The organism is Novosphingobium sp. (assembly GCF_027489515.1).
Taxonomy (GTDB): Bacteria; Pseudomonadota; Alphaproteobacteria; order Sphingomonadales; family Sphingomonadaceae; genus Novosphingobium.
The window spans coordinates 1-55,840 of the sequence record NZ_JAIXZS010000028.1 but is presented as its reverse complement, the minus strand read 5'-3'; the positions used below and the strand labels follow the sequence as shown (position 1 = coordinate 55,840).

The following is a 55,840-nucleotide window of genomic DNA, read 5'->3' as shown; positions in this document are numbered from 1 at the left end:
GGGGCAAGATCGGCCGCTCGGGCGCGTGCAGGATCGCGGCACCTCGGCGCTGGCGGTCTCCATCTTTGCCGATCGCAGTTATCTGCGCGCCGAGATGGAAGAGGATGCAGTGGCCGCAGGTCTGCGCATCGCGCAGACCGCCGATCTCGGCAATCTGCTTGGCGCCGATGGCGGGCCCGCGCTGGGTGATCTGGTACTGGTCGATTGCCCGGTGATCGACGGGGCGGAGCTGGCAGCGCTGGCGCGGCTCGATCTGCGCGCTGCCAAGAGCGGCTCGCATCTCGTCGTGTCCACCAGCATCGGCTCGCTCGACGATGTATTCGGCTGCCTCGATCAGAGCGAGGCGCAGATCCTCGTCACCCCAAGCCGGGCGGACCGCGTGATTGCGCTGGGCCGTACGCTTGCCCGGGCAGGCAATCGGGTTCGCGAACTGTCCGAAGAGGACCGGCTGGCCCTGCTCCGGCTTACCGAGCAGGTCGGCCAGATTGCCCAGAAGCTGGAAGCGCTATCCTCCGGTTCAGCGAGCGCAGCGGCACAGCCCTCGGCATTCCGCTTCGACGGCACTAGCGAGGAGGCGCGGCTTGATGACGGGACCGACCGCCTCGTCCGTGCTGCCCGCCCGCCGCTCCCCGATCCGCGCCTTGTGCGCAAGATCATCCGCCAGCGCCAGCTGCGCGCACGGTTCTTCGAAGGCGATCTCTTTGCCGATCCCGCCTGGGACATGCTGCTCGATCTCACCGCCGCGCGGGCGGAGCACGTGCGGGTCTCGGTCACCTCGCTGTGCATCGCCTCGGGCGTTCCGCCGACGACAGCGCTGCGCTGGATCGGTCAGATGACCGATGCCGGCCTGCTCCAGCGCGTGGACGACGAGACCGACCGCCGCCGCGCCTTCATCACGCTGACCGACAAGGCGGCCGATGCCATGGCGCGCTACTTTGGAGAGCTTGGCAGCGCGGCTGCATCTCTGGTCTGAGGGGGAAGCGCAGCGGAGCTTCCCGCCCTGCTGTTCTGGTGGCTTGTTGTCGTTTGGCGATGGTGGGCACGTTCGCCATTGCTGCGATGGAGGCAGCGGCGCGAACCAGTGGCGGCGATGCAGGTGTGGCGCCGGGCTGGCAGCCGCGGGGAGCAAGCGCCGCCCGCAATGCGGCACCCCACTCCGGTCGGGCATCAGCAGCCTCTCCGCAAGGCGCAGCGGCTCAGTCGTCCTCCGCCAGATCGCCGCGTTCGGCCTGGCTGCGCAGCGGACGCGCCCGCAGCCTCGCTTCCAGAACGGCGAGTTCTGCACTCGCGCTTCGCGCTTCGAGGGCAGCCTGCAGGGCGCGGTAGGTCGAGAGGATCTCGATGCCTTCCGCGGTCAGGCGCGCGCCGCCGCCGCGGGCGCTGCCCGGCGATGTCTCGACCAGCGGTGCCGCCCAGCAACGGTTCATCAGGTCGACCAGCTGCCACGCGCGCCGGTAGCTCATGCCTAGGTGCCGTCCCGCGCCGGAGATCGAACCCTCTGCCGCAATCGCGTCGAGCAGATCGGCCTTGCCGGGCCCCATGGCAATGGCATCGCCGCACAGGATCTGCAGCTTGAGCTTGAGGGGAGAATGCGCGCCGGCCATGCCGCATGGTCTAGCTATGCCGGGCCTTCGGCTCAATCCCGCACGCGCAGGCTTGCCGCGTCGGGCTAGGCGATCCGCAAGTGCGGTGCGCCCCGGGCCGCGGGCTTGTCGTCGATGCCGCGCTCGACGATGGTGCCGCCGAGTCGGAGGTAGAAGCGGACGCCCGCCGCATTGGCCTCGAAAACCCAGAGGTGGAAGGGCCGATCCGGCGCAAACGTCGCCACTGCAGCTCGGATGAGCCGTTCGCCGATGCCGCGGCCGCGCAGCGCGGGATCCACATGGAGATTGTCGATCAAGGTGCCCCAGCGCGGATCGTTGTCGCGGAAGAAGCAGATGAAACCAGCCGTTTCATGCCCGGGCGTCTCTGCCAGAAGAACCCCTTGCGCAGGGGCCGGAGCACCAAGCCGCTCAGCCCAGAGTGCGCGGCGGTCGGCCTCGATCGGTCCTGCCAGAAACGCCGGGTCGAGCACCTGCGCATAGGCATCGCGCCAGCTTTCGCAGTGAAGGGCCGCAATCCTGCCAGCATCGGCGGCGTCGGCTGGCCGGATTGCGGGCGGCTCTGGAGGTGTGTCGTTGCGCATCGTCTGCATCCTCGTTCGGCAGGCGGCATGGCGCGCCGGTGTGGCGAGATTGCGACGCGCGCGTCAGAACAGTTCGTCCAGTAGCAGGTGGAAGTCGATCCGCGTGCGGTCACCTTCGCCCTCGCCAAGTGCGACAAGCAGGCGCGCTTGCAAGCCGGCCCCGAACTCCCCGAGGCCGTTCCACAGGATCGCGATGTCCTGATAGCGATCGGCCAGCCCTGCGCGCCCCACGTCGATGCACCCTGTCACCGCGCCACCCGCAATGAGGATGTTGTCGAGCGAGAAATCACCGTGCGTCACCACCGCCGGCGCCGAAGGCAGCGGCAGCGCCTGCAGCGCATCCCAGACTTGCGCCGCGCTCCAGCCGGCGCGTTCTTCGTCGAAATCCGCCTCATCGACAAGATTGGCCGCAATGCGTGCGCGTGCCAGAGCGAGCCGCTCTGGCGCGGTGGCGCTGAAGGGGCTGCTTTCGGGCGCGATGGCATGGACCTGCCGCAGGAAGGCAGCCACGGCATCGACCACCGCCTCGGCCTGCTCGGGATGGGCGGCGAGCAGCTGCCATGCTGTTTCCCCCGGCAGGGCTGTCATCAGCAGCCACGCTTCGCTGTCGGCCATCTCATAGGCTGCGACCTGCGGCACGGGCAGGAACGGCGCCAGCCAGCGCAGGCGCACAACCTCATCATGAATCGCGCCTGCCGCTTCACCCGTGCCGCACTTCAGATAATGCGCATTGCTGCCGTTCACGTCGGTAAGGCGCCAGACAGTGCTGCCCGATTGGCCGACCGTGTTCTGCAGCCACGTCCACGTGCTGCTCCGCTCGCGCAGCGCTGCGGCGATTCCATCCGGTAGCGCCGGCGCGAGGCACGGTACTTCGCGCGTTTCCTGCATCTTGGCCTCCCGCTGTTCCTCCGCCCAGATGGGAGCCGCGCATGGTCCTGCCAAGCCTGACGCAAGCGGGGGCAGGCCCGCTGTCCGGACCTGCCCCCGCCGTGCATCCCCTCCCGGGACCCGTCAGCCGTGCATCAGAGCACGAAGTCAGCCGCTTCAAGCGTGGTCACATCGTCCAGCCGGATCACGAAATCGGCGAGGCCGTCGCCGTCCTGATCGCCCGCAACGAAGGCCTTTTCGCCCTTCACTACGTAACGCAGCTCGCCGGCGGTCTTGCTGAAATCGGCGGTGCCGATGAAGCTGAAGGCCTGGTCGCCATCGGTAGCGAGGTCGGCGTCGACTGCCGATAGGTCGATGTGATCGCCTTCGGAATGGCTGAAGTCGCGCACAAGGTCGGCGCCCTTGCGCCCGGCGCTGGCAAAGCTGTCTGCGGTGAACACGAAGGTATCGGCACCGTCTCCGCCGGTGAGGACGTCGCGGCCCGCGCCGCCGTCAAGCGTATCGTCGCCGTCGCCGCCATCGAGCTTGTCGTTGCCCGCATCGCCCGAAAGGGTATCGTCGCCGATGCCACCGTGCTCGCGGTCGTTGCCGGCGCCGCCCGAAAGCGTGTCGCTGCCCTCGCGGCCGAGCAGGACGTCGTTGCCGTCCTCGCCCGATACGCTGTCATCGCCCAGACCACCGTCGATCTTGTCGTTGCCGATGCCGCCATGGGCATCGTCGTTGCCAATCCCGCCGGTGATCCTGTCGTTGCCGTCATCGCCGTTCAGCGTGTCGTTTCCGGCGCCGCCGCCGAGCGCGTCGTTGCCGGCGCCGCCCGAGACGTTGTCGTCACCCGCACCGCCATGTTCGCGGTCGTTGCCATCCTCGCCTGAAAGGGTATCGGCGCCGGTGCCACCCGCCATCACATCGTCGCCGATGCCGCCATAGAGATCATCGTCACCGCGACCGCCCGCGATATTGTCATCGCCCGAATCGCCGTAGAGGCTGTCGTCGCCGCGTCCGCCCGAGACATGGTCATTGCCCCTGCCGCCGCGATGCTCGCCGCCCTTGTCATCGGCGCGGATCACATCGTCGGGATCGCCGTCGAGGTCCTTGTCGTCGGACACTTCGCCCGGCGTGTCGTCGTCATGCCCGCCGCCAGTGATTACCGGCGTGCCGTCCAGCGTGGTGAACGAGAGGCCGGCGCCGACATAGTACGAGGGATCGTCGGTCGTATCCGCCGTCTGTTGAAACAGGCCAAGCGCGATGTGGTCGGCCAGCGTGGTCTTGAGGGTCACGTCGCCGGTGGCGGCATCGTAGAGCAGTTCCTGGTTCGGACGAAGGCGGACCGCGTCGGTCTCACCGTCATCGATCTTGAACATCGAGATGGTGTCGCCATCGATCACAAACTGAAACAGATCGCTCATTGCATAAGTCCTCGTCCGAAAAGTGGCCGAGGAATTCGGCATAAAATCCTGCCAACCCGTAAACGTTTACCGACGGCTTTTACCGACGATCAGGCGCAGCGGGTCATGTTTGCACGAAGTTAACCGCCGTCTGCCGCAGCAATGCATGACTGGGCGGGCTTCCGACCGGTCATGACATTTGGGGCAAGAAACTGAAGGCTCAGGCCGCTTCGCGCGCTGCACCCAGCATTCGCTTGGCCAGCAGGCGACCGGATACCCACGCGCATTCGACGCGCGGGCCCAGAAGCCAATCGCCACAAGCACCGATTCGCTGGTTCTCGTTCCACAGGCAACCGAGGCCGGTCCCCGCCGAAAGGGCATAGCGCCAGCGATGGATCGAATGCGCCAGCGGCACGGCTGCATGGGCGCCGGTCGCCTCGTGAAGCGCGGCAAGGAGGTGGGGCGCGATATCCTCGGGCTGGCGTTCGAGATGCGCGGTCGACCACTGCGGTGTCGCCTGGACGACCCAGCTTTCCGGCCCGGCCCGGCCCGGTTTGGCGCTATCGCGCGCCGCCCAGGCGAGGATGCCATGGTTGCGCAGGATATCATCGCTCTGCGGCAGCGGCTCCTCGAACGCGAACATGCCGGTCCAGCAGGGCTGCGACCGGGCAAACAGCGCAGTCCGCGCCAGTTCGAAATCGTGCAGCGTCAGGATTGGTGCAGTCTGCTCGGCAGGCAGGGCTAGGACAGCAGCATCGAACTGCTCGGCCGGCATGCCCTCACCCAGCAGCCGCCACTGCGTGCCCTCACGGGCAAGGCCGCTGACGTGGTGTGAGAAGCGGACCTCATGGCGACCGGCCATTTCGCGCACCACGACGTTCATCGCAGGAACGCCGATCCACGCATCCGGACCTGCTTCGGGCCAGCGCACGGCAAGGCCGGCTTCGGCCCAGCGCGCGACTTCGGCCGCAAAACCGCCATCACGCACCGTGAAATACTGTGCGCCGAAATCGAAGCTGGCCTCGCCATGCGCGGTATCGATCCGGCGCGAAGCCATGCGGCCGCCGGCCTTGCGGCCCTTGTCGAACAAGGTGACCTGCCAGCCTTCCTCGGCCAGAACATTGGCGCAGGAAAGACCGGCAATTCCGGCCCCGACGATGGCAACGCTCGGCATCTGTCTGGCAGCCGTTACTTACGGCCCATCAGCGACAGCACTTCCTTGCGGCTGCTGTCATCCTCGAGGAAGCATCCCAGCATGCGGCTCGTCACCATGCCAACGCCGGGGGTGCGCACGCCGCGCCCGGTCATGCAACCATGCTGCGCTTCGATCACCACGGCAACGCCATGCGGCTGGAGATTGTCCCAGATGCAGTTGGCGACTTCGCTGGTCAGGCGTTCCTGGATCTGAAGGCGGCGCGCAAACCCGTGCAGCACGCGGGCAAGCTTGGAGATGCCGACGACACGGTTGCGGGGCAAATAGGCGATCGAGGCTGTGCCGGTGATCGGGGCAAGGTGGTGTTCGCAATGCGACTGGAAGGGAATGTCGCGCAGCAGAACGACCTCATCGTAGCCGGCAACTTCGCTGAAGGTGCGGCGCAGGTGTATGCCGGGATCTTCCTCGTAACCGGCGCAGTATTCGCGCCAGGCACGGCCGACGCGCGCGGGCGTATCGGTCAGGCCCTCACGCTCGGGATCATCGCCTGCCCAGCGCAGCAAAGTGCGGATGGCTTCCTGAACCGGTTCAGGGACAACGAGTTTGCCGTCTTCGTCGCGCGCCTCGAACTCGTGATTGACGTAATTCATGCGTGCGCTCCATCGGCGAGAGGGTAAATGCGCGCCAAGGTTGGGCAACGCCTCTGCTGCAGGAACCGGGCAATAATCCTTGCGGCACATCTTGCAGCGCCGTTGGAAATCAGTTTACCCATGCAGCAATCTTGGGTCTAAGGATCGGGACGGGGCCGGTTTTTGGGAACATGGACCTAAGGGCAATTGCGCAAGGCGCGCCGGAGCCGAAGGGAAGATATATGGCAATTGGCGCAATGATCGAGAACAGCCTCGTGGCCGCGGTGGTGAGTAACCCCCGTCTGCCCGATAATCCTATTGTGGATTGCAACCAGGCGTTCATGGACCTCACTGGCTATGGTCGCGACGAGATCATTGGTCGGAATTGCCGCTTTCTGCGGGGACCCGGCACCGAACCGGAACTCACCCAGCAACTGCGCGACGGGATCGCGGCCAAAGTCCCGGTGATGGTCGAACTGCTCAACTATAAGCGCGATGGAACTCCGTTCCGCAACGCGGTGATGATCGCGCCGATCTTCGATGCTGCGGGCGAGCTTGAATGGTTCCTCGGCAGCCAGGTTGAGATCGCCGGGGCTGCCGATACGGTGCCATCGGCACGGTCGGTTGAAGCGCGGGAGAAGGTGGCTTCGCTATCGCGCCGTCAGCGCGAGATCCTTGAATGCATCGCGGCGGGTCGGCTCAACAAGCAGATTGCCTACGAGCTCGGGCTGAGCGAGCGGACGGTCAAGCTGCACCGCGCGGCGGTGCTGCGGGCGCTGGGCGTGCGCACAAGCGCAGATGCGATCCGCATGGCGATCGAAGCCGGGCTCTGAACCCGGTTCCGGAGGCGGATGCCTCCATACGGCAGCACCGGTGCTGAACTGCCCAAGAGTGGCGGCTTTTGCCCTCGGGGACAGGTTGAGAGCACAGGGGACGAAGCCCACCTCTTGCGCATCGGGTCGATGGAGCAAAGCTCCTCTTCGCGGTCGCAAATGGGTGCGAGCCTTCCGGTCCCCCCCGCTTCACCGGGAGGTTCGCACCTTTCCCTTCTCATGATGAAACGACAACGGGTTAGGCACCGCGCAGTGGCTACGATCGCTGCCGCGCGTCCGGTTCCAGGTGGGCCTGACGGGGAGAATCAATCTCGATCGGCCGCGCATTGCTGCAGCTTTGAGGCAGACAAAAAAGGTCCCCCTGATCGAACGATCGGGGGGACAGGCTGCGTACCTCGTGAATGCGATCCAAACGCGGCCGTGAGCGAGGCCACGAGCGTCGGGCCGGCGCTGGTCTTGCCTGCCTTCTGTTCGCTGGCCGATCTTGCCGGGCAAGCGGATCGCGTCGCGCGCTGTCCGCTTGCCCGGCGGTGATCAGAACATCACGCCGAATTCAAGCCGCCCGCGAACCTGTTCCTTGTTCAGACCCGCGGCACCAAAGGCTGCGCCCGGGGTGATGTCGCCAGCGCGGACATAGGAGAACTCCGGCCGGATGAAGAACCGGTCCCACGTATAGGTGGGTGTGATGGTGGCGGTGAAGGCGTTGGAGCCCGGGCCATAGAGGAAGCTCGCTGCCGTGGCCTTCGGGCGGTTGCTGTCGATATACTCGAAGCGCACCGGAAGGCTCCAGTTGTCGTTGATCTTGTACTTGGCGAGCAGGCCGACAGCGAAGTTTTCCGCCTTGGTGGTGCCCAACTGCGGCAGGTCCGGCACCCAGGCATACTGGAAATAGGGCTGCACCAGCCACTTGCTGCCGGAATAGCTGTAGATCACGTTGACCATGGTGGTGTTGTTCTGCACCACCGGCGTGTTGAAGGTGGAGCGATAATTCTTGCTGAGCGCGCCGCCCACCACCACCGAAAGGGTGTGCGGCCCATCAACATAGCTGACAATGCCTGACAACCAGTTGAGCTTGCCGGAGAAAAAGCCATCGGTGTAGGCGAGGCTGAAGCTCAGTTTGCCCGCCGTCAAATTGGCCTGCACACCGCGGGTCATCACGTTTTCCTGGCCCCACAGGATGCCGCGCTCGATGTTGGTGTTCTGGAAAGTGAAGGGCGCTTCCAGACCGATCAGCGTGGGCAGGATACCGGCCTGCACGTTGAACGTGGACGAAGGCGCGATCTTGATCCAAGCTTGGGGCACCACGCCGTAGCTGTTGCTGGTGTAGTCGGTGGACTTCACGAAGGCTGCGCCCAGCGTTTCCTGATTGTAGAGGCCGGCCTGCACGAGGAACTGGAACACGCCTTCCGGCTTCTGCACGATGACCTGCGCGTTCGACAGATCGGCAAAGCTGCTGTCCACACCCGGCGTGGTGTTCGACTGCGTGCCCACATAGCCGCTGCCGATGGCGGTTACATAGAGTTTGGAGCCCGCCACTTCGACGCTGACCGGATCGGGATTGTAGCTCAACGGGCCGGAAAGGGCCGGGAGAAGCGCCGGGGGAGGTGCGGCTTCCTCGGCGTGCGCGGCGGTGGCTGCAAGCGAAGAAACGGCAGACACAACTGCCACGGTGGCGAGACGGAACTTCATGTGGAACGACCTCCCTGGGACCGAGCCCGAGATTAAGGATACCGTTCCTACCTGCGGCCACACGTTGCGTAGCATCTCACCAATCGGTGCCACGTCTTGTGCAGTGCGGTAATACTTACCGTCAAAATTTTTCTGAATTATTGCTGTATGGTGTCGAAATGTTTCTATACGTGTTGCAGTGCAAAAAACTCAGGCTGCGTTGTTTTTGCAACAGCGACGGGTTCAGCCGGCCGGGGCCTGTGCCGGCAGGGGCAGACTGATTACCGCCGCCAGCCCGCTGCCTTCGCCATCGTGCTGCCGCTTGTTGACGAGCGCCAACGTGCCCCCCTCGAGCTTGACCGCCGCCTGCACGATCGCGAGGCCCAGGCCCATGCCGGGCGTGTCACGCGTGCGGGCGGTATCGAGCCGGAAGAAGGGCTGGAACACGTCCTCGATGCGATCCTCGGGAATCCCCGGGCCATCATCCTCGACCCGGATGACGACCGCATAGGGCTCGCGCGTCAGTGAAACGTGCACATTGCCGGCATAGTGCAGCGCATTGTCGATCAGGTTCGACAGCGCCCGGCGGATCGATACCGCGCGGGCCATGATCTCAAGGCTTTCGGGCCCGTGATAGTGCGCATCCATGCCCTGGTCGGCCGCGCTGTCGACCAGCGTGGCGGCCATGATCGCGATGTCGATGCGCTGTGGCGGGATCTGGGTGCCGCCGGCTTCGACGAAGGCCTGCAGCGATTCGAGCAGATTGCGCATCTCGCCGATATCGTGTTCCAGCTCGGTGCGGGTCTCGTCCTCCAGCCGCACACCGTCGAGCCGCAGCTGGAGCCGCGCCAGCGGCGTGCGCAGGTCATGGCCGATTGCGAGCATCGACTGTGTCCGCTCGGCCTGCTGGCGCTGGATGCGGCGCTGCATCTGGTTGAAGGCGCGGATCAATCGGCGCACTTCGTCGGGTCCCTGTTCGGGCAGGCCGCCGAGACTGGGTGTCTCGATGTGCCGCAGCGCCCTCACGAGGCGCTGGAGCGAACGCGTCGTGGCGCGGAACATCAGCCAGGCAAGCGCGCCGAGGAGCAGCGTGGGCAGCAGCATCGGCAGGATCTGCCAGAACGAGAGCTGGACACTGACTTCACCGGCATATGTGTGAAAGCGCAGGGCACTGCCATCGGCGAGCACCAGCGTGCCGGCCACTTCACGGCTGCTGTGGGTGTGCAGCACGACCAGTCGCTGGCCGTCCGCTCCGATTTCCGGTCCGGCGGCGAGGATGCGCGCAGCAAGCGAAGGATCAGACGAACGCAGATCCTCGGGCGATGCTTTTGCCCGCCACGCCAACTGAAAGCGGTGCGTCGCCAGGGCCCGCGCCGCCTCGGCCCGGTGCGCGGGTTCCTCGCGCTGGATCGCGCGCGCGGCAAGCGCAAGGTGCTCGCCGATGCGCGCGGCATCGTCGCGCTGAACCGCTGTGGTCGTCGCCGAATCGAACAGGAAGGTGTTGGCGAGGAAATCGACCGCAGCGACCAGCAGCAGGATCGCCAGCAGCCGCTCGGTCAGACCAAGGCGCCGGAGTCCGAGGCGGCTCGGGCGTTTCAACCGCGCCGGACTTCCGCCTTGAACATGTAGCCCACGCCGCGCACCGTCACGATCGGCGGTTCGCCGCCGCTCGCGGAAAGTTTGCGGCGCAGGCGGCTGACCAGCACATCGATGCTGCGATCCGAGCTGTCGCCCAGACGCGTGCGCGAAAGCTCGATCAGCCGTTCGCGGCCGAGCACGCGCTGGCGGTGGCTGACGAAGGTGGCGAGGAGATCGAACTCGGCACCGGTGAGATCGACCATCGCGCCGCTGGGCGAGCGCAGTTCGCGGCGCGAGAGCGACAGTGTCCAGCCATCGAAGTGGACTTCGCTGGTGCGCTCGTCTCCCTTGGTGAAGCCTTCGCCCCCGCCGCGCCGCAGCACGGCGCCGATGCGGGCGATCAGTTCGCGCGCGCTGTAGGGCTTGGCGATGTAGTCATCCGCGCCGAGCTCGAGTCCGAGCACACGGTCTTCTTCGCTACCGCGCGCGGATGCAAAAATGATCGGCACATCGCTCTGCCGGCGCAGCTTGCGGAACAGCTCGATCCCGCTGGCGCCGGGCAGCATGATGTCGAGCACGACAAGCTCGGCAGGTTCGGCTTCGAGCATGACCCACATTTCGGCGCCGGTTGCGGCGGTGCGCACGGCATAGCCGTTCTCCCGCAGCGCCCGTGCGGTCAGCATACGAAGCGAAACGTCGTCTTCAACCAGCAGAATGGAAGGTGCAGTCATGGGCCAGTTCCAAACCTAGAGGGGGGCAGGGGAGGCGGCAAGCCCCCGTGAGGAAGCGGGATCAGTCCGCCGCAGCAAGTTCCGCGTTGCGCGCAGATTGGCGGTGGGCTTCGGCATGAATTTGCGCAACGTGGACATGGCAGGCCGCGCCGTTGAGCGGATCTGGATTGCAAGGCGCGGCGTAAACTGTCGTGGCGAGCAGCATGGTCGACTCCGGTGCATCAGGGTGCGGATGCTGCGATGATGTCATTCGATTGCCTGCACTCGTCTGTTTCGTGATGAATTGTGTCTGACCTGTCAGCCGTTGCGAGGCCGCCCGGGGGCGGCGCTGTCCAGCAGAATGAAAGCGGGCGTCGCCTTTCACAAGCCGATACCGCCGGACGAATTCGCAGCGATCCTGGGCGCTGATGTGCCCTTGCTGCTGCCTCGTGGCGACCGTCTACTCCAGCGCCGATTGACGAAGCGGCCAAAACCCAGCATGAGCGCGGCTTCCGGCATGCCGGGCGGTTAGCTCAGTTGGTAGAGCATCTCGTTTACACTGAGACGCCCTACCCCTGTGAAAAGCGCAGAAATGCTAGGCATTTGCGCTCTGCGGGAAACTCACTCCGACACTATTCCGTGACTCCGCTCGCTCCAGGGCATTTCTCACATCGTCGTCCAGCACGTGTGAATACCGCATCGTCGTGTTGATGCTCCTGTGCTTCAGCGCTTCCTTCGCCGCTGCGATCGAACCTGTCGCCCTGACGATGCGCGTGGCGCAGGTGTGGCGCAGATCATGCGTGCGGAAATTGGTCACACCGGCTTTCGCAAGTGCGGCCTTGAACGCTCCCCGTAGGGCAGTCGGAGTGAGCTTGTAACGCCTTCCCTTGCGCAGCTCACCGTTGGTGCGCTGGCACTGGTAGGTGAAAACGTAGGGCCCCACATTCGGTTGCCTCGCGATGATGCCGCACAGCGTTGCTGTCAGGGCGCGGGAAACCACATCACCGCCCTTGATGCGTGTGATGGCGCGGCGATCTTCGAGGTCACAGTCAGACCACTTGAGGTCAAGCACCTCATTTCGCCTCCAACCAGATTTGAGCATGAACTCCACTGCATCGCGAACATCGCTCCGCAGGTGCTGGAACAGCTTCACTTCCTCGTCGGCAGACAGTTCTCGCGCCGGTCGGCGCTGTTCTTTGCACCTGAAGCTGTGCCACGTGGGCATGTCGCCGACATCAAAGCGGGATTCGTCAGCAAGTCGCCAAACAGCGCGGGCAACATCGATCTCGCGGTTCACTGTGCTGGCGGAGCGCTTGATCGCGCGGGTGCGATAGAACCGCCGGAGATCCATTGGGCCAATGTCGGCAAGTGCCTTGTTCGCTCCGACACCCTTCACCAGCTCGCGCAGGATGTAGCGCGTTGTCGGCCAGGACGGTTGCTTTGCGACGGTGTCCTCATACTGCTTGCACGCATCGCCAAGCGAGATCGACGGGCGCCTCGCGCCACCGAGCATGACGTTTTCGCGGATCTTCTGCTCGACCATCAGCGCCTTGGCCTTGGTCTTGCACTTGGTCGACCCGTGGTAGCGACGTCCGGCAATCACGAAGGAGTAATGGTAATACGGTGATCGCTTGTCCTTCAGGATCGACATCAGTTTCGCTTTCCTGCGCGCATCTGGGCAACCTCCGCGCGTGCCGAGGTGGACACCGACAGGGACTTACAGGTCGTGGGAGCATGTTGCTCATTGGCGATCGTGGCACGGTCCAGGAACGCCGTGACGTCTTCGATGCGGTAGCGGATCAGGCGTCCGATTTTCACATACGGGAGGCCGCCGCCAAGGCGCGCATTGCGGAGCGAGCGCTGACTGGTGTGGAGCATCTTGGCAAGTTCGGGTTCTGTCAGAACGGTAAACGGGGGCATCGGAGGGTCCTTTTTTATGGAGGGAGCACGCCTTGCATCGCGTGATGTGTTTTGAATAGCACACAACGCTGGCTTTGTCAAGTTTTTGCCGTTAAATGCCGTCTGTGACCTCTGCTTCGCTCCCCTATGCCGGCACTCGCGCGGCCGAAATGCTGAGAGATGCGTTGGCGCGATACACGAGCCAGCATCGCGGAGGACTGCGTGCTCTCGCCGCGACTTTCGACATGAAGCAGGCCACTGTCCTGAGCCACATGGCGACAGGGCGGATCGGGATCCCTCTCGACCGAGTTGAACAGTTTGCTGAGGTCCTGGAGATGAATCCCGAGGAGTTTTCCTTTGCGGTAATTGAGCAGCGCGAACCAGCAATGCTTGGCTTGCTGAGCCGGTTTTATGGGCACGTGTGTGACCGCGCTCAGTCCGGTGAGTTAGCGTCACTCATAGACGAGATGCGATCTACCGCTGATCTCTCATCGCGGCAGATGAGCGACATTCGAGAGATCCTACGTCAACGTGACACCCCCTCTCGGCTTGTGACTGGTCGCGCGAGTGAGTTGATCTCGGTGATACGGTCAGCGCGACCTATCGGTCTTGATGACCGGGAGTGGGAGCGATTGATTGCGATGGTTAAACTGTTTCTCGATCAAGCGGTTTTGTAATGCCTGCTCGCTGTTTCGTGGAGGGCGCAGTCTCCGTTAGAAACCTGGAGATGGGCAGTGGCACCTAGCGGCGCCACTGCGAACTGCGCCTTCGCTTCGCTTCGCTTCGCTTCGGCTTGTTTCCCCGCTTTCGGCGGGCTTCTGTTTTAATGGGGAAGGCGTTTCAGACACGCTCCAGGAATGACCACCATTTCCGGCGGCCTTCCCAACTGGGCCTGAGAGGTTTGCGACCGGCGGTCGGCCTCTGTTTCCGCAAGACAAGGCGGATATGTTGTGGGTGGTTATCCCTGATCGCGGTCCGCCAGCTATTTGGGGTGGAAGTCGCAAGACAGAAAATACACCGGGTCCGACATGTCGGCGTCTTTCATCGCGTATTCGCCGAAGCCGTCTGAATACAGAAGCTGGACATCGACTGATCCCGCCCCACGGTTTGATTGAAGCCAGTAATCCCTGATGGTCCGCTCCATGCGTGTCTTGGTCCCGCAAACATTTCGCAGGCTTGAAAGATCTGCGAGGCAGTGCAGGTGGGCATTTGTCGACAGGTGCTCTGGGAATGCAATCGCCTGGAAACGGTCTGCTGACGGAACGCTCCGCACCCGCTGGTGTCCCCAGATCTTGCGGTCGATCCTGGCGCAGAACGTCCCGAAAATGCTGCGGAGATTCTTTGCCGTCAGTTCACGATCGGCATTCAGGGTTACGCTGTGTGTGTAGGGCTGCTGAGAGATTAATTCGAGCATGCCCTTGCGTAGGGCGGGGTGGGAGAACGTGGTGAGCATGAGTATAGTATGCTATACAACACACATTCAGTCAAGCCTGAGTATCGCCCCACCGCTCCAGGGCCATGAACGCACCTGCGTAACGAAATCTGGGCCAGCGTTCCCATCCCGCCTCGCTGGTGCCGCCAGAGTGTCGTCAGGTGTCGAGTAACCATTGCTCGTCTGGGTTAAGGTCGGCATATATCTCGGGATTTTCTGCCATCGTGCCTTGTCGTTTGGTGGATCGTCTCAAGTCGATGAGGTTAGCCGTGCCCGGACCCGAGGAACTAGCGCGCAAGACCATCGACGCATTATTGATGGCGGCTGGTTGGATCTTGCAGGACCGAGACGCCTTTGATCGCCACGCAGCTCTCGGGGTGGCTGTGCGAGAGTTCCCGCTAACCTCGGGTTATTGTGACTATCTTCTCTTCGTCGACGGCAAGGCGGCTGGTGTCATCGAGGCCAAGCCGACCGGCATCACGCTCAGCGGCGTGGCCGAGCAGTCCGACAAATACATCGTCGCCGTGCCTCCGCACCTTGCCCGCTGGGACGACATCCTTGTCTATGGCTTCGAGAGCACCGGCGATGAGACGTTCTTCCGCAACCTGCGTGACCCCAAGCCGCGTTCGCGCCGGCTGTTCGCCTTCCACCGCCCTGAAACGCTGCGTGCATGGCTCCAGCAGCCCAAGACCCTTCGCAGCCGCCTTCGCGAGATGCCGCCGCTGGACGAAACGGGCCTGCGTGACTGCCAGGTCGAAGCTATCAAGGGCCTTGAGCAGTCGCTGGCTGAGGATCGCCCCCGCGCGCTGATCCAGCTTGCCACCGGCGCGGGCAAGACCTTCACCGCGTGCTCATTCTCTTACCGCCTGATCAAGGAGGCGGGAGCCAAGCGCATTCTGTTCCTGGTCGACCGTAACAACCTCGGCGACCAGACGCTGAAGGAGTTCCAAAACTTCCACCCGCCTGGCGCGGCCAACCGCTTCACCGACACCTATATCGTCCAGCACCTGCACACGCATCGGATCGATCCCGACGCCAAGGTCGTCATAACTACGATCCAGCGCCTCTATGCGATGCTGCGCGGTCGGGAGCTTGAGCCAGAGGACGAGGAGGAATCGGGGTTCGAACGGTGGCAAGCTGATGCGGCTGACCAGCCGCCGATCGAATACAACGCCGACATCCCAATCGAGACTTTCGACTTCATCGTCACCGACGAATGCCACCGCTCCATCTACGGCCTGTGGCGTCAGGTGTTGGAGTATTTCGACGCCTCGATTATCGGGCTTACCGCCACCCCTTCGAAGCACACTCTTGGCTTCTTCAACCAAAACCTTGTCGCCGAATATCCTTACGAACGCTCCGTCGCGGACGGCGTGAACGTGGGTTACGAGGTCTATCGCATTCGCACTCGTGTCACCGAGCAGGGCGGCACGGTGGAAGGCGATGCCGGGTTTCAGGTTCCCGTGCGCGACAAGCGCACCCGCAAGGTGCGTTACGAGAGCCTCGATGCCGACATGGACTACACTGGCCAGGATCTTGATCGCTCGGTCGTCAATCCGAACCAGATCCGCACGGTGTTGCAGACCTACCGCGATCGCGTGTTCACCGAGCTGTTCACCGACCGCACGGGGGACTGGCTGCCCAAGACGCTGATCTTCGCCAAGGACGACAGCCACGCCGAGGAGATCGTGACCATCGCGCGCGAGGTGTTCGGCGAGGGCAACGACTTCGCCAAGAAGATCACCTACCGCAACACCGGCGAAGACCCCAAGTCGCTCATCAAGGCGTTCCGCGTCGATCCCTTCCCGCGCATCGCTGTCACGGTCGACATGATCGCCACCGGCACCGACATCAAGCCGGTCGAAGTCCTGATCTTCATGCGCGATGTGAAGTCGGAGGGGTATTACGAGCAGATGAAGGGCCGCGGGGTGCGCACCATCCCCGATGCAGACCTTCGCGCCGTGACGCCTGACGCCAAGACCAAGACGCGCTTCGTGCTGATCGACGCCGTGGGCGTATCGGAGACGAAGAAGAACGTCAGCCAGCCGCTGGAGCGCAAACGCACGGTCAGCTTCGATGCGCTGCTCGAACAGATCGCCATGGGCCGGCGCGACGAAGATGCCCTGTCCTCGCTTGCTGCACGTCTGGCCGCGCTGGACCGCAAGCTGGGCGACGAGGACCGCGCGCGCGTGGCCGAGCTGACTGGCGGCAAGACCCCGCGTGATCTGGCGAATGCACTGCTCGACGCGATCGACGCGGACAAGCAGCAGGCCGCAATCGAAGCCGCACATGGCGCTGCTGCGACACCCGAGCAGGAGGCAGTGGTCATCGCCAGTATGACCGACACGGCGTGCGCTGCGTTTGACAAGCCAGCGGTGCGGGGCTTGCTGAAAGACATCAAGGCCAAGACCGATGTCGTGATCGACGAGGTGACCACCGACGAGGTGCTGAGCGCCGGTTTCGACCTGAAGCGTGCGCATGAGACGGTGACCAGCTTCAGGACGTTCATCGAGGACAACCGCGACGAGCTGACCGCCTTGCAGATCCTCTACAACCAGCCGGTCGGCAAGCAGCGGCTGACCTATGCGATGATCCGCGAGCTGGTGCAGCGTCTGACCGACCCACCGCTCTATCTGACCACCGCGAACGTCTGGCAGGCTTACAAGCGGCTCGACGCAGCCAAGGTGCGCGGCGCGCCTGTGGACGAACAACTGACCGAGGTTGTCAGCCTCGTGCGTTTCGCGTTGGGGCAGGTCAGCAACCTGCGCCCCTTCGCGAGCGTGGTGGACTATCGTTTCAACCTCTGGCTGGGGCGCGAGAAGAAGGCGGGGCGCGACTATACGGCCGAGCAGGAAGGCTGGCTGCGCGCCATCGCTGCCTTCATCGCCGCCAACGCCGAGATTGCGCCCGCAGACTTTCAGGAGGTGCCGAGCTTGGCCGATCAGGGTGGATTGTTGAAGGCGCGACCGCTGTTCGCGCCGCGCTTTGATGAGATGCTGGACGACTTGCAGACAGCGTTGGTGGCCTGATGGATGAGTTGCCGCAAGGTTGGGTGAATTGCACGATCGGTGACATCACCGCCCCCATCTCGACGATTGACCAGAGGTCCGCGCCGGAACGGGTAATCAGTTACATCGACATTTCGGGCATCGACAATGCCACGAACCGCATCGCAGAAACCAAGCCCTACCTTCTGAAAGAGGCGCCATCACGAGCACGCCAGATCGTCCACTCTGGTGACACAGTGTTCTCGACTGTCCGGCCCTACCTGCGCAACATCGCTCAAGTGCCCGATGCCCTCGATGGGGAAATTGCCTCGACTGGCTTTTCCGTCCTGCGTCCTGCCCCTGGTCTCGATGCTCGACTACTCTTCTTCAAGGCCACGTCGCAGCCCTTCGTCGATGCCCTGACTCGCATCCAGTATGGCGCGAGCTATCCTGCGGTGAAAGACGAGCAGGTGCGGGCACAGCCCTTTGCACTGCCGCCCCTCGCCGAGCAGGAGCGCATCGTCGAGAAGATCGAGACGCTGTTCGCTGAGATCGACAAGGGCGAAGAGGCGCTGCGCGCGGTGCGCAAGCTGTTGGCGCGCTATCGCCAGTCAGTGCTGAAAGCCGCCGTCACCGGCGCCCTCACCGCCGACTGGCGCGCCGCCAATGGCCAACCCACCGAAACCGGCCAGGACCTCCTCACTCGCATCCTCAAGCACCGCCGCGAGACGTGGCAGGGGCGGGGTCGCTATGTGGAACCAGCCGCGCCTAACTGCGATGGGCTTCCAGACTTGCCTGACGGGTGGGCCTGGGCGAGTGTCGAACAGCTCGCCTTGGTGATTGGTGGGCTCACAAAGAACGGCAAGCGATCTGAGATGTCTCTGACGCGCCCGATGTTGCGCGTTGCGAACGTCTACCAGAACCGGCTTGAACTCGATGACGTGCACTTCACCGGCATCACCGAGCGCGAACTCGACCGTGTGCTGCTTGTGGAAGGCGATCTGCTCGTTGTCGAAGGTAACGGAAGCAAAGACCAGATCGGTCGCATGGCTATCTGGCGTGATGAGATCCCCGGTGCCGTTCACCAGAACCATCTCATCAAAATTCGCATGAGCGACACGACGACTTCTAGCTTCGCAATGCGCTGGTTTGAATCACCGCTCGGCAGGCAGGCGATCGAGCGGGTCGCAGCCTCCACCTCAGGACTCTACACCCTCAGCATAAGTAAGATCGAGTCGCTCGTAGTTCCTTTGCCCGGCATGACTGAACTGCAAAAAATCGTCGAGGACATCGACGAAGCGTTTGCGAAGATCGAACTTATAGAAAAGTGGTCGCTTGCTGAACTGAAGCGCTCCGCCGCCCTACGCCAATCCATCCTCAAGGACGCCTTCGCGGGCAAGCTCGTGCCGCAAGACCCCGCCGACGAACCCGCCGCAGACCTCCTCGCCCGCATCCGCGCGACCCCCGCCGCCGCACCCAGGCGCACCCGCAGGACGGCCATGGCATGACGAGCGCCATCGCATTCCCATCCCGGCTCCCACATCGAGGCTGACCATGAACGACCCTCACGCGCTGCGAATCGAAGCCGCGCACAAGACCATCGGCGATGTGTTCTGCGATGCCTACGCCTTCTCGATCCCGCCATATCAGCGCCCCTATGCTTGGGAAAAGACCCAGGTTGAGGAACTGCTGAACGACCTGACGGAGGCGATGGAGCCGCACCAGCAGGCCGACGGGTTCTACTTCCTGGGCAGCGTGGTGCTGGTGAAAAGCCATGGATCGCCCGAAGCCAAGGTCGTCGATGGGCAGCAGCGCCTGACCACGCTGACCATCCTGTTCAGCGTGCTGCGCGATCTGACCGAGGACATGGCGGCGCGGCTCAACCGCGAACGGTATGTCAAACAGGCGGCCAACGAGGATCTGGGCTTGCGCGAGAAGCTGCGGCTCCAGTTGCGCCAGCAAGATCAGCCGTTTTTCGAGAAATACGTGCAGACGCGCGGCGCCACCGCCGCCCTGCCTGCGATGACCGGACTGGAAGGCAGCAAGGCACGGATTGTCGAGAATGCCGGGATCATCCGTAGCCGCCTTGCGGCGCTGACTGAAGAACAACGCAGCGCGTTCATCCGCTTCCTGCTGACCAACTGCTATCTGGTGGTGGTGGAAGTGCCGACCGACACCGCCGCACGTCGCATCTTCACCGTGCTGAACGCGCGCGGTCTCGATCTGACGGCCACGGATATCCTCAAGGCCGACCTGCTGGAACGCGCAGGTCAGGCCGAACGCGCGCTGGCCCAACGGTGGGAGGAATGTGAGCGCGCGCTTGACCGCGATGGATTCAGCGATCTCTTCATGCACATCCGCATGATCTTCGAACGCGAGAAGCCGCGCAGCGCGCTTGAGGCTGGCTTCCCGGTTCACGTCCCCCCCTTCCGTGGTGATCCAGGCGCTTTCATGGATCAGGTGCTTGAACCTTATGCCGATGCACTAGCGCTCAGCCTCGACGACAAGCGGCTGCGCAATCAGTTCGGCGCGACGACCGCCGGCCTGATCCAGTCGCTGCATCGCCTCGATAACAAGGACTGGCTACCTCCGCTGCTATTCTGCCTGCGGCGTGCGGCTGACGGCGTGGACGTCGATGTGCCCGATTTCGTGTTTCGCCTCGAACGGCTCGCTTATTATCTCTTTGTGATCCGCGCCGACGTGAACACCCGCATGGCGCGCTATGCCGATGTGCTCGACACGCTGGACCCGGCAACGACGCCACGTGATCGCTCTACCGGACTGGAGCTGACGCAAGACGAAGCCTTTGCCCTGTTTGAGGGCATGAATGGTTTGATCTACCTCGCAACCCGCGTGGTGAAACCCCTTCTACTGCGGCTTGAGCAGGCATCTACCGACGGCTCGGCCACCTACGATTACCCGACGATCACCGTCGAACACGTCTACCCGCAGAACCCGGCGGAGGGATCCGAGTGGAAAGCACATTTCCCTGATCCGAGCCAGCATGCCAGGTTGGTGCACTGCCTCGGAAACCTCGTGCTGCTGGCGCACCGCAAGAATGCCGCCGCGAGTAACTATGATTTCGCTGTGAAAAAGAACACCTACTTCGCGCACGGCGATACCTGCGCGTTCACGCTGACCGCCGAAGTGCGGCAGTTGGAAACTTGGGACGCACAACGGATTCGCGAGCGACAGATCGAGATGCTCGGCCGCCTCGCCAAAGCCTGGAAACTGACCGACAGCTTCAATGCCTGGCAGAAGGTGCTCGCCGATGTCGAATGAACAACTGGTCGCCAAGGTCTGGAACTACGCGCACGTCTTGCGTGACCAGGGCATTTCGTATGGCGATTATGTCGAGCAAATCACGTTCCTGCTGTTCCTCAAGATGGATCAGGAGCGGGTCGAGCTTCTGGGCGAGGGCTCGTCCATCCCTGCCGAGTGGGGCTGGCCGATGCTGGCGGGCAAGGACGGCGATGCGCTGGAATTGCACTACCGCCACACGCTGGAGGCGCTGGCTACGGCCGACGGCCTGATCGGCACGATCTTCCGCAAAGCGCAGAACAAGCTCTCCGACCCCGCGAAGCTCAAGCGCGTGGTCAGCCTGATCGATAAGGAAGGCCCTTGGATCGGCCATAGTGTCGACGTGAAGGGCGAGATCTACGAGGGCCTGCTTGAGCGCAACGCTACCGAGGTGAAGTCCGGTGCGGGGCAATACTTCACGCCGCGCCCGGTGATCGACGCGATCGTGCGCTGCGTCGATCCGAAAATCGGCGAAACGGTGTGTGATCCAGCGTGCGGCACCGGCGGCTTCCTGCTCAGCGCTTACGACCACATGAAGGGGCAGAGTCAGGACCGCGAGAAGCTGCGACACCTGCGTCACGATTCTCTGCGTGGGTTCGACATCGTCGACGAGGTCGTGCGCCTGTGCGCGATGAATCTCTATCTGCACGGCGTTGGCAACGAGAGCAGCCCGGTCGCGCAGGCTGATGCGCTCGCCGGCGACAATGGCGAACGCTTCGACGTGGTGATCGCCAACCCACCGTTCGGCAAGAAGTCGAGCTACCGCGTGGTCGGCGAGGATGGCTCGGTCGAAACCGAGCGCGAGACCTACGAACGCGAGGACTTCAAGTTCAGCACCTCGAACAAGCAGCTCAACTTCCTTCAGCACATCATGACCATTCTGGAGACCCGTGGGCGCGCTGGGGTGGTGCTGCCCGACAACGTGCTGTTCGAGGCCAATCGTGCCGGGGAGGGCATCCGCAAGCGTCTGCTGGAGGGCTTCAACTTCCACACGCTGCTGCGCCTGCCCACGGGCATCTGGTATAGCCCCGGTGTGAAAGCGAACGTGCTGTTCTTCGACAAGCGTCCAGCGTCGCGCGAAGCGCAGACGCGGGAACTGTGGGTCTATGACTACCGCACCAACGTTCACAAGACGCTCAAGACCAAGCGCCTGACTGCTTCAGACCTAGATGACTTCGTGACATGCTACCACGATCGGAAAGAAACCGATCGCTTCCATCGGTTCACGTATGAAGAGCTGATCGCGCGCGACAAGCTGAACCTCGACATCTTCTGGCTCAAGGATGACAGTCTTGAGGACATCGACAGCCTGCCCGAGCCAGACATCCTCGCCCAGGAGATTGTCGATAACCTCGCCGCAGCGCTGGAGCACTTCAAAGGCGTGAGCGAAGAGCTCGCGCCGACAGACGTTGAGGCCTGACGCGCGAAACGAGTAGGATCATTCGACAGGGACCAACTTGGGGTTGAGCCTTGACCGGCTTCGAAGTGGGTGTGGTCTTGGGTGCCCCAGCTCGCCCTTCGTGCAGCAGTGTATACGGCCCCCGGTCCGCCGCCAGCACATCCTGATCACGGGGCCACTACTGACGCGTTGGCACGCCGTCTTCTGTCCTCGATCCTGAGAACACGACTTAGGCCACGACACGGCGTCGAGCAAACCTACTCTGACCTTCGGTTGACAAAATGTCTAACAGTTGACAGATTCTTAAAAATGCCCATTATGAGGTGTATCGACACTGCCCATGGGGGTATGAATGACTAAGGCATTTCCGTGGGAGTATCATCCCGATCTGACTGAAGACCGGCTCAGCACGATTGGCGCCATGCTGGTTGATGGTCGGCACGCCGCGCTCGAAAGGTTTGACGAGGAGGCAGGTGACAATGGCTGGACGCACGGCTGCCGCGCGTTTCAGTTCTGCCGGCACCGCATCCTCCGCGCAATCGACAGCGGGGATCATCCTTGGTTGACCGCGATTGATCGCACGCTTCAGCTCATCTTTAAGATCGGTGAGGTTCCGGTCAGGATCTACAAGGGTGATGCCGAGGAACCCACGACGCGCACCATGCGGCAGAGCTTCGGTGAAATCCGCCAGTTGGAGATGCTGTTCCCGGAGCACGATGAAGGGCGAGATCTGGCCTATCGGTTTGCTGTCGACACCGACTTGGATGGCAGCGTGATTGGCATCAAGTTTGTCGGCTTGCGGGGTGACGCCCCCGTGATGATCTGGGAGGTGCCGCTCGATGGCATTTCGTCTTACGTCGGCACAGTGGGGCGCGCCGCTACGAAGAGTGTCGAGCTCGCTGCACCGAACGTTGGCCTGCGCAAGGACCGCGGGAACGAGGATGACAGCGCAAGCGGTTAAAGCCGAGGCGTTGAAGGGGATTGGGTGAATGGCTGGATCGCAAGTCTTCGACGGCGAGCGCCTGCGCCTCGCGCGCGTCGCGAAGGGGCTCACGCTCGATGAGCTGGGCAACTGTGTCAGCGCGACGCGCCAATATCTCAATCAGCTCGAACAGGGCACGAAGAGTCCGACGGAGGCGATGGTTGAGGCAATCTCGGCTGCGCTCGGCGTGACTCCCCGCTTCTTTGCCCTCCCTGCCCGCGGTGGCGTTGCAGTCGAGCAGTGCCATTTTCGGAAGCAACGGACGACGCCAGCTTCAGTGATCAGCCAGGTCCTGGCTCGCGGAACGCTTCTCGATGGCTTCATCCAGCGGCTCGATCGCGAGCTTGAACTGCCAGAGGTGTCGTTTCCTGACATACCGGTCACAACAATGGCCGACATCGAGGACGCCGCTGAGGAGGTTCGGCGGCAGTGGCAGCTTGGGACGGGACCGATCTCCAGCATGATGCGCGTCGTCGAGAACGCCGGGGCCGTCGTAAGCTTCTTCGATGGCGTGTCGGAGCGCGTGGACGCACTGTCGATCGACAGACCACGCCCTATGATCATTCGAAGTGATGCGAAGCCGAGTGCCTGCCGTTTGCGTTTCGATCTTGCTCATGAGTGCGGGCATCTGGTGATGCACAAGGGTATCGTAACGGGTGACAAGATCACGGAGGATCAGGCGAACCGCTTTGCAAGCGCTTTCCTACTTCCGCGCTCTGCGTTCATTCACGAGTTCCCGCGTGGCCGAATGATCGACTGGCAAGCCATCTTCACTATGAAGCTGCGCTGGAAGGTGGCCGCGTCTGCGATCCTGCGTCGTGCATATGACCTCAGCATTCTGTCGGCAGATCAATATCGCACTGGATACATCCACCTCAGCAAGACCGGGCAGCGCAAGTTTGAGCGCTATGATGACACGATCCCTTCGGAGGAGCCCGAGCTGTTGTCATCGGCAATGACGGCTCTCGAACATGCCTACCCCGGCGCTGTCCGTCGAATTGCGTGCGACGCGGGGCTCGAGGACGAAATGTTTGAGACTGTTGCCGGCTTTGAGCTGCCAGGATCGTCAGCTGATGATCAAGTGAACATAATCTCGATCGTGCGCACCTAAGCAGGCAACTCCGTTCCGCTTGAACATGCTGTCGAAGAGGAACGAAGCGCTGGATGCATCCCGAGCACACTCAAATGTTCGGGAAGGGCTCAACCCCGTCGAGAACTGTGTCTGTGGTCTCGTCTAGCGTGATCGCGGTTTGCGAAGTGTAGGGCTGAAAGTCGGGGAGGAGAGACATAATCCGACCGTCTGGTCGCAGGAACTCGTGGTTTGCTCCAGGTATCTGGTTAGGGTCAAGCGGAATCAGGGCGCGCGGATTGTGCAGGACGACCATGCCCTCGACCCAGCTCTCTTGATAGTCTGGTGCCGAGACATTGTGCTCGAAGGGGAATGGTTTCGGATCGTCTTGATTAAGTTCACCTCGCGCGAGCCCCACGCGCACCATCCGAACGCGCGGATCGCCGAAGCCAGCAATCTGACCCATGCGATTGAACTTGGTAAGCGTGCCGAGCGGGTTGACGATCACCGCGCTTACATTCTCGGCAAGTGGGAGGTCGAAGAACCCCGAAGGTTCGCGCATCCGTCCAAAGGCATGTTCGCCGATACGCTCGATCTGTAATGCTCCGTCGACAATGGCGTGGCGGACACCAAAGACATACTCGGTAGCAGTTGGCACGATCCGAGTCATTGCGGCCGGGGCATGGAAGTCTTGGAGTGCGATAACGAATGGTGCACCATCAACACCGTTGGCCTGCCAATACGGCTGCGGGTGGTTGAGTTTCCGGGTCAGCGCCCGTGCCAGCTTGATGGGCACGTAATGTCGCAAATACGCGTCGATCTCCTCGTCTGACCGGGGCCAGGGGACTGCTATACCCTGAGGCGGGTTGGCGGTAGTAGCTTCAATGGCGATGCGGCCGAGGTGACCAGACAGAACGAGATCCGGGACTGCCACATCCGATTGGCGCGCGTAGCCAATTTCTGCAAATGCGGCAAAGAGATAGAGCTCCCAAAAACGGGCGTCGAAGCCCGTCGATTGGAACTGTTCAACAAAGTTGCCATCCGCATCGTCATGGAACCGCATCATTGCCTCGATGAGTTCACGTGCTGGAGAGTAGCGAGCGTTCTCTGCCAACATCTTGAAGCTCGGGTTCATTCGCTCCGCTGGCACCACCGCGGCGAAAAAATCGACGGGTCGCCCCCGCTCGTCCCCCTGATGGTAATCCTCGTCAAGTTGATGATGAAACCGGTCGAGTGCCGCTGCTAACGCGTCTCGTGCGACGTTGAAGCTGGGCAGCGACGCATCCTGTCCGATTGCGCGGAATCTTGCTCTGCGGTCACGCCCGAGAACGACCCAACCGAAGTCATGGTCAATTCGGTCCCATACGATCAGGCCGAGCACGCGCTCACCCTCCGACGCGAACCATGCCGCCTCCTGGACCAGTGACACTATCCTAGGGGATCGGGTGTATCCGGCCAGTGCATCGAACCGCTGCTTGCTGATCTCCTGCATAGCTGACATCTTTCAACTGTTGTGGATCGACAGCGCCGCTGATGCGATCAAGTGGTGCCGACGCGGAACATAGTTGCGCCCGATCTCCCGCAAAGACGACTGAATGCCAACCCAGCTCAACGCAATGGAGATGGCGCGGCTTACTCCACCCCATCGCCATTTACAGGTTGCATTGCGAGCTTGCGCGCCGCCGCTGGGGCGAGTGACAGGCGCGTCTGAAGTGCTGCCACTGGCCTGCCATTCGGCCACTTTCCTCACATCCCAATCGCTTCTTTGAGAGCAGCCTTCATAGATTCGCAGACTGGCTATCGCCATGTCTACTCGAAATCCAAAACCCCGGCGGATCGGCAGCATCCGGGTGGAAGGTCGCTGCCAATCCTTGGACGTCGCTATCGTTTCGAATGACTTAGCCAAGCCGTAACGAACTCGTAGCCGGAGCTGGCTCCTGGCTGACCGCTCTGTTTAGTCAGCGCCCTTTGCACACTCGATTGGTCGTGATCTATCGGTCGCAGATCTCTACAAAGGTAAGGGCTGTCGAGGCTGTCGGCCCCCGCGCAGCGTCATGGCGGAGCAGGAGGTCGACGTAGTGTCAGCTTTGGGGTTGGTCGATATTCAGGTTCCGCTGGACGACGGGCACCTTTTCGTTCGATCCTGGCAGCCCAAAGGCGCGAGCAGCCGTTCGGCGATACTGCTCTTCCACGACTCGCTTGGTTCAGTCGAGTTGTGGCGCGACCTCCCGCTGCAACTGGCAGGTGCCACCGGAAGGCGAGTGGTCGCTTACGATCGGATGGGATTTGGCCAGTCGTCACCGCGCAGCGAACGCCTTTCGGGTGATTTCATCGGTGAACAGGCGCGAAGTGCGGTGCCCGCCATCTGTGCGGCGCTTGGGCTTGCACGCCTCGTTCCCTTTGGTCACAGCGTGGGCGGCGCGATGGCGGTCGCGACCGCTGCAGCCTGGCCCGGCTCGTGCGAAGCTGTGGTGACGGTGGCGGCGCAGGCCTTTGTTGAGGCCAGGACGATCGAAGGCATCGAGGCTGCTATGGCGGCCTTCGCAGCACCTCAGGAGTTCGCGCGCCTCTCCCGCTATCATGGCGAAAAGGCCCGCTGGGTGTTCGATGCATGGACCGAGACCTGGCTGTCTCCCGCATTCGCGCATTGGACGCTAGATGATGAACTGCGGGCATTGAAGTGCCCGGTGCTCTCCATTCACGGCGATCAGGACGAGTATGGCTCTCTGGCGCATCCTGAGAGGATCGTGTCCCTCGCGGCTGGTGGTGGCGAGATGAAGGTGATCAAGGGATGCGGGCATGTCCCGCATCGCGAGCAACCGCAGCAGATCATCGCGCTGGTGCAAAGCTTCCTTGCCTCGGCAGCAGTGCCCCCCACCGCCACAGGGCAAGCAGCAGACTAGTCTTCCAAGCGATCAAGGATCGGGCACTCAGGCCGCCCGTCGCCATGGCATTGCTCGGCAAGCTCGACAAGCGTGCGCCGCATGTTCTCCAGCGCCTGCACCTTGCGCCCAAGTTCGGCTGCGAGGGAGAGCGCCATGGCCTTCACTTCGCCGCTCGCGCGCTGCCGGTCCGACCACAACGAGAGGAGCGTTCCGATCTCCTCGATCCCGAAGCCTAGATCGCGGGCATTCGCGATGAAACGCAGGCGGTGCACGTCGGCGTCACTGTAGTCGCGGTAGCCGCTGTTCCGGCGCGGGGCGGTGGCACCAGTCCGATCTTCTCGTAGTGCCGGATCATCCGTTCCGACACCCCGCTGGCGCGTGAGGCGCTGCCGATGTTCATAGTGCCTTCCGATTGAGCCTGAGCGCGTTGGAAACCACGCTGACCGAGGACAGTGCCATTGCCGCCGCGGCGATCATCGGCGAGAGCAGGATGCCGAACCAAGGGTAAAGCAGACCTGCGGCGATCGGCACGCCAGCTGCATTGTAGACGAATGCGAAGAGCAGGTTCTGCCGGATGTTGGCCATGGTCGCCTGGCTCAACCTGCGTGCGCGAACGATGCCGTTGAGGTCACCCTTGAGCAAGGTGACGCCGGCGCTTTCGATGGCGACGTCGGTCCCCGTGCCCATGGCGATGCCGACATCGGCGGCCGCCAGCGCAGGCGCATCGTTCACGCCGTCGCCGGCCATCGCCACTATCCGGCCTTCGCGCTTGAGCCGCGAGACGACCGCGCTCTTCTGATCGGGCAGGACTTCGGCTTCGACCTCGTCGATGCCGAGCCGGGCGGCGACTGCCTGCGCTGTCGTCCGGTTGTCGCCGGTGAGCATGACCACGCGGATCCCTTCGGCGCGCAAAGCGGCAAGAGCTTCCGGGGTGGTCTGCTTAACCGGATCGGCGATGGCGATCACCCCGGCTGCCGCACCATCGATGCCAACGAAGATCGCGGTGGCGCCATCGTGGCGCAGATCATCGGCAGGTGCGGCAAGCGCGCCGGTATCCACGCCCTGTTCGCCAAGGAAGCGCGCGTTGCCCAGCACGATCTGGTGCCCTTCGACCGTGCCGAGCGCGCCGCGTCCCGTTGGCGAGTCGAACGCGCTGACGTCTGGCACTGCGATGGATCGCTGCTTCGCCGCGGCAACGATGGCGCGCGCGAGAGGATGTTCCGATGCGCGCTCGACGGCGGCGGCAACGCGCAGCACGTCCTCCTCCGAGCGGCCCGGTGCCGGGACAATCGCCGTCACGGCAGGGCGGCCTTCCGTCAGTGTGCCGGTCTTGTCGACGACCAGCGTATCGACCTTCTCCATGCGTTCGAGAGCTTCGGCGTTCTTGATAAGGACGCCAAGACCCGCGCCCCGGCCGATGCCCACCATGATCGACATCGGCGTGGCAAGGCCCAGCGCGCAGGGGCAAGCGATGATCAGCACCGCGACCGCCGAGACGAGACCATAGGCAAAGCGCGGTTCCGGCCCCCAGATACTCCAGCCTGCAAAGGCGAGGACGGCAATGGTGATCACCACCGGCACGAACCAGCCTGAAACCTGATCGGCCAGCCGCTGGATCGGCGCGCGTGAACGCTGCGCTTCGGCGACCATCTGGACGATGCGTGCCAGCATCGTTTCGCGCCCGACCTTCGTTGCGGTGATGATCAGCGCGCCGGTCTGGTTGAGGGTGCCGCCTATCACGCGGTCGCCCTTGGCCTTGGTGACAGGCATGGATTCGCCGGTGACCATCGCTTCATCAAGCGAGGAGCGCCCATCGGTCACTTCGCCATCAACGGGCACTTTCTCGCCGGGGTGGACGCGAAGCCGGTCGCCGACCTCCACGAGTTCGAGGCTGACCTCCTCATCCTTGCCATCGCCGAGCAGGCGCCGTGCGGTCTTTGGCGCAAGGCCGAGCAGCGCCTTGATCGCGCCGGACGTGCGCTCGCGTGCCCGCAGTTCGAGAACCTGCCCCAGCAGGACGAGCACAGTGATGACAGCTGCGGCCTCGAAGTAGACCGCGACGCTGCCGTCGGCCCCGCGAAACGCAGGCGGGAACAGGCCCGGCGCAAGAGCGGCGACCATGCTGTAGATCCACGAGACGCCGGTCCCCATCGCGATCAGCGTGAACATGTTGAGGTTGCGGTTCTTGAGGGATGACCAGCCGCGCTCGAAGAAGGGCTTGCCCGCCCACAGAACAACCGGCGTTGCCAGCACCAGCTGGATCCAGGTCGAGACGTGCATCGACACCAGATGGTGCAGCGCCGGGAAGACATGGCCGCCCATTTCGAGAATGAAGACCGGAAGGGCAAGGACAAGCCCGATCCAGAACCGCCGACTCATGTCGGCAAGTTCGGGACTAGGGCCGCTGTCTGCGGTCACGGTCTCGGGTTCGAGCGCCATGCCGCAGATCGGGCAAGGGCCGGGGTGGTCCTGTCGCACTTCAGGATGCATCGGGCAGGTCCACACCGCACCTTCTGGCGCTTCGGCGGGTGCCTGAGGCGTCAAGTAGCGTTCGGGATCGGCCCTGAACTTGGCGGCACAGCCTGCGCTGCAAAAGTGCCACGTCTGCCCGGCATGGTCGGTTTGATGCGCGGTCTTCGCCGGATCGACATCCATTCCGCAGACAGGGTCTTTGACCAGCACTAAGGTAGCTGCGCCGTCCCGATGGTCGTGGTGGTGGGCATTGGCAGGGCCATGATGACATTGCGCCATGATAGGGATTCCTTCTGTGACGCATCCCCTCTGGACCTTGACATCATGTCAAGGTCAAGCGGCATTTTCATCTTGATCCGCTTTGGTAGTCTTCTCCAGCTTGATGATGCCTGCCAGTGCCGTGGTGCATCAACAAGTGCATCAGCGGGCAGGTGAGAAACAGGACGTAGGGCAACAGGCCCAAGGCATGCTGCCAGTGTTTCTCGATAACCCAGAATGCCGCTGCCGAGACTACGGCACCTATCAGCAGCTGCGCGAAGATGTTCGTCTTCGGGTTCATCCTAGCCCCCGTAGAGGAGGGATGCAGCTGGTCTGAACCGGCTGCCCCATCTATGCGGATCAGTGTTTGGGTGACGGCGCTGGGTTGGGCATGGTCATGCCCCCGCCTGCCGGATGGTCACCTCCCATCATGTGTGAGCTGCCCCGCATGCCTTGACCATCGCCATGACCAGCGTTGCCCTTGCCGCCCATGCCCTGCATGCCGGACATGCTGCACATCCCGGCCTTTCCATGCGCGCGGTGCATCATGTGCCCATGACAGCCCTTGGCGTGATGCCTTGCGTGCATGGGATGAGATTTTGCCGGAACACCGTGATGATGCATGGGCTTTGCCGACACGGACCCGGCACCTCCGAGCAGCATCGCCGTTGCTGCGATCAGGAAAAGTTTCTTCATATACACCTCCATCGGAAGAGAGCCTTCAATGGGGATACGCGTGCGCGAGCGATGCACCTTGAAATGGATCAAAACCAGAAACGAATACCCGCGATCACACTGCGTTCCACCGGGTCCCTGCCATCGGCGCGAGCGTATTGCGCAGTCTTCCCAGCTGCCCAGGTCCAGTTGATCCCGATGTAGGGCGAAAACTCGCGCCGCACATCGTAGCGCAGACGCAAGTCGAGCTCCGCGGTCGAAAGGCCGGCCCCGATCCTCTCGGCCGGCATGTCCTGCGCTGACAGCTCCAGTTCGGCGCGGGGCTGGAACACGAGGCGCTGCGTGATCCTGAGGTCGTAGGAACCTTCGAGCCGCGCGGCGAGCTGGCCTTTGTCGGAAAGGAAGAGCGCTGTCTGCACGTCGAACTGGTAGCGCGCCCGGCCATCGAGGCCCACGGTAGCCCAGGTGCGGCGCGGCTGTGGGCCGATGTCTTGCCGGACACCCACTTGCAGGTTCCACCATGGATCAAGCGCCTTGGCGTAGAGCGCCTGAACCTCGCCGGATTCAAGCCCCTCGCCGCGCGTTCCCTCGCCGCGCGTCTTGACGACGAACCTGTCGACGTTGCCTGCCCAGAACTCGCCTTCCCAGCGATAGCCATCGCGGCCCTCACGAATGCGCAGTTCGGCCGCATCCACAATGAGTTTCGAATACACTGGGGTCGGCGAATGCATTTCCGCAGCGGCGGCTGCGGCCATCGCGGCTGGATCCCAGTAGCGCGCGGCAGGATTGTCATGCACCGCGGGCGGCGACTCTGCGCTCCCTGGCGGCTGGTCGGTCCCCGTCAGTTCGGTTTCAGCAGTTGTCTGCGTGCCGGGATCGGCCTGCTGAGTCGCGGACTCGTTTGATAGTTGCTTGCTGCTTGCAGGAGCAGGCATGGCCATCCCATGCATATGGTGGCCTGCGTGCGGGTCTGCGGGTTGTGCAAGCACAGGCTGCGCAGATACGAGCAGTCCCGCTGTGATGGCCATCGACATGCTCGCCGGTCTCATGCGGGTTCTCCGGGAACCGGGCGGACCTGAACCACGCGCATCATCCCCATCGCCATGTGCAGGAACATATGGCAGTGGAACGCCCAGTCCCCGCCGATGGCTGTCACATCCCAGCTGACCTTGCCGCCGGGCAGCACATTCACCGTATGCTTGCGCGGGCTGTGCGCGCCATGGCCTGTCACCAGCTCGAAGAAATGTCCGTGCAGGTGGATCGGGTGGGCCATCATGGTGTCGTTGATGAGCGTCACCCGCACGCGCTCGCCCGCGCGCATCGGGATCGGCTCGTGCGCTTCGGACATTGTCTTGCCGTCCATCGACCACATGTAGCGGTCCATCGAGCCAGTGAGATGCACTTCGATCTCGCGCTCAGCCGCGCGCAGGTCGGGGTTGGCTTCGCGCGCGACGAGATCCTTATAAACCAGCACCTTGTTATCCGCGCCGACATAGGCTGCATCGAGCCCGATGCCGGGATCGCCGGTGCGGTCCATCGGCATCGGATTGATCATGTCAACGCCGGGGCCAAGCTTCACTTGGGGGGCCAAGGTGCCATCGCGCATGGACATGCCAGACATGTCCATGCCTTCCATGTCCATCCCCATGTCCTTCATCGTCAGGACAGGGCGCTTGCGTCGTGGCGGCACCGCTGCGCGCATGCCGGCACGCGGCGCCAATGTCGCGAGGGCCATCCCCGAACGGTCGACGGTCTCGCCCACGATGGTGAAGGCCCTGTCCTCGCTGGGCGTGACGATCACATCATAGGTCTCGCCGGGTGAGAACTGGAACTCGTCCACCGCAATCGGGCGCACATCCTGACCATCTGCTGCGACAACGCTCATGGTGAGGCCGGGGATGCGGACGTTGAAGGCCGTCATGGCCGAGCCGTTGATGAAGCGCAGCTTCACGCGTTCGCCCGGTGCGAACAGCGCGGTCCAGTTGGCCTTGGGGTCGTGCCCGTTCACCAGATAGTTGAGCACGACGCCGGTCACATCGGAGATGTCGGTCGGGTCCATGCGCATCTTTCCCCATTCAGCTCGGCTGGCGAGCGGCTGGTCCTTGCCTGCGAGCATCCCGGCAAGTGTCTGGCGCTGAAAGTTGTAGTAGCCCGGCTCGACCTTGAGATTCCGCAGGATCTTCGCCGGGTGAACGAAGCTGTGATCCGACAGCAAGATCACGTGGTCGCGGTCATATGGTGCAGGGTCTACACCAGCCGGATCGATCACGATGGGACCATACTGTCCCATCCACTCCTGAAACCCCGAATGGCTGTGATACCAGTAGGTGCCGGCCTGCTCGATCGGGAACTCATAAGTGAAGGTGGAATGAGGCTTGATCCCCGGAAACGACACGCCGGGCACACCGTCCATCTGGAACGGCACGATCAGTCCATGCCAGTGGAGCGAGGTATCCTCATCGAGCGCGTTCTCGACGGTGAGACACAGCTTCTGGCCTTGCCTGAGACGGAGGAGCGGAGCCGGAACTGTGCCGTTGATGCTAATGACCCGCGAGGGCCTGCCTTCGACCATCAACGTATCGCGCGCGACGCGCAGGCGGATGTCTTCGCCGAACAATGTCGGCAGCCCAGCGGAGACCGGCTGCGCCCAGGCCGGGAGCCACGGATCGAGCAGCAGTGCGCTCGCACCAAGGCTTGCGCCTTGCAGAATGCGGCGGCGAGTAAGGTCGGGATATTTCATGAATGCGGTGCCCACGCGTGAAGCCATTTGGAATCGGATACGCGCGCCGGCGCTCAAGCCCTCAGAATGTCCGTCAGCTTTGCGCGGGCGCGGTAGAGGCGGGTTTCGATGGCCTTCTCGCTGGTGCCAAGGATACTGGCCGTCTCGCTCTGGCTCAGTCCCTCGATCGTTCGCAGCACCAGCACTTCCTTGAGGCGAGCAGGTAACGTCGCGATTGCCGCCATGACCCGGTCCAGTTCCTGCCGGTCAGCCGTCTGCGTTTCTGCGTCCGGTGACGCTTCGGCCACGTCACGGGCGTCTTCGAGTGGCAGCGCGAAGGTCAGGAACTGTCTCACTCTACGCCGCCGCGCCCAGTCGTGGCTCTTGTTGATCACGATCCGCGCCAGCCAGTGCGCAAAAGAGCGCGACGGATCGAAACGGCCAAGCGCCGCAAAGGCTGCGATGAAGCTCTGCTGCGTCACATCAAGTGCAGCGTCCTCATTGCCGCAATGGTGGCGCGCAAGCCGGAAGGCGGCAGCACGGTGCCGGTCCATCAGCACGCGATAAGCCGCCTGCTGCCCGGCCAGCGCCAGTGCGGCCAATTCGCCGTCCGTGGAGGCGGCGAGCTCAGACATCAGTGCTGCTTGGCTGTCAGCGCCCTCACGACCGATGCGTCGAAGCGCTCCGCCTGATCGGGACGCAGAACGCTGCGCATGGCGAAGATGTGTTCAAGGGTCACTTTCTGAAGCTCGCCCATCGCCATGTGCGATGCATCGACTGCGGCGGCCACTTGGGGGCCGTAACCGTGCTCGGCCTCGATGGCCGCGGCGAGCTTGGCATTGTCTGATCTCAGTTCCTGCTCAAGCCCCTTGCGGCGCTGCGCATACTGCTGTTCGATTGCCTCGATCTCGCGTTCCTGATCGGGATCGAGCCGGAGGTCGGCGTGGAGCAGTTGGTGCAATTCGGTCTCGACGGGTGTGTTGGGAACGATCCACGCCCTGCCGATCAGAACGCCGCCGATGGCCGATCCGAAGGCGGCGAGAATGATCAGGGCGAAGCGGATGCGCTCGTTCATTCGCCGCCCCCCAAGAGCGACGACGGAGCCAGTGCAGCCGGAGCGCCCAGCGGGAACACCGTCGCGGCCCGCACAGGTTCAGCTGGCACGATCGACCCCAGCACCCCGACACTCAGCGAGACGATTGCGACGAGCGCCATGGCGCGCATCTCCACGCGGGCCTGATGGCGACTGGCGATACCAGCGATGACCGCATTGTCGATCTCCCCGAGCCGCGGATCGACGGGCAGGTTCCTCATGCTGGCGAGAAGGGTGTCGAGATCATCCATGGCATTGTGGTCCTGAAGTTCCATTCATCGATACGCGTGCCTTTCGCCGATCCCTCGAAAAAATTCCGCCGTTCGCGAGGGATGCAGTTTGCTTGCGCGTAACACTGATACGGACCCCATCAAGGAGCATGCAATGAAGGTTTTTCGCGCTTTGGTAGTAGCTGCGACAGCGCTTGGTCTCGCTTCAGCACTGCCAGCACTTGCCCATCCCGCGCTGGTCTCCGCAACGCCTGGAGCAACCACGACAGCCAGCAACGTCAAGACGGTGACCCTGACCTTCAACGAGACCTTCCTGCCGCAAATGTCTGGGATGGAGATCGTGATGACCGGCATGCCGGGCATGGAAGGTCATCACCCCGCCATGAAGATTGGCGGCGTAAAGGTCGCGGCTGGTGCAGATCAGAAAACCCTCGTGGCCACTCTTGCACGCGCGCTTCCGGCGGGAAGCTATGATGTGAACTGGCATGTTGTCGGAACTGACACCCACCGCGTCTCGGGCAAGGTCAGCTTCACGGTAAAGTAGTGCCACTGGTCGAACTCACCCGCTGGGCACTTTACCTCGATCTCGGAGTGCTATTCGGAGTGCCGACGGCCGCGGTGCTTCTGGGGATGCCGGGTGTGCTGAAGGAGCTACGGCTGGCCATGCTGGTCATTGCAATGGCGGCCGCTCCCCTCGCGCTCCTGGGCTTCTGGGTTCTCGTCGCGGACATGGCCGGCACAAGCCTCGGTGAGGTGGATTCCGGTCTCATTCTCGATCTCGCCAAGGGTTCAACCTTGGGCTGGGCCTTCATCGGACGGCTGGTCTTCCTAGTCGCTGCGCTGATCGTTGTCGCCCTGCCAGCCGTCGACAGGCGCTGGCTTGTCCTTCCAGCCGGTGCAGCTCTGGCTTCGCTCGCTTGGTCAGGGCATGCAGCATCGGGCGAGGGCATGACTGGGACATTCCGCCTCGTCGTCGATATGGTCCATCTTGCTGCTGCATCGGTGTGGTTCGGCGCGCTTGCGCTGTTTGCGGTCTTGCTGGCGACGGGAAGGCACCGAGCAGTGTTGCCAGCAGTGCTGGCCCGCTTCGCTGACATTGGCACCTTACTGGTTGTCGTGCTCGTCGCGACTGGTCTGGCGAACCTGCTGTTCGTTAAGCCCCAAACGCAGTGGTTCGCGCTCGCGGCCACTCCCTACGGACGCATGCTGGTCATCAAACTCGGACTGTTTGGCGCGATGCTCGTCCTCGCGGCGATCAACCGCTTCTTTCTCGTGCCGGAACTGCCGGCACCGGCTGACAAGGACATCTGGCCCAGATTGACGCTGACCATATCGGCCGAGTTCGGATGTGCGACCGCGCTGTTGGCCAGCGTCGCATGGCTTGGCCATCTCGATCCCTTGGTGTCCTGATCGCCCGAGGCGACTGAGCGTATCTAGGCTGCACCGCCTTCAGGGACTTCGCTTTGGTCTCGCATCGCTGCTATCGCCATGTCCCGTGAAATCCAAAACCCCGGCGGATCGGCAGCATCCGGGTGACGGTGCTCTGCCAATCCTATGACTTCCATCTTCCCTCTGTTAAGCTCCACGCGCCCATCTTGCGGCACGGTGCGGCAGGTCGGTCGGAGGCAGCGGGTCTCTGCGCTTGCGATGTGGTCTGCGTTTCACCTCCACGTTCCCGCAGCACCTCAGCCAGCTGATCGTGATTGATAAACGAGTCGCTTTTAGATCATTAATGCATCACATCATGATCTATAAAGGCACTGGGTATCGATCATGCGCTGGAACTGGGAACATCCTGACTGGCCGCGCTTCAGCTACCACGCTGATGCGTTGCGGTCCTCTGAGGAACGCTTCCTTCGCGGCTCCGGGGTGATCATCGGCGCGCTGCTGCATGTGGCTGATGATGAGAAGCAGGCGCTCACCATCGACCTTATCGCGCAAGAGACCATCGACAGCTCGGCGATTGAAGATGAGGCCCTCGACAGGGCAAGCGTGCAGTCTTCGTTGGCGAAGCATCTGGGCTTCAAGGCGGACCACCGCCGCGCAAATGCCGCCGAAGCTGGTGCAGCCGAGCTCATGGCCGATGTGTGGCGCACTTACGGAGACCAGTTGACCGACGCCCTGCTGTTTCGGTGGCATGCGATGCTCATGGGGGGACAGCGTGACCTGAACACCATCGGAGCCTGGCGCATCGATCCTCAGCCGATGCAGATCGTCTCTGGCGCGCTTTACGCGCCAAAGGTCCATTTCGAAGCACCGCCATCGGAGCGTGTCGCAGCGGAGATGACGGCGTTCATCGAGTGGTTCAACGCCACCGCACCGGCCGGTCGCTCACCTCTGCCGGCGATCACGCGCGCCGGGATCGCACATCTGTGGTTCGAGAGCATCCACCCCTTCGAGGATGGCAATGGCCGCATTGGCCGCGCAGTCGCAGAGAAGGCGCTGGCGCAGGCAATCGAAGGACCAAGTCTCACGGCGCTCGCGGAGACGATCAACCGGCACCGCAAGGACTACTACGCCGAGCTCGCCGCAGCCAGCCAGACGATGGGGATCGATGCATGGCTCTCCTGGTTCGCCAGGATCGCCCTGGAGGCGCAGGAGCGCACTCAGGCCCGCGTGCACTACCTCATCGCGCAGACACGCCTCCTGGACCGTCTGAGGGGAAAACTGAACGACCGCCAGGAGCGAGCTCTGCTTCGCATGTTCGCAGAAGGGCCAGACGGGTTCAAGGGCGGCCTCAGTGCCGGGAACTACCGGACTATCACCGGAGCCCTCAGCGCCACGGCCACGCGTGATCTGGCCGAGCTCGTGCAACTGGGTGCGCTTCGGCGCGAGGGTGAGTTGAAGGGGACGCGTTATCATCTGGCGATCGATACCGGACCGGATGGTCATTTCCCCAACGGAATCGGCCCTGTTTGAGCGCTCCCTCTATGGGTAACGAAATAAGTTTCAAAACGAAACTGATGTGAGGTCGCAGCGCGCACACCTTTCTGCTCCGTGCCGACCATTTCCCACCCGACGCCAAGCGACAGTCTCGATAGACCAACCTCATCGACAACGCTTTGAGGTTTGCTTTCATGTTCAACATCTACCTTGCCACCAGTTCCTTCCTGCCAGACCCTGTGACGATCATCGCCGAGAACCACGATGAGGCGGCACTGCTGTTCACGATCTGGCGCAGCTTCCATGTGCACGGAGACCACGTGGTCTCCGCAGAGATCACTAAGCTCTCGGAGGCAGACCTTGCCCTGACACCCCAACTGGCTGAGCTGACACAGTCGATGCAACCAGGGATCGCGCGCTGGGTGGGGCACCGCGAGGGCTGGATTGTCAGCGCCCCGGATGATCTTGAACCAGCCGGCGAGATCGCATTGCCGGAGTGTCCCATGACATGCTTTGCATTCGAGACGCCTGATGATGGCCGAGTGCTTGTCGTCGCGGAGACCCTAGAGCGCGCGATCGCGACCCTACACCTTTACTCGCTCGATCAGAACGGCTGGGACGCCGAGTATAGCTCGGTCAACGAGATATCACCGTGGCCCCTTACTGGCCCGATGGTGACGCTCCGCGAAGAGATGTTCGAGGGAAAGACTGGTGTCGGCGCGGAGTGTGAGGATGGGTTCTGGCGGATCTTCCCCGCCGATTACACCCCGCCGCTGCGGAAGCGAGATGGGAGCGAGCGTCAGAGGACCGAGAGGTAGGATCGAAGCGTGTCGGCTGTTTCCGTCAGCCCCACTGCTTCGATCTTCAGGAGCAGCGCCTCTGCGTTCAGGGCCGGGTTCTTGAAGCGTTCGCGCATTCGCCTGATCGCTCCGACAGCTCGGCCTGGATCAAGCTCGATGGTGTCCGCGATGAACGCATCGGTAGACTTCGCCTCGATGTTTAAATCTGCGAGGACACCCTCGGGGAAGTCTTTTAGGTTGTCCGTCACGATCGTCGCCGCTTGTGCCGTCAGGGCCGCTGCGACGACGTGATGGTCGTCCTTGTCTGGAACCCCCGCGCAGACAGCCTTGAGAGCCTCGTAGTCCGTCACGGGGGCTTCTTCGAATGCCCGCTCCATGCGCTCGCGCTGGTCCTTGGCGGCGGCCGCCGAGTTGGGGTTCCCCTTGGCTGCGTGAATCTCGTCGAGGGCGCGCTCGACCTCATCCAGCACCTCTGCTGACCAGCGTATACGGAAGAAGCCCTCCTCGGCGAGCGTCAGAAGCATGTTGCGCTTGAGCACACCGACCAGTGAGCAAGCGTCAACGAAAGCCGTGTAGCGGTTAGCGAACAAGGCTACAGCAGCTCCGCGTCATTCTCGGCGAGGTCGGACAGGGCCTGCCGGCGCCTCGAGTCGCGCTCCTGCTTGTATGCGAAGAGGTCCTCGGCCCGGATGCGCCGGTGCCGGCCCACAAGCACATGCGGGATCGACCCTTTCTCAAGCAGAGAGATCAGGTGCGGCCGGGACACGTTCAGGATGTCGGCTGCCTGTTGCGTCGACAGCATCTGATGCACCGGGACGAGGGTCACCGCGTCACCACGACCAATGTGCCCCAGCAGCTCTATCAGCAGGTGCGAAAGCGCTGGCGTGAGCGTCACGTCAACAGGTTGGCGATCGTTACCGAGCACGCGCAGCGTGGCGTCACCGTCGGCATGGACGGCTATGATCTGGCGTAGCTGGTTGGCCGCCGCCTTCTCGCTTGCAGAAGGTAGGCGTGCGCCGATCTCCTCGGCGAAAGCTGGAATGGTCACAGGCGGGCTCCTCTACTGCGCTCAGCTATGCGATATTCGCAATAAACGCAATAAGTGAAACATTCGAAAACGGCGCATGTTCCGGGATCGTGTTACCACCAGCGTGATGTCGGCTCGTGCCACGACGATGGCTCTCGCGAGATCAGTTCCCCGAAAGCGTCGGCCGCTGATTTGATTGCACTCTACGTCGCTCTTTTCAGCTGCCCGTCGCGCATCATGGTCTGGCAAGCGCATTTGGCTCCAGGGTCTCTATGGAAGCAAGGATCAAAGCCATCTTTCGCGCTCTCGAATGGCGAGATCATTCCGACACTATTCCGACAATCTAGGTGCCGCGGGACGCAATTTGCTGCCGTTCCTTGCCGGCTGGTTCCTGTTGACCGAAGCGGGAAAACCTAGCAATAGCGCGGCTTCCGCGAAAGCGGGCGGTTAGCTCAGTTGGTAGAGCATCTCGTTTACACCGAGAGGGTCGGCGGTTCGAGCCCGTCACCGCCCACCATCCGGCCAGTTTCCCCAACAAGCGCTATAGGCTCCGCTTATACGCGGCGCGCAGCAAAACTGATTGGCCGACCGTCTCCCGCAACGTTATCTCATTACGTGCGGACCGGGCCCCTCTGGCAGCTGTCACACTCCCCCCGCGGCAGCTGCGATGTCGGACCGCATCGAGCCGACCCGGACAGTCCAATCCCCCTGACCCATCAGGACTGATCCGGGCCGGCTCGAACCGGACATTCGGACAGGGAGATTTGCCATGCAGGCGCAAGACTACCGACTTTCGCTTATGCACCACCGGCTCGAAAAGGAGATCGGCCGCGAGCAGGCGCGCACAGCGCCGGATCGTTGGCGGCTGATCCGGCTGAAGAAGCTCAAGCTGGCGATCAAGGACCGTCTGCACCGCTTGACGCAGCACAGCGGCGGCGCGCCAGCCTGAAGCTGGCCAGACGCAGGAGCGGTGGACAGCGTCTGCCGCTCTGTGCGATGCGCAGAGTGCCATGCGCAAGACCGAGCCTTTGACCGGCAAAATCCCGCTCGACACTGCGCTTGCGCAGGCCCGGGCCAACCGGTTTGGCCGCATGCTGCCGCGCGGGCAGGAAAACCGTATCGAGCCCGAATGCTGGCCCGCACTGCGCCCTTCGTTCGGCTTCACGCGAGAGCAGGGTTTCTTCGTCATCGGCAGCTGTTTTGCGCACAATCTCGGCCGGCGGCTGATCGCGGATGGCTACCGGGTGCTCTACGGCGAAGTCGAGGACGGCCTGCAGCGCAACCGCTACACGCCGGCGGCGATCTGGCAGGAACTGGATTGGGCGAACCGCATCTTCTGCCGCGACGATCAGGTGGGCGAAGCGGATATCATGCCCCTGCTGCTCGAAGTGGCGCCGGGGCGCTGGGCGGATCTGTGGTCGCGCCCGGACCATGCCGGGGCGCTGCCGCTCGAGGCGGCGATCGCGCATCGCCGCGCGCTCTACAGCTACTTTCGCGGGGCTTTCGTGGCCGATGTCGCGATCATCACGCTGGGTCTGATCGAGGCATGGCACGATGCAGTGACCGGCACCTGGGTCGATTTCGATACCGCCTGGGCCCGCCGCAGCGACCGCGAACGGTTCTCCTTTGTGCGCATGAGCTTCGCGGCCGCGAAGGACTATGTTGAGCGCACGGTCAACCTGCTGGCCGACGGCAAGCGCAAGGTGCTGCTCACCACGTCACCGGTCGTGCTTGGGCGCACTTTCACCGAGGATGATATCCTCGTTGCGAACAGCCATTCCAAGGCAGTGCTGCGGGCCGTGGCGGGCGAGGTTTCCGCCGCGCATCCGAACGTCGATTACTTCCCGAGCTACGAGATCGCGATGCTCACGCGGCGGCCAGAGGTGTGGGAGGATGATCTCATCCACATCAACCCTGCCTTTGTCGCGCGGATCATGCAGCACGTGACGGCGGCCTACGTGCCAGGCGACGCGGAACGGCAGGCGCGCGATCTGCTGCAGTTTGCCAATCTGGTCGAAGGCTTGCAGTTCGATGCGGCAGAAGCGCTCCGCGCCGCCCATGCCGATAGCGTGTCGGCGAGCGGCGATCCTGCCGTGCAGATCGCGGCGCTGCGCCTGCATGTGGCGCGCGGGGAGATCGCGGCAGCAATGCCCTATGCGCGCAAACTGGCGCAGGCGGAGGACGAGGCGCTCGTTGCGAGCCGGCCGGACTGGGTCTTCGATGCAGCCCGCGCGCTGTCCGCTTCACCCGATGCGGCAGATGCGTCAGCCGGTGCGGCGCTGCTCGCCCGCTTTGCCCAGCGGGGCGCGGAGCAACCGCCCCGGCTGCATTACACATTCGTGCGCATGGAGCGTCTGCGCGACGCAACAGGTTTGGCGCAGCTCGTGCGGATCGCGGAGCCGCTCGCGTGGCTCCCGCCCCTCTTCGCCTCGCAAATCGCCGGATGGCTCGTCGCGCAGGGTGAGCTTGGCCGTGCGCACGCGTTGATAGTACGGCACCTGGCGGCGAGCCCGGAGGAACGGACGCTGCTCGAATCCGGGGTGCGCATCAGCCTCGCGCATGGCGACCTCGCCGCGACCTGTACTGCGCTGGAGGCCATGGTGCGCATCGATCCGCGCGATGTCTGGGCCGGCATGACCCTGGCGCGCACGCTGGTGAAGCGCAGGCTTCATGACGATGCGCTGGCGGCGCTTGGGGCATTGGGCCGCGCGGTGCCCGATCACCCGCCGGCGCTGGCGCTCACGGCCCATCTCCTGTGGACCACGCGGCGGCGCGATGAAGCCGTCTCCATGGCGGAACGTGCGATGGCTCTGGGCGGCGACGATCCCGTCGTCGTCAGGCAGGTCTCGCGGATACTCGCGGCAAGAGCACTTTAGCGCAGCGTATCGGCCAGCATCGCGTCGGTCCGCGGCCCGGCCCAGTCGTGCGAGCCGATCATGCGCCAGACCTCGCGGCCCTGCGCATCATAGAGCACGGTCGTCGGCAGAACGCCGGTGCCATAGTGCTGGCTGAGCGCATTGTCCGGATCGAGCCACGGCGCGAGATGCGTGAGCTTGCGACCCTTGAAGAAGGCATCGACGGCTGCGGCCTGATCAAGATCCTGTGAGACGGTGAGCACCGTCAGTTTGCCCGCCTTGGCCGCAGCGAGCGCATCAAGCGTCGGCATTTCGAGCACGCAAGGGCCGCACCAGGTGGCCCAGAGGTTGATCAGCACCGGCTTGCCCTTGAGATCGAGCGTGCGCAGCTTCTTGCCCGATGGATCGGTGAAGGTGAAATCGGGCAGCGCGGCGCCGCGGCTCGATATGTCGAGCGTGCCGTTGAAGACTTCCCCGCCTCCTGCCGGCGCAGCCGGTGCGTCAGAAGCACTTGCTGATGCGCTGCTCTGCGGTTGCGTGTCTGCCGGGGTTTGCCTATCGCACCCGGCAAGAAGGCCTGCGACAACGAGCGGGACCAACAAGGCGGACGGACGCCGTGAAGAGAGATTCGGGGACATGAGCGGCAATTCAGGCTCCAACCAGATGTGGGGCGGGCGCTTCGCGGCGGGCCCTTCGGCCGTGATGCGCGAGATCAACGCCTCGATTCCCTTCGACAAGGCCTTGTGGCGGCAGGATATCGCCGCGTCAAAGGCCCATGTGGCCATGCTGGGGGCGCAGGGCATCGTGACGGCGGACGATGCGGCGCTGATTGCGGGCGGCCTCGATCAGGTTGCAGCAGAGTATGAGGCCAGCGGGGTGCCCGAAGACTGGGACCTCGAAGACATCCACATGACGACCGAGAGCCGTCTCGCCGAACTGATCGGCCCGGCGGCAGGGCGGCTCCACACCGCGCGCAGCCGCAACGATCAGGTGGCAACCGATTTTCGCCTCTGGGTGCGCGATGCGGTGGACCAGACCGGGGCCGCGCTGGAGGCGCTGCAGATCGCGCTGGTGACGCGTGCGGGCGAACATGCCGCGAGCATCATGCCCGGCTTTACCCATTTGCAGACCGCGCAGCCGGTGACGCTGGGGCATCACCTGATGGCCTATTACGAGATGATCGGGCGTGATCGCTCGCGCTTTGCCGATGCGCGGGTGCGGATGAACCAGTGCCCGCTGGGCTCGGCCGCGCTGGCGGGAACGGGCTTTCCCATCGACCGCCATGCGACGGCCATGGCGCTGGGCTTCGACGGGCCGACCGCGAACAGCCTCGATTCGGTGTCAGACCGCGATTTCGCGCTCGATTTCCTGATGGCAGCGGCGCAGTGCTCGCTGCACCTCTCGCGCCTTGCCGAGGAATTCGTGATCTGGGCGAGCCAGCCCTTCGGCTTCGTCACCCTGCCGGATAGCCTTTCGACCGGCAGCTCGATCATGCCGCAGAAGAAGAACCCCGATGCGGCGGAGCTGGTGCGCGGGCATTCCGGGCGGATCGTTGGCTGCCTCACCGCGCTGATGATCACGATGAAGGGCCTGCCGCTGGCCTATTCAAAGGACATGCAGGACGACAAGCCGCCAGTGTTCGAGGCAGCCTCGCTCCTGGCCCTTTCCATCGCCGCGATGACGGGCATGGTGGCTGAGGCAACCTTCCGGACGGAGCGGATGCGCGGCGCGGCAGAGCTCGGCTATGCGACCGCGACCGACCTCGCCGACTGGCTGGTGCGCCAGGCAAACATTCCTTTCCGCGAGGCGCATCATATCACCGGCTCGGCCGTGAAACTCGCCGAGGCCCGCGGCGTTGCGCTCGATCAGCTGGCGCTGGCGGACCTCAAGGCGATCGACCCGCGGGTGGACGAGCGCGTGTTTGCCGCGCTTTCGGTCGAAGCGAGCGTTGCGGCGCGCGCCAGCCATGGCGGAACCGCGCCAGATGAGGTACGAAAACGGGTCGCCGAGGCGCGTGCTGCGCTGGGGCTGCCAACGGATATCGAGGCGTGATGCGCAAAGCTTTGTCTGTTCTGCTCGTTGCCATGCTGCTCGCCGGATGCGGCGCGCGGCGCGAGCTGCAGCCGCTGGCAGGGCGCGCATTGCCGCCCGCGCCTTATGGCCGCGAAGATAAACCGCGCGCCGACGTACTGCTCACCCCTCCGGTGCAGGCGAAACCCCAGCGCAATATCGAGCTGCGCAGCCGCTCGGAGGACCGCGAGGACGATCCGTTCGACCTCCCCCCCGAGGACTAGAATCCTTCTCCAGCCCGGCTGGAGACCCTAATTTCCAGGAATACCCGATGGATCATTTCGAATATCGTGGCGGCGTGCTTCATGCCGAAGATGTGCCGCTGCCCGTGATCGCCGCCGAAGTCGGCACGCCGGTCTATGTCTACTCGCGCGCCACGCTGACGCGCCATGCGCAGGTGTTCCGCGATGCGCTCTCGGTGCTGCCCAAGGTCCACCTTGCCTTCGCGGTGAAGTCCAATCCCAACCTTGCCGTGCTCAAGGTGCTGGCGGCGGAAGGCTATGGCGCCGATGTTGTCTCCGGGGGCGAGATGGACCGCGCGCTGGCGGCGGGGATCCCGGCGGGCGATGTGGTCTTCTCCGGCGTGGGCAAGACCGCGGCGGAAATGCGCCGCGCGCTGCAGGCGGGCTGCGGGCAGTTCAACCTCGAAAGCGAAGAAGAGGGGCAGGAACTTGCCGAGATCGCGGCGAGCATGGGGCTGACCGCGACGGCGACCCTGCGCATCAATCCCGATGTTGATGCGGGGACGCATGCCAAGATTTCGACCGGCAAGGCCGAGAACAAGTTCGGCGTGCCGTATGACCGGGCAGGCGGCATCTACGCGCGGCTCTCCGCGCTGCCGGGCCTCAACCTGCGAGGCCTCGCGCTCCACATCGGCAGCCAGCTTTCCAAGCTCGATCCGCTGGAAGCCGCCTTTACCAAGGCCGGAGCGCTGATGCAGGCGATCCGCGCCGAAGGCTTTGCTGTGACGCACATGGACCTCGGCGGCGGTGTCGGCGTGCCCTACAAGGCCGGCGAAGTGTTTCCCCAGCCCGCCGACTATGCCGCGATGATCGCGCGGGTGACGAAGGACTGGGATGTCACGCTGATGTTCGAGCCGGGGCGCCTGATCACTGGCAACACCGGCGTGCTGCTGACGGAAGTTGTCCGCGTGAAGCAGGGTGCGCTGCATCCCTGGGTCGTCGTCGATGCCGCGATGAACGATCTGGCGCGTCCGGCGATGTACGATGCCTGGCACGATTTCAGCGCGGTGAAGCCCGGCGGCGAGAGAATGACCGCGAACATCGTCGGCCCGATCTGCGAATCGAGCGATACGTTCGCCATGGCGCGCGACATCGACGTGGTGGCGCGGGGCGATCTCGCAGTGTTCCGCACCGCGGGCGCCTATGGCGCAACGATGGCCAACACCTACAATTCGCGCCCCATGGTGCCCGAAGTGATGGTGGACGGCGAAAGGTGGGCCGTGGTGGCAGACCGGATCGAGCCATCGACGATCCTTTCCGCCGAGCGCGTGCCCGAGTGGCTTGCATGAGGCGCTTGGCATGAGCCTGCCCAGTCTCCCCCTGTTCCATCGCCTTGCCGGGCTGCCGGTGGTGGTGCTGGGCCATGGCGAGGCGGCGGACGCGAAGCGGCGGCTGGTGGTGCGCGCAGGCGGCAAGGTGATCGAGGACCTCGCCGAGGGCATCGATATCGGCGCGCGGCTTGCGTTCATCGCGCACGAGGATGAGGCGGCTTGTCAGGCCGATGCAATCCGCGCGCGCGGTGCAGGGCTTCTGGTCAATGTGGTCGACAAGCCCGCACTGTGCGATTTCACCACGCCCTCGATCATCGATCGGGCGCCGGTGCTGATTGCGGTGGGCACCGGCGGGGCCTCGGCGGGGCTGGCGAAAGCGCTGCGCCTGCGGCTCGAGCGTCTGCTGCCGCAGGGGCTGGGGGCGCTGGCCGAAGCGCTCTACGCGGCGCGCGGGGCGATGCGTGCGCGCTGGCCCACTGGGTCTGAGCGACGGCGCGCGCTTGATGCGGCGCTCGAAGAAGGCGGGTCGCTTGATCCGCTGCGCGACGGTGCGGATGTCGGTGCCTGGCTGGCGGGCGGCAGCGATGGCGCGGCGGGTCGGTTCACGATCCAGCTGCGCTCGGCCGATCCGGATGATCTGACGCTGCGCGAAGCGCGGCTGCTGGGGCAGGCCGATGCGGTGGTGGCGGGGCCGGATGTGCCTGCTGCCGTGCTGGCGCGCGTGCGCGCGGATGCGGCGCGGATTGCACCGGGCGATGCGGAGCTGGACAGCGGGATCGTGGTGGAGATCGAGGGGCCCTAGTCGGGCGCGACGATGTGCGCGAAGAGCTGGTCGATGTGGAGCTGGAGTTCCTGCACCGCGAGATTGTCCGCATGGCGCGGCAGGCTCAGCGGCAGGCTCATGCTCTGGTGAAGCGCCGATGCCTCGGGAACGGTGAGCAGACCGCGCTGGCGCAGGATATTGGCAAGACTGGCAATGCCGTTGATCGCGCAGATGTCCGAGACTTCCAGCGCCGCGAATAGCTGGGGAAGGTCAAGATTGGGTGGATTGTTCGTCACTCAGGCGGGACTGAGGCTGTTGGCAAGGCGCTCAAGCCGGGCGCTTTCGCGGTTCGCGGCCACTTCGCGGAGCTGCTCGGCCATGGCGCGCCAGGCCTTCTCGGAGCGCAGCGCGCGGTCGCGCACGTTGTCGAGCTTGGCGCCCGATGCTTCGGTAGCTGCCTGATCGGCACGTTCGATGAGAAATTCGTAGGACAGCGCCATCAACATCGACTCCGGACCGGGGGGCAGGAAGGCGCCCGCAGCAACCAGCGTACTGGCTGCTGCGGGCTCGCCTTGATCAGTTCGCGCTGGCGAGATTGATCGCCGATTCCTTGCCGTTGCGGCCGGTCTCGACGTCATAGCTGACGCGCTGGTCCTTGCTCAGCGTGGCGAGGCCAGCGGCCTGCACGGCGGAGATGTGGACAAAGCTGTCCTTGCCGCCGTCATCCGGCTGGATGAAGCCATAGCCCTTGTCTTCGTTGAAGAATTTTACGGTTCCGATAGTCATGGTCGCTTCCTTTCAAGAAACGGGAGTGACCGCCGGCGCGAATGCCGACGGGGTCGTGCGTCTGGTCGTCACTTGAAAGGAAATCGAGGGAGTCGGAGATGCGGGAAACGGGTTCCTGCATCTCAAATCAGAACGTCGATGCCCGTCTCACTTCAACGAGAGCAGCATGGAAAAACCGGCGCTTGCCGGTTGAAAAAGCCAGGCATCTTGAAAAGGAAAGGACGCTGGCAAAGCAGCCGTCAAATTCCGTCGCAATCGACGTGAGGCACGTTTTCTTTAGAAGGCCGGTCAAAAATTGCAAGATAATTCGGTTGCAATCACGGCAGGCCGAGTTTTGACCAAGTTCAATAATGCTTTTTTCGTTCAGCTTTCCTTGGGCGGAGCCAGCAGGAAATTCATCCAGCTGCTGGCCACCAGCTTGCTCCGGTCTCCCTGCCAGGCCTCGACCCGCACGTTTGCAACACGGCGCCCGGCGCGGATCACTTCGCCGCGCGCGAAGGTGCGTTCCTGCACGCCGCCGCGCAGGTATTCGATGCTGATGTTCACCGGCTTGATGCGGAAGGTGCTGCCTTGCCGATCGAGCTCGGCGCGCAGCGCGGCGTGGGCAGCCATTTCGAGCAGGCCGCCGATCGCGCCGCCGTGGAGGAAGCCCGGGCGGCCCATCACGCGTTCGGCATAGTCCATCGCGATGACGGGGGCGCCATCCTCGACGTGATCGACTTCCATGCCCATGGTGCGGGCATAGGGAGGAAGATGATAGTCATTCATAGTCTGGCGCTCATGGCTTCGACCATCCTTCGCTGCTCACCAGCATGAAGATGCCGGCGGTATGCGCGACCGGATCGGCAATATCGCCATCGTGGGCGATCCCGCGCACGAACGCCATCGACCGGAGCACCTGATAGCATTCGGCGCGCGCGATCACCGTCTTGCCCGGAGTCGCTGCACGCACGTAGTCGATCCTCAGATCAAGCGTGACTTGCGGATTGAAGGTGCCCTGCCGCGTCCAGACCGACATCGATGTCGCGTTGTCGAGCAGGCTGATGATCGGGCCCGAAGCAAGCACGCCGGTTTCCTCGACGCCGACGAGATCCTCGCGCCAGGGGAGGGCAAGCTCGATCCAGTCATCGCCGTGATCATGATATTCCATGCCGAGGAAGCCGGTGTGGCCCTGCCGCGTGAACCAGCGCGCGCCGCGTTCGGGATCGAACACGAAACCTTCGGGCATGATGGTCTTCATGAGGCCAGCGGCCTTCTCATCCTTGTTCATGACGAACGTCCTGCCGGGGCGAGCCTGCGGTGACAACCATCATTTGTGGCGCGGGATCAGAACGCACTGCCCACCATGGCGTCGATGGCGCCCTGCAGGATCAGCGCGGCGGCATGCGAATCGATCCGCTCTGCGCGGCGCGCGCGGCTGAAATCCTGCTCGATCATCGCGCGCTCCGCCGCCTGCGTGGTCCAGCGCTCGTCCCACAGCAGGATCGGCAGGCCCAGATCGGCAAGGTTGCGCGCCATGGCGCGGGCCGCCTGGCTGCGCGGGCTCTCGCTACCGTCCATGTGAAGCGGCAGGCCGATGACGAGGCCCTTGACGCTGCGCGCTTCGATCAGCGCGGCGAGTTCGGCCTTGTCTTGCGTGAATTTGCGGCGACGGATCGTCTGCCCGGCTGTAGCGAAGCGCCAATCGCGGTCGCACAGCGCGATGCCGATGGTCTTGGTTCCCGGGTCGAGCCCCATCAGCGCGCCGCCATCGGGAAGGCGCTCACGCAGTTCGGCAGCGCTGGTGGTGATCATCTAGGCGGCGCGCTCCACGCCGCCGCGCGCTTGGCGACATCGGCGCGTACATTGGCCCAGAACAGTGGCACGTCATACACGTGGTAGTTGTTGCCGGGCAGCACGTAGGGCCCAAGATCGGGGCCCTCGCCAATCAGCAACAGGCCGGACTTTGCATCACATCGCGCGGGGACGCCGAGTTTGGTAAGCGTGCCGGTCGTCAGATCGCGCGCAGGGACCATGGTGCCGAGGTTGGCTGTGCCGGGTGCATCCGGCGCAGCGCCGCCATTCAGCGGATTGGTGCAGAGGATCGGTTCGGTGCCCTTGGGCTTGCCGTCGAGCCCCGGCTCGGCGCGATAGGTATCGATCATGAGGCGCGCATCGGGCGGATCCCCGAAACTGAGCCAGCTCATCACGCAGCCGGTCTGGCCGGGTGCGGTGCAAGCCTCAAAGCCCGTGGCTGGAAGATCGTGCGCAGGCGAGACCGGCCAGCCGATGACGTAGGCCGCTACGATGCGGCGGGCGAGCGGGGTGCCCTTCACCTCATCCTTGAGCAGATGCAGGAGATGCAGCGCGCCCTGGCTGTGGCCTGCCAGCACGATCGGCGCATCAGCGGGTGCGGCGGCGATGAAGGCGTGGAAGGCGGCGCGCACGTCGGCATAAGCGATGTCGCGCGCCTTCAGCGTTTCGGGCCGGTTGACAAGGAAGCTGCCGAATGCGGCCTGCCGGTAATAGGGTGCGAACACCGCTGCTTCGCCATTGAAGGCGCTCGCCATGCCGCGCACGAACAGCGCGGTGCGGTAGCGCGTATCCTTGTCGTCGATCGGGCCGTTCCAGTGATCGCGCGCAAGGTAGCTTGTCGGATGGATGAAAAAGACCCACGCCTTGCCTCGCGGCGCGGCAGGGGTGCCTTCGGGGCGATACTGGGCCGGGTCGTTCGCGGTGCCGGGGCGCGAAACCCACATGGCGGGATCGTCGTAGAAACCCGCGCGCAAGGGCTGCTGCGCTTCGAACGGGCCGCGCGGCACGAAGGCGAAGCGGGTGAGCTCGGCCGACCAGATGCGCAAGGCCAGCAGCGCGGCGATCACCATCACGATCAGCAGCGCGATGAAATAGAGAAACTTGCGGGCCATGCCTGGCTAGTCCGTGGCTTCGTCGCGGCGGGTGTTGTGCTCGGCCTGCCGCTCCAGCGCGATCTTGAGCATGACGACCAGCGGATCGGCGAGCGCCAGGCCAAGGATGCCGAACAGCACGCCGAAAATGAGCTGGGCGCCGAGCACGAGGGCCGGGGCGAGATCGGCGGTGCGCTTGGCCACCATCGGCACGATGATGTTGCCGTCGACCGTCTGCACCACGACGTAGACCGCGATGCAGTAGATCCCCATGGTCGTGCCGCCCGAAAAGCCGACGAGGATCATAAGTATGCCCGAGATCGGCGCGCCGATGTTGGGCAGGAAGACAAGGAGGCCGGTCAGCAGCCCGAGCAGCGCGGCCATCGGCACGCCATAGACCGCGAGCGCGATCCACGTGGCGACACCTTCGATCACCATGCCGAGCATGCGCCCGGCGAGCAGCATGCGCAGCGTGCGGCCCATGCGGTGGGTGGTGCCGTGGAAGTATTCGCGGCTTTCGGCCGGGAGCAGCCAGGCAAGGCCGCGCTGGTAGAGATCGGGCTCGAGCACGAAATAGATGCCCAGGATCACGATGATCAGCAGCGTGGTGACCCCGCCGAACAGGCCGCCCAGCGCCTGCGTGACCTGCCCGACCCCGCCAAGCAATTGCTGCAACAGGCTGCTCACATCGCTGCGGCCCATGGTGAGGCCATGCGCCGAGGCCCAGTCGAGCGCGCGCTGCGCCTGCGCTGTCACCAGCGGCGGCATTTCGGCGGCCTGCGTCATGATCTGGCTGCCGGCAAATTCGACTACCCAGACAAGGAACGCCACGGTCAGCAGCAGCACCACGGCAATGCGCCATGTGCGGCGGATCGGCAGGACGCGGCCGAGCAGGCGCTGCCCGCCGTCGATCAGCATGGCGAACACGAAGCCGCCGAAGATCACCAGCAGCGGATGCGCGAGATAGACCGCAAGCGCGGCGAGGCCGGCCATCCCGATCCACACCGCCGCGCGCTTGATCTCCTTCCGCACGATATCGTCGCGGATATCGGTGGGGCCGGCGTTGTGTTGGGTGGCGGGTGTCGGCTCGTCACTCATGGCTTGGTCGGGGCCTTTTGCGGCAGGATCATCGGGCGTAGTCTGAGCGAAGCGCGGCTGCCCCGCAAGGCGCCATACCACGTCAGCGGGTTCCACGTTTCGGTGCCGTTGAGCGAATAGGTTATGAATTCCGCGCGGCCGCCGATATCGGCGAGTGGAAGCGGACCGCCGAGCCCCTTTTCGATGATCGGCGCACGGCTGTCGGCGGAATGATCACGGTTGTCGCCCATCAGGAAGGCATAGCCCTCGGGCACTTTGGTCTCGGGATAATTGTCGAGCGGCTGGTTGCGGTGATCGATGATCCGGTAGGTCGCACCGTTGGGCAGCGTCTCGCGGAAGATCGGCAGCTCGCAGACCTGCCTGCCGTCTGCCGCGCGGTAACGCAGGCCAGGAAAATCGTCAGGATCGCAGGGCTGGTTGGGATCGACCGGCAGCTCCAGCGGCGCTTCGGCGATTTGCGGCACCGGCTTGCCGTTGAGGATGATCTGCCCGTTCACCACCGCGATGCGGTCTCCCGGCAGCGCGACGACGCGCTTGATATAGTCTTCGTCGCGGTCGGGCGGGACGACGATGACGATATCGCCGTATGCCGGAGTCGCCGGCATGATGCGCGTTTTCGAACGCGGCAGGAAATGCATCGAGGCAGAGACCCACGACCAGCCATAGGGGTACTTCGAGACGACCAGCTGATCGCCCACGAGCAGGTTCGGCATCATCGAGATCGAGGGGATGTAGAACGGCTTGGCCACAAAGCTGTGAAAGCCGATCACCGCGAGCAGCATCAGCAGCAGGCCGCGCATTTCAGCTAGCCAGTTGGTGCCCCCCGTTTCGGCGGCCTCGTGCTCGGTTGTGCTGGCTTCGACCGGCTGCGCATCGGGAGCCGGTATGGTCTCGGGACTATCGCTCAAACAGCACCTGCGGAAAGGGGACGCGCCTCGATCACCACGAAGGCCTGCGCCCATGGGTGATCGTCGGTGAGCGTGAGGTGAACCACCGCCTCGTGCCCTCGCGGGGTGATCGCGGCAAGGCGCGCGGCGGCGCCGCCGGTCAGGGCAAGGGTGGGCGCACCGGAAGGTGCATTGACCACGCCAATATCCTTCATGAACACGCCCGCCTTGAAGCCGGTGCCGACGGCTTTGGAGAAGGCCTCCTTGGCAGCGAAGCGCTTCGCCAGCGTGCCGGCCTTTGTATAGGGCCGGCGCGCCGCCTTGGCCTGCTCAAGGGCCGTGAACACGCGCTCTTCAAAGCGCGTGCCGAATCGGTCGAGCGATGCCTGGATACGCTCGATATTGCAGAGATCGGAGCCCATGCCGATGATCACTGCCCACTCCTCACCGAGCTGCGTCCATAAGCTCGCGCATCTTGAGCACCGCCGGGGCAAGCCCGGTGAAAATCGCCTCGCCGATCAGATAGTGCCCAATGTTGAGTTCGGCGAGCTGCGGGATCGCCGCAATGGCGCTGACGTTCTCGTAGGTGAGGCCGTGGCCGGCGTGGGGTTCGATGCCGTTCTTGGCGGCAAGCGCGGCCATGTCGGCAATGCGTCGCAGTTCCACCGCGCGGGCCTCGCCTTCGGCATGGGCATACTCGCCGGTGTGCAATTCGACGACGGGAGCGCCAAGCTGCATCGCTGCCTCGATCTGGCGCGGCTCGGGCGCGATGAACAGGCTCACGCGGATGCCGGCATCGGCAAGCCGCGTAACGATGGGGGCAAGGCGGTTGTGCTGCCCGGCGGCATCGAGCCCGCCCTCGGTCGTGCGCTCCTCGCGCCGCTCGGGCACGATGCAGGCGGCGTGCGGTTTGTGCTTCAGGGCGAAGGCGACCATTTCCTCGGTCGCGGCCATCTCGAAATTGAGCGGCAGGCTGGTCGCGGCCTGGATGCGCGCGATGTCCTCATCGCGGATGTGGCGGCGATCTTCGCGCAGGTGCGCAGTGATGCCGTCGCCACCGACTTCGGCAACGATCTGCGCCGCGCGCACCGGATCGGGATGATCGCCGCCGCGCGCGTTGCGGATCGTGGCGACGTGATCGATGTTGACGCCCAACCGCAATCTGGGCCGCGGGCGTTGGGCCATGTGCAGGCTCATCAGGCAGCGCGGCTCCCCGGCTTGATCGCTGGAGTGGCGGCCAGCTCGGGCGGAAGCTCGTCCGGCGCGTAGGTCGGGAAGCTGAGGCTGACGAGCGGGTAGAACGGCACGCCGAGGTCTGCCGTGCCGCCTGAGCGATCGACCAGCGCTGCACCGGCTACCACGATGCCGCCCGCCGCCTCGATCGCGGCGATCGCCTCGCGGCTGGAAAGGCCGGTTGTAACGACGTCCTCGACCATCAGCACCTTCTCGCCGGGCTTTAGCGAAAAGCCGCGGCGCAGTTCGAAGGTGCCGGACGGGCGTTCGACAAACATCGCCTCGACGCCAAGCGCGCGGCCCATTTCGTGGCCGATGATCACGCCGCCCATCGCGGGCGAAATCACCTTGCCGATCTGTTGGCGCAGCTCGCGCGGCAGAGTCGCGGCGAGGGCCGAAGCAAGGCGCGAGGCGCGCATCGGGTCCATCAGCACGCGCGCGCACTGCAGATAGTGCGCGCTGTGGCGGCCTGAGGAGAGCAGGAAGTGCCCTTCAAGCAAGGCCTCGCTGGCGCGGAATTCGGAAAGGATCTCGTCTTCGAGCATGATCGTCTCATCGTGGGCGGGCTGCGGAGCCCGCAGGCGGTGCGTCAGACGTGGGTCCATAGCGAAGGCGGGGGCGCGGCGCCATGCCCGACTTGGGGCAGGGCTGCCCGATCCCGGTTATTCGCTTGCGCCTTAGAGCTTTAGGGCAAACCCCATTGCCCTAAAAATATCCGTTCAAGCGCTTGAGGCTTGAGGCGAGCGAGCGTATAGGCGCCGTTGAATTAAGGGATTTGGGGTGTGGAGCGTCGGGGCAAACGCCCGGCGCAGAAGCAAAAAATCGAGAGTTGCACACGATGAGTCTTACCCATGTTGCCCGCGCCGTGACGGGTGCGATCCGGACTTTCAGCCTTGCGGCCGCGCTCGTGTTCGCGCCTCAGGCAATGGCAGCCGCGGCTGCTCCGGCCGCTGCAGCGGCTGCGGCGCCAGCACCGGCTGCCCCGGTTGCTATCGCGCCCGCTCCTGCGGCCAGCGCTGCCCCGGCTGACGCCGCTGCTGCTGCCCCGGTCGACAAGGGCTCCTACACCCCGATGAAGCCGGTCGACGGCGTCGGCCAGCCGGTTGCCAAGGGCATGACCTTCCAGACGCAGTTCTCGCCCATCGGTGAGGAAGCGCTGGCGATGCACGATTACCTGCTGATGCCGGTGATCACAGTGATCTCGCTCTTCGTGCTGTTCCTGTTGCTCTTCGTGATGGTGCGCTTCCGCCGCGGTGCCAACCCGGTCGCGTCCAAGACCAGCCACAACACCACGATCGAGATCATCTGGACGGTTGTCCCGGTGCTCATCCTCGTGGTGATCGCGGTGCCTTCGATCCGCCTGCTCGCGCACCAGTATGCGCCTGCACCCAAGGGCGCGCTGACGGTGAAGGCGACGGGCTACCAGTGGTACTGGGGCTACACCTATCCCGACAACGGCGGGTTCGAGGTGATCTCGAACATCCTGCCGGACGCCGAAGCGCTGAAGCGCGGCGAGCAGCCGCAGCTCGCGGCTGACAACCGCATGGTCGTCCCCGCTGGTGAGCCGATCCGCCTGCAGACCACCGGGTCTGACGTGATCCACGCCTTCGCGGTGCCCTCGCTGTGGTTCAAGCTCGACGCCGTGCCGGGCAAGATCAACGAGAAGGTGCTCTTCATCAAGCAGCCGGGCGTCTATTACGGCCAGTGCTCCGAACTGTGCGGTGCCCGCCACGGCTACATGCCGATCGTGGTCGAGGCTCTGCCGCGCGCCAAGTTTGAGGAATGGGTGAAGACCCAGGGCGGCACGGTCGGTCCGGCCGCCGGCGCCACCACCACGGCGGCAGCTCCCGCCAAGACCACGCCCGCTGCGTAACGATTTCGAAGGACAAGGTTAGACCACCATGGCCAGCATTCCAGCCCACGAGGGCTTCGACGCCCACCACGATCATGCTCACGACCATGATCACAAGCCCGCGTTCTTCCAGCGTTGGTTCATGTCGACCAACCACAAGGACATCGGCACGCTCTACCTGATTTTCGCGATCATCGCGGGCATCATCGGTGGCGGCGTCTCGGGTATCATGCGTGCAGAACTTGCGCATCCGGGCATCCAGTACCTTGGCTGGTGGACGCACTTCCTTGGCGGCAACGACCAGGACTTCAACGCCACGCTCCACATGTGGAACGTGCTGATCACCGCCCACGGTCTGATCATGGTGTTCTTCATGGTCATGCCCGCGCTGATCGGCGGGTTCGGCAACTGGTTCGTGCCGCTGATGATCGGCGCGCCGGACATGGCCTTCCCGCGCATGAACAACATCTCGTTCTGGCTGACCGTCTCGGGCTTCTGCTCGCTGATGATCTCGGCCTTCATGCCCGGTGGTACCGGCATGGGCGCCGGCACGGGCTGGACGGTCTATGCGCCGCTTTCCACTTCGGGCTCGGTCGGCCCGGCGGTCGACTTCGCGATCTTCTCGCTGCACCTCGCGGGCGCAGGCTCGATCCTCGGTGCGATCAACTTCATCACCACCATCTTCAACATGCGCGCGCCGGGCATGACCCTGCACAAGATGCCGCTGTTCGTGTGGTCGATGCTCGTCACCGCGTTCCT

At 63.9% G+C, this 55,840-nt stretch carries 59 protein-coding genes, 1 tRNA gene and 1 pseudogene (1 of these 61 cut by a window edge); 23 read left to right on the top strand and 38 right to left on the bottom strand.

Annotation, left to right across the window (positions count from 1 at the left end; all coding sequences use genetic code 11):
- Positions 1-973, top strand: partial view of a winged helix DNA-binding protein gene (locus tag Q0082_RS05080; protein WP_298190581.1) — the 3' portion only. Its footprint begins 86 nt before the window's first position; the window shows 973 of its 1,059 coding nt (coding positions 87-1,059); the start codon falls outside the window, past its left edge; its stop codon occupies positions 971-973.
- Between the two features lie 223 nt (positions 974-1,196).
- On the opposite strand, the gene Q0082_RS05075 is transcribed toward Q0082_RS05080, so the two are convergent.
- The 6 genes from Q0082_RS05075 to folE form a co-directional block, all read right to left on the bottom strand.
- On the bottom strand, positions 1,197-1,604 hold the full coding sequence (locus tag Q0082_RS05075; RefSeq protein ID WP_298190580.1) for a LysR family transcriptional regulator: 408 nt from the start codon (positions 1,602-1,604) through the stop codon (positions 1,197-1,199).
- A 65-nt stretch (positions 1,605-1,669) separates the two neighbouring features.
- Positions 1,670-2,185 carry a GNAT family N-acetyltransferase gene (locus Q0082_RS05070; protein WP_298190579.1) on the bottom strand — a complete coding sequence of 172 codons (516 nt, stop codon included), beginning with the start codon at positions 2,183-2,185 and terminating at the stop codon, positions 1,670-1,672.
- A 63-nt stretch (positions 2,186-2,248) separates the two neighbouring features.
- Positions 2,249-3,073 carry an APH(3') family aminoglycoside O-phosphotransferase gene (locus Q0082_RS05065; protein ID WP_298190578.1) on the bottom strand — a complete coding sequence of 275 codons (825 nt, stop codon included), beginning with the start codon at positions 3,071-3,073 and terminating at the stop codon, positions 2,249-2,251.
- Between the two features lie 134 nt (positions 3,074-3,207).
- On the bottom strand, positions 3,208-4,479 hold the full coding sequence (locus Q0082_RS05060; RefSeq protein ID WP_298190577.1) for a calcium-binding protein: 1,272 nt from the start codon (positions 4,477-4,479) through the stop codon (positions 3,208-3,210).
- Positions 4,480-4,678: 199 nt separating this feature from the next.
- Positions 4,679-5,632 carry an FAD-dependent oxidoreductase gene (locus Q0082_RS05055; RefSeq protein WP_298190576.1) on the bottom strand — a complete coding sequence of 318 codons (954 nt, stop codon included), beginning with the start codon at positions 5,630-5,632 and terminating at the stop codon, positions 4,679-4,681.
- A gap of 14 nt (positions 5,633-5,646) precedes the next feature.
- Positions 5,647-6,261 carry a GTP cyclohydrolase I FolE gene (folE, locus tag Q0082_RS05050; RefSeq protein ID WP_298190574.1) on the bottom strand — a complete coding sequence of 205 codons (615 nt, stop codon included), beginning with the start codon at positions 6,259-6,261 and terminating at the stop codon, positions 5,647-5,649.
- Positions 6,262-6,482: 221 nt separating this feature from the next.
- Between folE and Q0082_RS05045 the strand changes: the two genes are divergently transcribed.
- A complete protein-coding gene (locus tag Q0082_RS05045; protein WP_298190573.1) occupies positions 6,483-7,073 on the top strand; it encodes a LuxR C-terminal-related transcriptional regulator in 591 nt (196 codons plus the stop codon).
- 534 nt (positions 7,074-7,607) lie between these two features.
- On the opposite strand, the gene Q0082_RS05040 is transcribed toward Q0082_RS05045, so the two are convergent.
- From Q0082_RS05040 to Q0082_RS05015, 6 genes are all read right to left on the bottom strand, one after another.
- The gene (locus Q0082_RS05040) at positions 7,608-8,762 is read right to left on the bottom strand and encodes an outer membrane beta-barrel protein (RefSeq protein WP_298190572.1); all 1,155 of its coding nucleotides are present in this window, start codon (positions 8,760-8,762) and stop codon (positions 7,608-7,610) included.
- 222 nt (positions 8,763-8,984) lie between these two features.
- On the bottom strand, positions 8,985-10,340 hold the full coding sequence (locus tag Q0082_RS05035) for an ATP-binding protein (protein ID WP_298190571.1): 1,356 nt from the start codon (positions 10,338-10,340) through the stop codon (positions 8,985-8,987).
- Complete coding sequence (locus tag Q0082_RS05030) at positions 10,337-11,050, bottom strand: response regulator transcription factor (RefSeq protein ID WP_298190570.1); 714 nt, start codon at positions 11,048-11,050, stop codon at positions 10,337-10,339. Before Q0082_RS05030 ends, Q0082_RS05035 begins: the two co-directional genes overlap by 4 nt.
- Before the next feature lie 61 nt (positions 11,051-11,111).
- Positions 11,112-11,300, bottom strand: coding sequence for a hypothetical protein (locus Q0082_RS05025; protein ID WP_298190569.1), 189 nt, complete (start codon positions 11,298-11,300; stop codon positions 11,112-11,114).
- 324 nt (positions 11,301-11,624) lie between these two features.
- A complete protein-coding gene (locus Q0082_RS05020) occupies positions 11,625-12,680 on the bottom strand; it encodes a site-specific integrase (RefSeq protein ID WP_298190567.1) in 1,056 nt (351 codons plus the stop codon).
- A complete protein-coding gene (locus tag Q0082_RS05015; protein ID WP_298190566.1) occupies positions 12,680-12,949 on the bottom strand; it encodes a helix-turn-helix domain-containing protein in 270 nt (89 codons plus the stop codon). Before Q0082_RS05015 ends, Q0082_RS05020 begins: the two co-directional genes overlap by 1 nt.
- A 224-nt stretch (positions 12,950-13,173) precedes the next feature.
- On the opposite strand from Q0082_RS05015, the gene Q0082_RS05010 reads away from it, so the two are divergent.
- Entirely contained in the window at positions 13,174-13,605 is a 432-nt protein-coding gene (locus tag Q0082_RS05010) for a hypothetical protein (RefSeq protein WP_298190565.1), read from the top strand.
- A gap of 305 nt (positions 13,606-13,910) precedes the next feature.
- Here the strand turns inward: Q0082_RS05010 and Q0082_RS05005 are convergent, their stop codons facing one another.
- A complete protein-coding gene (locus Q0082_RS05005; protein ID WP_298190564.1) occupies positions 13,911-14,381 on the bottom strand; it encodes a hypothetical protein in 471 nt (156 codons plus the stop codon).
- A gap of 119 nt (positions 14,382-14,500) precedes the next feature.
- Between Q0082_RS05005 and Q0082_RS05000 the strand changes: the two genes are divergently transcribed.
- From Q0082_RS05000 to Q0082_RS04975, 6 genes are all read left to right on the top strand, one after another.
- Entirely contained in the window at positions 14,501-17,389 is a 2,889-nt protein-coding gene (locus Q0082_RS05000; protein WP_298190563.1) for a DEAD/DEAH box helicase family protein, read from the top strand.
- Complete coding sequence (locus Q0082_RS04995; protein WP_298190562.1) at positions 17,389-18,855, top strand: restriction endonuclease subunit S; 1,467 nt, start codon at positions 17,389-17,391, stop codon at positions 18,853-18,855. Before Q0082_RS05000 ends, Q0082_RS04995 begins: the two co-directional genes overlap by 1 nt.
- A 46-nt stretch (positions 18,856-18,901) precedes the next feature.
- Entirely contained in the window at positions 18,902-20,629 is a 1,728-nt protein-coding gene (locus Q0082_RS04990; protein ID WP_298190561.1) for a DUF262 domain-containing HNH endonuclease family protein, read from the top strand.
- Positions 20,619-22,067: a class I SAM-dependent DNA methyltransferase gene (locus Q0082_RS04985; protein WP_298190559.1), complete on the top strand. Its 1,449-nt coding sequence runs from the start codon at positions 20,619-20,621 to the stop codon at positions 22,065-22,067. Before Q0082_RS04990 ends, Q0082_RS04985 begins: the two co-directional genes overlap by 11 nt.
- 331 nt (positions 22,068-22,398) lie before the next feature.
- Positions 22,399-23,007: a hypothetical protein gene (locus Q0082_RS04980; RefSeq protein ID WP_298190558.1), complete on the top strand. Its 609-nt coding sequence runs from the start codon at positions 22,399-22,401 to the stop codon at positions 23,005-23,007.
- A 28-nt stretch (positions 23,008-23,035) separates the two neighbouring features.
- A complete protein-coding gene (locus tag Q0082_RS04975; protein ID WP_298190557.1) occupies positions 23,036-24,139 on the top strand; it encodes an XRE family transcriptional regulator in 1,104 nt (367 codons plus the stop codon).
- A 70-nt stretch (positions 24,140-24,209) separates the two neighbouring features.
- Here Q0082_RS04975 and Q0082_RS04970 read toward each other — a convergent pair whose 3' ends face one another.
- Positions 24,210-25,589: a hypothetical protein gene (locus tag Q0082_RS04970; protein ID WP_298190556.1), complete on the bottom strand. Its 1,380-nt coding sequence runs from the start codon at positions 25,587-25,589 to the stop codon at positions 24,210-24,212.
- Positions 25,590-26,151: 562 nt separating this feature from the next.
- Between Q0082_RS04970 and Q0082_RS04965 the strand changes: the two genes are divergently transcribed.
- Positions 26,152-27,000: an alpha/beta hydrolase gene (locus Q0082_RS04965; RefSeq protein WP_298190555.1), complete on the top strand. Its 849-nt coding sequence runs from the start codon at positions 26,152-26,154 to the stop codon at positions 26,998-27,000.
- On the opposite strand, the pseudogene cueR reads toward Q0082_RS04965, so the two are convergent.
- From cueR to Q0082_RS04920, 9 genes and pseudogenes are all read right to left on the bottom strand, one after another.
- Positions 26,997-27,382: pseudogene (gene cueR / locus Q0082_RS04960) on the bottom strand (Cu(I)-responsive transcriptional regulator). The gene Q0082_RS04965 and the pseudogene cueR sit on opposite strands and share 4 nt — an antisense overlap.
- Positions 27,379-29,733, bottom strand: a complete 2,355-nt coding sequence (locus Q0082_RS04955; protein ID WP_298190554.1) for a heavy metal translocating P-type ATPase — start codon at positions 29,731-29,733, stop codon at positions 27,379-27,381. Before Q0082_RS04955 ends, cueR begins: the two are co-directional and overlap by 4 nt.
- Before the next feature lie 67 nt (positions 29,734-29,800).
- Positions 29,801-30,013, bottom strand: a complete 213-nt coding sequence (locus Q0082_RS04950; protein ID WP_298190553.1) for a DUF2933 domain-containing protein — start codon at positions 30,011-30,013, stop codon at positions 29,801-29,803.
- Between the two features lie 59 nt (positions 30,014-30,072).
- A complete protein-coding gene (locus Q0082_RS04945; protein WP_298190552.1) occupies positions 30,073-30,408 on the bottom strand; it encodes a hypothetical protein in 336 nt (111 codons plus the stop codon).
- A 68-nt stretch (positions 30,409-30,476) separates the two neighbouring features.
- The gene (locus Q0082_RS04940) at positions 30,477-31,100 is read right to left on the bottom strand and encodes a copper resistance protein B (protein ID WP_298190550.1); all 624 of its coding nucleotides are present in this window, start codon (positions 31,098-31,100) and stop codon (positions 30,477-30,479) included.
- Positions 31,101-31,432: 332 nt separating this feature from the next.
- On the bottom strand, positions 31,433-33,127 hold the full coding sequence (locus Q0082_RS04935; protein WP_298190549.1) for a copper resistance system multicopper oxidase: 1,695 nt from the start codon (positions 33,125-33,127) through the stop codon (positions 31,433-31,435).
- Positions 33,128-33,180: 53 nt separating this feature from the next.
- A complete protein-coding gene (locus tag Q0082_RS04930) occupies positions 33,181-33,741 on the bottom strand; it encodes a sigma-70 family RNA polymerase sigma factor (RefSeq protein ID WP_298190548.1) in 561 nt (186 codons plus the stop codon).
- Positions 33,741-34,181 carry a periplasmic heavy metal sensor gene (locus Q0082_RS04925; protein WP_298190547.1) on the bottom strand — a complete coding sequence of 147 codons (441 nt, stop codon included), beginning with the start codon at positions 34,179-34,181 and terminating at the stop codon, positions 33,741-33,743. Before Q0082_RS04925 ends, Q0082_RS04930 begins: the two co-directional genes overlap by 1 nt.
- Positions 34,178-34,450: a hypothetical protein gene (locus Q0082_RS04920; protein ID WP_298190546.1), complete on the bottom strand. Its 273-nt coding sequence runs from the start codon at positions 34,448-34,450 to the stop codon at positions 34,178-34,180. The genes Q0082_RS04925 and Q0082_RS04920 overlap by 4 nt, the downstream gene beginning before the upstream one ends.
- 133 nt (positions 34,451-34,583) lie before the next feature.
- Between Q0082_RS04920 and copC the strand changes: the two genes are divergently transcribed.
- From copC to Q0082_RS04900, 4 genes are all read left to right on the top strand, one after another.
- Positions 34,584-34,973, top strand: coding sequence for a copper homeostasis periplasmic binding protein CopC (gene copC, locus Q0082_RS04915; RefSeq protein ID WP_298190545.1), 390 nt, complete (start codon positions 34,584-34,586; stop codon positions 34,971-34,973).
- Complete coding sequence (gene copD / locus Q0082_RS04910; protein WP_298190543.1) at positions 34,973-35,839, top strand: copper homeostasis membrane protein CopD; 867 nt, start codon at positions 34,973-34,975, stop codon at positions 35,837-35,839. The genes copC and copD overlap by 1 nt, the downstream gene beginning before the upstream one ends.
- A gap of 363 nt (positions 35,840-36,202) precedes the next feature.
- The gene (locus Q0082_RS04905) at positions 36,203-37,348 is read left to right on the top strand and encodes a DUF4172 domain-containing protein (protein ID WP_298190542.1); all 1,146 of its coding nucleotides are present in this window, start codon (positions 36,203-36,205) and stop codon (positions 37,346-37,348) included.
- 158 nt (positions 37,349-37,506) lie between these two features.
- Complete coding sequence (locus Q0082_RS04900; RefSeq protein WP_298190541.1) at positions 37,507-38,130, top strand: hypothetical protein; 624 nt, start codon at positions 37,507-37,509, stop codon at positions 38,128-38,130.
- On the opposite strand, the gene Q0082_RS04895 is transcribed toward Q0082_RS04900, so the two are convergent.
- Positions 38,112-38,702 (bottom strand): PIN domain-containing protein, encoded by a 591-nt coding sequence (locus tag Q0082_RS04895; protein ID WP_298190540.1) that lies wholly within the window; start codon positions 38,700-38,702, stop codon positions 38,112-38,114. The two genes, Q0082_RS04900 and Q0082_RS04895, sit on opposite strands and share 19 nt — an antisense overlap.
- Positions 38,703-38,704: 2 nt before the next feature.
- A complete protein-coding gene (locus Q0082_RS04890) occupies positions 38,705-39,160 on the bottom strand; it encodes a helix-turn-helix domain-containing protein (RefSeq protein WP_298190539.1) in 456 nt (151 codons plus the stop codon).
- A 420-nt stretch (positions 39,161-39,580) separates the two neighbouring features.
- On the opposite strand from Q0082_RS04890, the gene Q0082_RS04885 reads away from it, so the two are divergent.
- The 3 genes from Q0082_RS04885 (at position 39,581) to Q0082_RS04875 (ending at position 42,015) form a co-directional block, all read left to right on the top strand.
- A tRNA-Val gene (locus Q0082_RS04885) sits at positions 39,581-39,656 on the top strand.
- Between the two features lie 252 nt (positions 39,657-39,908).
- The gene (locus Q0082_RS04880; protein ID WP_298190538.1) at positions 39,909-40,088 is read left to right on the top strand and encodes a YdcH family protein; all 180 of its coding nucleotides are present in this window, start codon (positions 39,909-39,911) and stop codon (positions 40,086-40,088) included.
- Positions 40,089-40,149: 61 nt separating this feature from the next.
- Positions 40,150-42,015 (top strand): GSCFA domain-containing protein, encoded by a 1,866-nt coding sequence (locus tag Q0082_RS04875; RefSeq protein WP_298190536.1) that lies wholly within the window; start codon positions 40,150-40,152, stop codon positions 42,013-42,015.
- Here Q0082_RS04875 and Q0082_RS04870 read toward each other — a convergent pair.
- Entirely contained in the window at positions 42,012-42,596 is a 585-nt protein-coding gene (locus Q0082_RS04870; protein ID WP_366522504.1) for a TlpA disulfide reductase family protein, read from the bottom strand. The genes Q0082_RS04875 and Q0082_RS04870 overlap by 4 nt on opposite strands.
- A gap of 34 nt (positions 42,597-42,630) precedes the next feature.
- Here Q0082_RS04870 and argH point away from each other — a divergent pair, with 34 nt between their 5' ends.
- From argH to Q0082_RS04850, 4 genes are read left to right on the top strand one after another with little or no spacing between them, the layout of a single operon-like run.
- Entirely contained in the window at positions 42,631-44,046 is a 1,416-nt protein-coding gene (gene argH, locus Q0082_RS04865; protein WP_298190535.1) for an argininosuccinate lyase, read from the top strand.
- Positions 44,046-44,288 carry a hypothetical protein gene (locus Q0082_RS04860; RefSeq protein ID WP_298190605.1) on the top strand — a complete coding sequence of 81 codons (243 nt, stop codon included), beginning with the start codon at positions 44,046-44,048 and terminating at the stop codon, positions 44,286-44,288. The genes argH and Q0082_RS04860 overlap by 1 nt, the downstream gene beginning before the upstream one ends.
- Before the next feature lie 47 nt (positions 44,289-44,335).
- Entirely contained in the window at positions 44,336-45,595 is a 1,260-nt protein-coding gene (lysA, locus tag Q0082_RS04855; RefSeq protein WP_298190534.1) for a diaminopimelate decarboxylase, read from the top strand.
- A gap of 10 nt (positions 45,596-45,605) precedes the next feature.
- Positions 45,606-46,379 (top strand): NAD(P)-dependent oxidoreductase, encoded by a 774-nt coding sequence (locus Q0082_RS04850; protein WP_298190533.1) that lies wholly within the window; start codon positions 45,606-45,608, stop codon positions 46,377-46,379.
- Here the strand turns inward: Q0082_RS04850 and Q0082_RS04845 are convergent.
- The 12 genes from Q0082_RS04845 to pyrE form a co-directional block, all read right to left on the bottom strand.
- Positions 46,376-46,636: a hypothetical protein gene (locus tag Q0082_RS04845; protein ID WP_298190532.1), complete on the bottom strand. Its 261-nt coding sequence runs from the start codon at positions 46,634-46,636 to the stop codon at positions 46,376-46,378. The genes Q0082_RS04850 and Q0082_RS04845 overlap by 4 nt on opposite strands.
- Entirely contained in the window at positions 46,637-46,840 is a 204-nt protein-coding gene (locus tag Q0082_RS04840) for a hypothetical protein (protein WP_298190531.1), read from the bottom strand.
- A gap of 76 nt (positions 46,841-46,916) precedes the next feature.
- A complete protein-coding gene (locus tag Q0082_RS04835; RefSeq protein WP_067907594.1) occupies positions 46,917-47,126 on the bottom strand; it encodes a cold-shock protein in 210 nt (69 codons plus the stop codon).
- A gap of 363 nt (positions 47,127-47,489) precedes the next feature.
- Positions 47,490-47,894, bottom strand: a complete 405-nt coding sequence (locus Q0082_RS04830; RefSeq protein ID WP_298190530.1) for a PaaI family thioesterase — start codon at positions 47,892-47,894, stop codon at positions 47,490-47,492.
- Between the two features lie 10 nt (positions 47,895-47,904).
- Positions 47,905-48,354 (bottom strand): PaaI family thioesterase, encoded by a 450-nt coding sequence (locus Q0082_RS04825; protein ID WP_298190604.1) that lies wholly within the window; start codon positions 48,352-48,354, stop codon positions 47,905-47,907.
- Positions 48,355-48,452: 98 nt separating this feature from the next.
- Positions 48,453-48,920 carry a Holliday junction resolvase RuvX gene (ruvX, locus tag Q0082_RS04820; RefSeq protein ID WP_298190529.1) on the bottom strand — a complete coding sequence of 156 codons (468 nt, stop codon included), beginning with the start codon at positions 48,918-48,920 and terminating at the stop codon, positions 48,453-48,455.
- On the bottom strand, positions 48,917-50,032 hold the full coding sequence (locus tag Q0082_RS04815; RefSeq protein WP_298190527.1) for a DUF3089 domain-containing protein: 1,116 nt from the start codon (positions 50,030-50,032) through the stop codon (positions 48,917-48,919). Before Q0082_RS04815 ends, ruvX begins: the two co-directional genes overlap by 4 nt.
- A gap of 6 nt (positions 50,033-50,038) precedes the next feature.
- A complete protein-coding gene (locus tag Q0082_RS04810; protein WP_298190525.1) occupies positions 50,039-51,109 on the bottom strand; it encodes an AI-2E family transporter in 1,071 nt (356 codons plus the stop codon).
- A complete protein-coding gene (gene lepB, locus Q0082_RS04805) occupies positions 51,106-52,017 on the bottom strand; it encodes a signal peptidase I (protein ID WP_298190524.1) in 912 nt (303 codons plus the stop codon). Before lepB ends, Q0082_RS04810 begins: the two co-directional genes overlap by 4 nt.
- The gene (acpS, locus tag Q0082_RS04800; RefSeq protein ID WP_298190523.1) at positions 52,014-52,430 is read right to left on the bottom strand and encodes a holo-ACP synthase; all 417 of its coding nucleotides are present in this window, start codon (positions 52,428-52,430) and stop codon (positions 52,014-52,016) included. The genes lepB and acpS overlap by 4 nt, the downstream gene beginning before the upstream one ends.
- A gap of 10 nt (positions 52,431-52,440) precedes the next feature.
- A complete protein-coding gene (locus Q0082_RS04795) occupies positions 52,441-53,181 on the bottom strand; it encodes a pyridoxine 5'-phosphate synthase (protein ID WP_298190522.1) in 741 nt (246 codons plus the stop codon).
- A gap of 11 nt (positions 53,182-53,192) precedes the next feature.
- The gene (gene pyrE / locus Q0082_RS04790) at positions 53,193-53,774 is read right to left on the bottom strand and encodes an orotate phosphoribosyltransferase (RefSeq protein WP_298190603.1); all 582 of its coding nucleotides are present in this window, start codon (positions 53,772-53,774) and stop codon (positions 53,193-53,195) included.
- A 293-nt stretch (positions 53,775-54,067) separates the two neighbouring features.
- On the opposite strand from pyrE, the gene coxB reads away from it, so the two are divergent.
- Both coxB and Q0082_RS04780 read left to right on the top strand, forming a co-directional pair.
- Positions 54,068-55,102 carry a cytochrome c oxidase subunit II gene (gene coxB / locus Q0082_RS04785; RefSeq protein WP_298190520.1) on the top strand — a complete coding sequence of 345 codons (1,035 nt, stop codon included), beginning with the start codon at positions 54,068-54,070 and terminating at the stop codon, positions 55,100-55,102.
- A 28-nt stretch (positions 55,103-55,130) separates the two neighbouring features.
- A partial coding sequence (locus Q0082_RS04780; protein WP_298190517.1) for a cbb3-type cytochrome c oxidase subunit I occupies positions 55,131-55,840 on the top strand: 710 nt, incomplete at its 3' end.

Coding starts and splice junctions, on each gene's coding strand:
- Q0082_RS05075 (WP_298190580.1), bottom strand. CDS start 1,604: ATGGCCGGCGCGCATTCTCCCCTCAAGCTCAAGCTGCAGATCCTGTGC.
- Q0082_RS05070 (WP_298190579.1), bottom strand. CDS start 2,185: ATGCGCAACGACACACCTCCAGAGCCGCCCGCAATCCGGCCAGCCGAC.
- Q0082_RS05065 (WP_298190578.1), bottom strand. CDS start 3,073: ATGCAGGAAACGCGCGAAGTACCGTGCCTCGCGCCGGCGCTACCGGAT.
- Q0082_RS05060 (WP_298190577.1), bottom strand. CDS start 4,479: ATGAGCGATCTGTTTCAGTTTGTGATCGATGGCGACACCATCTCGATG.
- Q0082_RS05055 (WP_298190576.1), bottom strand. CDS start 5,632: ATGCCGAGCGTTGCCATCGTCGGGGCCGGAATTGCCGGTCTTTCCTGC.
- folE (WP_298190574.1), bottom strand. CDS start 6,261: ATGAATTACGTCAATCACGAGTTCGAGGCGCGCGACGAAGACGGCAAA.
- Q0082_RS05045 (WP_298190573.1), top strand. CDS start 6,483: ATGGCAATTGGCGCAATGATCGAGAACAGCCTCGTGGCCGCGGTGGTG.
- Q0082_RS05040 (WP_298190572.1), bottom strand. CDS start 8,762: ATGAAGTTCCGTCTCGCCACCGTGGCAGTTGTGTCTGCCGTTTCTTCG.
- Q0082_RS05030 (WP_298190570.1), bottom strand. CDS start 11,050: ATGACTGCACCTTCCATTCTGCTGGTTGAAGACGACGTTTCGCTTCGT.
- Q0082_RS05025 (WP_298190569.1), bottom strand. CDS start 11,300: ATGACATCATCGCAGCATCCGCACCCTGATGCACCGGAGTCGACCATG.
- Q0082_RS05020 (WP_298190567.1), bottom strand. CDS start 12,680: ATGTCGATCCTGAAGGACAAGCGATCACCGTATTACCATTACTCCTTC.
- Q0082_RS05015 (WP_298190566.1), bottom strand. CDS start 12,949: ATGCCCCCGTTTACCGTTCTGACAGAACCCGAACTTGCCAAGATGCTC.
- Q0082_RS05010 (WP_298190565.1), top strand. CDS start 13,174: ATGAAGCAGGCCACTGTCCTGAGCCACATGGCGACAGGGCGGATCGGG.
- Q0082_RS05005 (WP_298190564.1), bottom strand. CDS start 14,381: ATGCTCACCACGTTCTCCCACCCCGCCCTACGCAAGGGCATGCTCGAA.
- Q0082_RS04995 (WP_298190562.1), top strand. CDS start 17,389: ATGGATGAGTTGCCGCAAGGTTGGGTGAATTGCACGATCGGTGACATC.
- Q0082_RS04990 (WP_298190561.1), top strand. CDS start 18,902: ATGAACGACCCTCACGCGCTGCGAATCGAAGCCGCGCACAAGACCATC.
- Q0082_RS04985 (WP_298190559.1), top strand. CDS start 20,619: ATGTCGAATGAACAACTGGTCGCCAAGGTCTGGAACTACGCGCACGTC.
- Q0082_RS04980 (WP_298190558.1), top strand. CDS start 22,399: ATGACTAAGGCATTTCCGTGGGAGTATCATCCCGATCTGACTGAAGAC.
- Q0082_RS04975 (WP_298190557.1), top strand. CDS start 23,036: ATGGCTGGATCGCAAGTCTTCGACGGCGAGCGCCTGCGCCTCGCGCGC.
- Q0082_RS04970 (WP_298190556.1), bottom strand. CDS start 25,589: ATGCAGGAGATCAGCAAGCAGCGGTTCGATGCACTGGCCGGATACACC.
- Q0082_RS04965 (WP_298190555.1), top strand. CDS start 26,152: ATGGCGGAGCAGGAGGTCGACGTAGTGTCAGCTTTGGGGTTGGTCGAT.
- Q0082_RS04955 (WP_298190554.1), bottom strand. CDS start 29,733: ATGGCGCAATGTCATCATGGCCCTGCCAATGCCCACCACCACGACCAT.
- Q0082_RS04950 (WP_298190553.1), bottom strand. CDS start 30,013: ATGAACCCGAAGACGAACATCTTCGCGCAGCTGCTGATAGGTGCCGTA.
- Q0082_RS04945 (WP_298190552.1), bottom strand. CDS start 30,408: ATGAAGAAACTTTTCCTGATCGCAGCAACGGCGATGCTGCTCGGAGGT.
- Q0082_RS04935 (WP_298190549.1), bottom strand. CDS start 33,127: ATGAAATATCCCGACCTTACTCGCCGCCGCATTCTGCAAGGCGCAAGC.
- Q0082_RS04930 (WP_298190548.1), bottom strand. CDS start 33,741: ATGTCTGAGCTCGCCGCCTCCACGGACGGCGAATTGGCCGCACTGGCG.
- Q0082_RS04925 (WP_298190547.1), bottom strand. CDS start 34,181: ATGAACGAGCGCATCCGCTTCGCCCTGATCATTCTCGCCGCCTTCGGA.
- Q0082_RS04920 (WP_298190546.1), bottom strand. CDS start 34,450: ATGGATGATCTCGACACCCTTCTCGCCAGCATGAGGAACCTGCCCGTC.
- copC (WP_298190545.1), top strand. CDS start 34,584: ATGAAGGTTTTTCGCGCTTTGGTAGTAGCTGCGACAGCGCTTGGTCTC.
- Q0082_RS04905 (WP_298190542.1), top strand. CDS start 36,203: ATGCGCTGGAACTGGGAACATCCTGACTGGCCGCGCTTCAGCTACCAC.
- Q0082_RS04900 (WP_298190541.1), top strand. CDS start 37,507: ATGTTCAACATCTACCTTGCCACCAGTTCCTTCCTGCCAGACCCTGTG.
- Q0082_RS04880 (WP_298190538.1), top strand. CDS start 39,909: ATGCAGGCGCAAGACTACCGACTTTCGCTTATGCACCACCGGCTCGAA.
- Q0082_RS04875 (WP_298190536.1), top strand. CDS start 40,150: ATGCGCAAGACCGAGCCTTTGACCGGCAAAATCCCGCTCGACACTGCG.
- argH (WP_298190535.1), top strand. CDS start 42,631: ATGAGCGGCAATTCAGGCTCCAACCAGATGTGGGGCGGGCGCTTCGCG.
- Q0082_RS04860 (WP_298190605.1), top strand. CDS start 44,046: ATGCGCAAAGCTTTGTCTGTTCTGCTCGTTGCCATGCTGCTCGCCGGA.
- lysA (WP_298190534.1), top strand. CDS start 44,336: ATGGATCATTTCGAATATCGTGGCGGCGTGCTTCATGCCGAAGATGTG.
- Q0082_RS04850 (WP_298190533.1), top strand. CDS start 45,606: ATGAGCCTGCCCAGTCTCCCCCTGTTCCATCGCCTTGCCGGGCTGCCG.
- Q0082_RS04840 (WP_298190531.1), bottom strand. CDS start 46,840: ATGGCGCTGTCCTACGAATTTCTCATCGAACGTGCCGATCAGGCAGCT.
- Q0082_RS04835 (WP_067907594.1), bottom strand. CDS start 47,126: ATGACTATCGGAACCGTAAAATTCTTCAACGAAGACAAGGGCTATGGC.
- Q0082_RS04830 (WP_298190530.1), bottom strand. CDS start 47,894: ATGAATGACTATCATCTTCCTCCCTATGCCCGCACCATGGGCATGGAA.
- Q0082_RS04825 (WP_298190604.1), bottom strand. CDS start 48,354: ATGCCCGAAGGTTTCGTGTTCGATCCCGAACGCGGCGCGCGCTGGTTC.
- ruvX (WP_298190529.1), bottom strand. CDS start 48,920: ATGATCACCACCAGCGCTGCCGAACTGCGTGAGCGCCTTCCCGATGGC.
- Q0082_RS04815 (WP_298190527.1), bottom strand. CDS start 50,032: ATGGCCCGCAAGTTTCTCTATTTCATCGCGCTGCTGATCGTGATGGTG.
- Q0082_RS04810 (WP_298190525.1), bottom strand. CDS start 51,109: ATGAGTGACGAGCCGACACCCGCCACCCAACACAACGCCGGCCCCACC.
- Q0082_RS04795 (WP_298190522.1), bottom strand. CDS start 53,181: ATGGCCCAACGCCCGCGGCCCAGATTGCGGTTGGGCGTCAACATCGAT.
- pyrE (WP_298190603.1), bottom strand. CDS start 53,774: ATGCTCGAAGACGAGATCCTTTCCGAATTCCGCGCCAGCGAGGCCTTG.
- coxB (WP_298190520.1), top strand. CDS start 54,068: ATGAGTCTTACCCATGTTGCCCGCGCCGTGACGGGTGCGATCCGGACT.